The 57,671-nt window shown below is 73.5% G+C and carries 47 protein-coding genes, 1 tRNA gene and 1 pseudogene (2 of these 49 only partly in view); 15 read left to right on the top strand and 34 right to left on the bottom strand.

What is annotated here, in order from left to right:
* Together ACLQ22_RS02165 and ACLQ22_RS02160 are read right to left on the bottom strand one after the other, a co-directional pair.
* Positions 1–584: the 5' end (the start) of a cystathionine beta-synthase gene (locus ACLQ22_RS02165; RefSeq protein WP_425690801.1), read on the bottom strand. It extends 787 nt beyond the left edge of the window; 584 of the gene's 1,371 nt are visible here — the first part of the coding sequence; its start codon is at positions 582–584; its stop codon lies beyond the left edge, outside the window.
* A 77-nt stretch (positions 585–661) separates the two neighbouring features.
* Entirely contained in the window at positions 662–1,018 is a 357-nt protein-coding gene (locus ACLQ22_RS02160; protein WP_366640759.1) for a YkvA family protein, read from the bottom strand.
* A 148-nt stretch (positions 1,019–1,166) separates the two neighbouring features.
* Between ACLQ22_RS02160 and ACLQ22_RS02155 the strand changes: the two are divergent.
* The 3 genes and pseudogenes from ACLQ22_RS02155 to ACLQ22_RS02145 form a co-directional block, all read left to right on the top strand.
* Positions 1,167–2,242 (top strand): annotated as a pseudogene (locus tag ACLQ22_RS02155) (SGNH/GDSL hydrolase family protein); the annotation flags it as partial.
* Positions 2,216–3,019, top strand: a complete 804-nt coding sequence (locus ACLQ22_RS02150; protein WP_425691065.1) for an SGNH/GDSL hydrolase family protein — start codon at positions 2,216–2,218, stop codon at positions 3,017–3,019. The pseudogene ACLQ22_RS02155 and the gene ACLQ22_RS02150, both read left to right, overlap by 27 nt.
* A 231-nt stretch (positions 3,020–3,250) precedes the next feature.
* Positions 3,251–4,513 carry an acetyl-CoA C-acetyltransferase gene (locus ACLQ22_RS02145; protein ID WP_425690800.1) on the top strand — a complete coding sequence of 421 codons (1,263 nt, stop codon included), beginning with the start codon at positions 3,251–3,253 and terminating at the stop codon, positions 4,511–4,513.
* 325 nt (positions 4,514–4,838) lie between these two features.
* Here the strand turns inward: ACLQ22_RS02145 and ACLQ22_RS02140 are convergent, their stop codons facing one another.
* The 3 genes from ACLQ22_RS02140 to ACLQ22_RS02130 form a co-directional block, all read right to left on the bottom strand.
* A complete protein-coding gene (locus tag ACLQ22_RS02140) occupies positions 4,839–5,159 on the bottom strand; it encodes a hypothetical protein (RefSeq protein ID WP_425690799.1) in 321 nt (106 codons plus the stop codon).
* A 271-nt stretch (positions 5,160–5,430) separates the two neighbouring features.
* On the bottom strand, positions 5,431–6,246 hold the full coding sequence (locus ACLQ22_RS02135; RefSeq protein WP_121396533.1) for a Bax inhibitor-1/YccA family protein: 816 nt from the start codon (positions 6,244–6,246) through the stop codon (positions 5,431–5,433).
* A gap of 111 nt (positions 6,247–6,357) precedes the next feature.
* A tRNA-Leu gene (locus tag ACLQ22_RS02130) sits at positions 6,358–6,438 on the bottom strand.
* 102 nt (positions 6,439–6,540) lie between these two features.
* On the opposite strand from ACLQ22_RS02130, the gene ACLQ22_RS02125 reads away from it, so the two are divergent.
* Complete coding sequence (locus tag ACLQ22_RS02125) at positions 6,541–8,373, top strand: hypothetical protein (protein ID WP_425690798.1); 1,833 nt, start codon at positions 6,541–6,543, stop codon at positions 8,371–8,373.
* Positions 8,374–8,469: 96 nt separating this feature from the next.
* On the opposite strand, the gene ACLQ22_RS02120 is transcribed toward ACLQ22_RS02125, so the two are convergent.
* The 14 genes from ACLQ22_RS02120 to ACLQ22_RS02055 form a co-directional block, all read right to left on the bottom strand.
* Entirely contained in the window at positions 8,470–9,804 is a 1,335-nt protein-coding gene (locus ACLQ22_RS02120) for an NAD(P)/FAD-dependent oxidoreductase (RefSeq protein ID WP_425690797.1), read from the bottom strand.
* A 104-nt stretch (positions 9,805–9,908) separates the two neighbouring features.
* Positions 9,909–10,469, bottom strand: coding sequence for a hypothetical protein (locus ACLQ22_RS02115; protein ID WP_425690796.1), 561 nt, complete (start codon positions 10,467–10,469; stop codon positions 9,909–9,911).
* Between the two features lie 114 nt (positions 10,470–10,583).
* Positions 10,584–11,996 carry a DUF58 domain-containing protein gene (locus ACLQ22_RS02110; RefSeq protein ID WP_425690795.1) on the bottom strand — a complete coding sequence of 471 codons (1,413 nt, stop codon included), beginning with the start codon at positions 11,994–11,996 and terminating at the stop codon, positions 10,584–10,586.
* Positions 11,996–12,994, bottom strand: coding sequence for an AAA family ATPase (locus tag ACLQ22_RS02105; protein WP_425690794.1), 999 nt, complete (start codon positions 12,992–12,994; stop codon positions 11,996–11,998). Before ACLQ22_RS02105 ends, ACLQ22_RS02110 begins: the two co-directional genes overlap by 1 nt.
* Positions 12,994–13,578, bottom strand: coding sequence for a hypothetical protein (locus tag ACLQ22_RS02100; RefSeq protein ID WP_425690793.1), 585 nt, complete (start codon positions 13,576–13,578; stop codon positions 12,994–12,996). The genes ACLQ22_RS02105 and ACLQ22_RS02100 overlap by 1 nt, the downstream gene beginning before the upstream one ends.
* A gap of 64 nt (positions 13,579–13,642) precedes the next feature.
* Positions 13,643–14,386, bottom strand: coding sequence for a DUF4129 domain-containing protein (locus ACLQ22_RS02095; RefSeq protein ID WP_425690792.1), 744 nt, complete (start codon positions 14,384–14,386; stop codon positions 13,643–13,645).
* A 78-nt stretch (positions 14,387–14,464) separates the two neighbouring features.
* Entirely contained in the window at positions 14,465–15,178 is a 714-nt protein-coding gene (locus tag ACLQ22_RS02090; RefSeq protein ID WP_425691064.1) for a uracil-DNA glycosylase, read from the bottom strand.
* Between the two features lie 19 nt (positions 15,179–15,197).
* A complete protein-coding gene (locus ACLQ22_RS02085) occupies positions 15,198–15,884 on the bottom strand; it encodes a dienelactone hydrolase family protein (RefSeq protein ID WP_425690791.1) in 687 nt (228 codons plus the stop codon).
* Between the two features lie 201 nt (positions 15,885–16,085).
* Positions 16,086–16,568 carry an LppU/SCO3897 family protein gene (locus tag ACLQ22_RS02080; RefSeq protein WP_425690790.1) on the bottom strand — a complete coding sequence of 161 codons (483 nt, stop codon included), beginning with the start codon at positions 16,566–16,568 and terminating at the stop codon, positions 16,086–16,088.
* 117 nt (positions 16,569–16,685) lie between these two features.
* Positions 16,686–17,702, bottom strand: a complete 1,017-nt coding sequence (locus tag ACLQ22_RS02075; protein WP_425690789.1) for an HAAS signaling domain-containing protein — start codon at positions 17,700–17,702, stop codon at positions 16,686–16,688.
* The gene (locus tag ACLQ22_RS02070; RefSeq protein WP_121396544.1) at positions 17,699–18,031 is read right to left on the bottom strand and encodes a PadR family transcriptional regulator; all 333 of its coding nucleotides are present in this window, start codon (positions 18,029–18,031) and stop codon (positions 17,699–17,701) included. Before ACLQ22_RS02070 ends, ACLQ22_RS02075 begins: the two co-directional genes overlap by 4 nt.
* A 135-nt stretch (positions 18,032–18,166) precedes the next feature.
* Complete coding sequence (locus ACLQ22_RS02065) at positions 18,167–18,955, bottom strand: hypothetical protein (protein WP_425690788.1); 789 nt, start codon at positions 18,953–18,955, stop codon at positions 18,167–18,169.
* A gap of 156 nt (positions 18,956–19,111) precedes the next feature.
* Entirely contained in the window at positions 19,112–19,648 is a 537-nt protein-coding gene (locus tag ACLQ22_RS02060) for a hypothetical protein (protein WP_425690787.1), read from the bottom strand.
* Between the two features lie 68 nt (positions 19,649–19,716).
* Complete coding sequence (locus tag ACLQ22_RS02055; RefSeq protein ID WP_425690786.1) at positions 19,717–20,706, bottom strand: GlxA family transcriptional regulator; 990 nt, start codon at positions 20,704–20,706, stop codon at positions 19,717–19,719.
* Positions 20,707–20,801: 95 nt separating this feature from the next.
* Between ACLQ22_RS02055 and ACLQ22_RS02050 the strand changes: the two genes are divergently transcribed.
* Together ACLQ22_RS02050 and ACLQ22_RS02045 are read left to right on the top strand one after the other, a co-directional pair.
* Positions 20,802–21,776, top strand: coding sequence for an NADP-dependent oxidoreductase (locus tag ACLQ22_RS02050; protein ID WP_425690785.1), 975 nt, complete (start codon positions 20,802–20,804; stop codon positions 21,774–21,776).
* A gap of 67 nt (positions 21,777–21,843) precedes the next feature.
* Positions 21,844–22,257: a nuclear transport factor 2 family protein gene (locus tag ACLQ22_RS02045; RefSeq protein ID WP_121396546.1), complete on the top strand. Its 414-nt coding sequence runs from the start codon at positions 21,844–21,846 to the stop codon at positions 22,255–22,257.
* A gap of 165 nt (positions 22,258–22,422) precedes the next feature.
* Here ACLQ22_RS02045 and ACLQ22_RS02040 read toward each other — a convergent pair whose 3' ends face one another.
* Together ACLQ22_RS02040 and ACLQ22_RS02035 are read right to left on the bottom strand one after the other, a co-directional pair.
* A complete protein-coding gene (locus ACLQ22_RS02040; RefSeq protein ID WP_425691063.1) occupies positions 22,423–23,352 on the bottom strand; it encodes an exopolyphosphatase in 930 nt (309 codons plus the stop codon).
* 27 nt (positions 23,353–23,379) lie between these two features.
* The gene (locus ACLQ22_RS02035; protein WP_425690784.1) at positions 23,380–24,372 is read right to left on the bottom strand and encodes an ArsR/SmtB family transcription factor; all 993 of its coding nucleotides are present in this window, start codon (positions 24,370–24,372) and stop codon (positions 23,380–23,382) included.
* Positions 24,373–24,467: 95 nt separating this feature from the next.
* Between ACLQ22_RS02035 and ACLQ22_RS02030 the strand changes: the two genes are divergently transcribed.
* A complete protein-coding gene (locus tag ACLQ22_RS02030; protein WP_425690783.1) occupies positions 24,468–25,367 on the top strand; it encodes an alpha/beta hydrolase family esterase in 900 nt (299 codons plus the stop codon).
* Between the two features lies 1 nt (position 25,368).
* Here the strand turns inward: ACLQ22_RS02030 and ACLQ22_RS02025 are convergent, their stop codons facing one another.
* The 4 genes from ACLQ22_RS02025 to eno are packed head-to-tail and all read right to left on the bottom strand — an operon-like array spanning position 25,369 to position 28,454.
* Positions 25,369–25,905, bottom strand: coding sequence for an amino-acid N-acetyltransferase (locus ACLQ22_RS02025; RefSeq protein ID WP_311414779.1), 537 nt, complete (start codon positions 25,903–25,905; stop codon positions 25,369–25,371).
* Between the two features lie 2 nt (positions 25,906–25,907).
* Complete coding sequence (locus ACLQ22_RS02020; protein WP_425690782.1) at positions 25,908–26,465, bottom strand: DUF501 domain-containing protein; 558 nt, start codon at positions 26,463–26,465, stop codon at positions 25,908–25,910.
* A gap of 34 nt (positions 26,466–26,499) precedes the next feature.
* Positions 26,500–27,138 carry an FtsB family cell division protein gene (locus ACLQ22_RS02015; protein WP_425690781.1) on the bottom strand — a complete coding sequence of 213 codons (639 nt, stop codon included), beginning with the start codon at positions 27,136–27,138 and terminating at the stop codon, positions 26,500–26,502.
* 32 nt (positions 27,139–27,170) lie between these two features.
* Complete coding sequence (eno, locus tag ACLQ22_RS02010; protein WP_425690780.1) at positions 27,171–28,454, bottom strand: phosphopyruvate hydratase; 1,284 nt, start codon at positions 28,452–28,454, stop codon at positions 27,171–27,173.
* Positions 28,455–28,687: 233 nt separating this feature from the next.
* Here eno and ACLQ22_RS02005 point away from each other — a divergent pair, with 233 nt between their 5' ends.
* Entirely contained in the window at positions 28,688–29,380 is a 693-nt protein-coding gene (locus ACLQ22_RS02005; protein WP_425690779.1) for a hypothetical protein, read from the top strand.
* 92 nt (positions 29,381–29,472) lie between these two features.
* On the opposite strand, the gene ACLQ22_RS02000 is transcribed toward ACLQ22_RS02005, so the two are convergent.
* The 6 genes from ACLQ22_RS02000 to mfd form a co-directional block, all read right to left on the bottom strand.
* Positions 29,473–30,237, bottom strand: coding sequence for a hypothetical protein (locus tag ACLQ22_RS02000; protein ID WP_425690778.1), 765 nt, complete (start codon positions 30,235–30,237; stop codon positions 29,473–29,475).
* On the bottom strand, positions 30,227–33,808 hold the full coding sequence (locus ACLQ22_RS01995; protein ID WP_425690777.1) for an ALF repeat-containing protein: 3,582 nt from the start codon (positions 33,806–33,808) through the stop codon (positions 30,227–30,229). The genes ACLQ22_RS02000 and ACLQ22_RS01995 overlap by 11 nt, the downstream gene beginning before the upstream one ends.
* 300 nt (positions 33,809–34,108) lie before the next feature.
* Complete coding sequence (locus tag ACLQ22_RS01990) at positions 34,109–35,728, bottom strand: DUF885 domain-containing protein (protein WP_425690776.1); 1,620 nt, start codon at positions 35,726–35,728, stop codon at positions 34,109–34,111.
* Positions 35,729–35,750: 22 nt separating this feature from the next.
* Positions 35,751–36,722: a nucleoside triphosphate pyrophosphohydrolase gene (locus ACLQ22_RS01985; protein ID WP_425690775.1), complete on the bottom strand. Its 972-nt coding sequence runs from the start codon at positions 36,720–36,722 to the stop codon at positions 35,751–35,753.
* A 2-nt stretch (positions 36,723–36,724) separates the two neighbouring features.
* Positions 36,725–37,495 carry a hypothetical protein gene (locus tag ACLQ22_RS01980; protein WP_425690774.1) on the bottom strand — a complete coding sequence of 257 codons (771 nt, stop codon included), beginning with the start codon at positions 37,493–37,495 and terminating at the stop codon, positions 36,725–36,727.
* 135 nt (positions 37,496–37,630) lie between these two features.
* On the bottom strand, positions 37,631–41,281 hold the full coding sequence (mfd, locus tag ACLQ22_RS01975) for a transcription-repair coupling factor (RefSeq protein ID WP_425690773.1): 3,651 nt from the start codon (positions 41,279–41,281) through the stop codon (positions 37,631–37,633).
* 151 nt (positions 41,282–41,432) lie between these two features.
* Here mfd and ACLQ22_RS01970 point away from each other — a divergent pair, with 151 nt between their 5' ends.
* The 3 genes from ACLQ22_RS01970 (at position 41,433) to ACLQ22_RS01960 (ending at position 45,236) form a co-directional block, all read left to right on the top strand.
* On the top strand, positions 41,433–42,335 hold the full coding sequence (locus ACLQ22_RS01970; RefSeq protein ID WP_425690772.1) for a helix-turn-helix domain-containing protein: 903 nt from the start codon (positions 41,433–41,435) through the stop codon (positions 42,333–42,335).
* A gap of 591 nt (positions 42,336–42,926) precedes the next feature.
* Positions 42,927–43,853 (top strand): cyclase family protein, encoded by a 927-nt coding sequence (locus tag ACLQ22_RS01965; RefSeq protein ID WP_425690771.1) that lies wholly within the window; start codon positions 42,927–42,929, stop codon positions 43,851–43,853.
* Positions 43,854–44,324: 471 nt separating this feature from the next.
* Positions 44,325–45,236, top strand: a complete 912-nt coding sequence (locus ACLQ22_RS01960) for a DUF559 domain-containing protein (protein WP_425690770.1) — start codon at positions 44,325–44,327, stop codon at positions 45,234–45,236.
* Positions 45,237–45,442: 206 nt separating this feature from the next.
* On the opposite strand, the gene ACLQ22_RS01955 is transcribed toward ACLQ22_RS01960, so the two are convergent.
* Positions 45,443–46,483 carry a S66 family peptidase gene (locus tag ACLQ22_RS01955; RefSeq protein WP_425690769.1) on the bottom strand — a complete coding sequence of 347 codons (1,041 nt, stop codon included), beginning with the start codon at positions 46,481–46,483 and terminating at the stop codon, positions 45,443–45,445.
* 195 nt (positions 46,484–46,678) lie between these two features.
* Between ACLQ22_RS01955 and ACLQ22_RS01950 the strand changes: the two genes are divergently transcribed.
* Positions 46,679–47,716 carry a hypothetical protein gene (locus ACLQ22_RS01950; protein ID WP_425690768.1) on the top strand — a complete coding sequence of 346 codons (1,038 nt, stop codon included), beginning with the start codon at positions 46,679–46,681 and terminating at the stop codon, positions 47,714–47,716.
* Positions 47,717–47,845: 129 nt separating this feature from the next.
* On the top strand, positions 47,846–50,632 hold the full coding sequence (gene ppc, locus ACLQ22_RS01945) for a phosphoenolpyruvate carboxylase (RefSeq protein WP_425690767.1): 2,787 nt from the start codon (positions 47,846–47,848) through the stop codon (positions 50,630–50,632).
* Between the two features lie 98 nt (positions 50,633–50,730).
* On the opposite strand, the gene ACLQ22_RS01940 is transcribed toward ppc, so the two are convergent.
* Both ACLQ22_RS01940 and ACLQ22_RS01935 read right to left on the bottom strand, forming a co-directional pair.
* On the bottom strand, positions 50,731–51,513 hold the full coding sequence (locus tag ACLQ22_RS01940) for a hypothetical protein (protein ID WP_425690766.1): 783 nt from the start codon (positions 51,511–51,513) through the stop codon (positions 50,731–50,733).
* 267 nt (positions 51,514–51,780) lie between these two features.
* On the bottom strand, positions 51,781–52,941 hold the full coding sequence (locus ACLQ22_RS01935; protein WP_425690765.1) for a hypothetical protein: 1,161 nt from the start codon (positions 52,939–52,941) through the stop codon (positions 51,781–51,783).
* Between the two features lie 187 nt (positions 52,942–53,128).
* Here ACLQ22_RS01935 and ACLQ22_RS01930 point away from each other — a divergent pair, with 187 nt between their 5' ends.
* On the top strand, positions 53,129–54,307 hold the full coding sequence (locus ACLQ22_RS01930; RefSeq protein ID WP_425690764.1) for a DNA recombination protein RmuC: 1,179 nt from the start codon (positions 53,129–53,131) through the stop codon (positions 54,305–54,307).
* A 162-nt stretch (positions 54,308–54,469) separates the two neighbouring features.
* Positions 54,470–57,671: the 5' portion of a S8 family serine peptidase gene (locus tag ACLQ22_RS01925; RefSeq protein WP_425690763.1), read on the top strand. The gene runs 68 nt beyond the window's last position; only the first 3,202 of its 3,270 coding nucleotides appear in the window; the start codon lies at positions 54,470–54,472; the stop codon falls past the right edge of the window.

The raw sequence follows: 57,671 nt of genomic DNA, 5'->3' as shown, positions 1-57,671 counted from the left end.
TCCTTCAGGTAGCGCCCGATGCCGGAGATGGTGCCGCCGGTGCCGACGCCCGCCACGAAGTGGGTGATCCCGCCCCCGGTCTGCTCCCACAGCTCTGGGCCGGTGGTCTCGTAGTGCGAGCGCGGGTTGGCCGGGTTGCTGTACTGGTTGGGCTTCCACGCCCCGGGGATCTCCCGGGCCAGCCGGTCGGAGACGTTGTAGTAGGAGCGCGGGTCCTCGGGGGCCACGGCGGTCGGGCAGACCACCACCTCCGCCCCGTACGCGCGCAGCACGTCCTGCTTGTCCTGGCTGACCTTGTCGGGGCAGACGAAGACGCACTTGTAGCCCCGCAGCTGCGCCACCAGCGCCAGCCCGACGCCGGTGTTGCCGCTGGTCGGCTCGACGATCGTGCCGCCCGGCTGGAGGATGCCCGCCTTCTCCGCGTCCTCCACCATCCGCAGCGCGATCCGGTCCTTCACCGAGCCGCCCGGGTTGAGGTACTCCACCTTCGCCAGCACGGTGGCCTGGATCCCGGCCGTGACGTTGCGCAGCCGTACCAGCGGGGTGTTGCCGATCAGCTCGACGACGTTGTCGTAGTACCGCACCTCGTTGTGCCCTTCTCCTCCGGCGCCGCCGGCGGCGGCCGGGCAGACGTCTTCTCGACGCCCCAGGGTACGTGGGTTCAGGACGCCACGTGCCCGGGGATCACCGAGCTGCGCCGGGCCTCCCACTCCAGGAACCGCTCGGTCTCGGCCAGCACGCTGCCGGCCAGCCAGGTCACCATGACCGCGTCGTCGGCCAGCCCGAAGATCGCCAGCGGGATCTCGGGAAGCAGGTCGACCGGCGAGACGATGTAGGCCGTCGCCGCGGTCATCAGGGCCAGCCGCAGGCCGCCGTCGTACTCCCCCCGGGCGGTGGCCCGGATCATCCGGGGCAGCGCGCCCAGCCGTGCCCCGAGCGACGGCCCGCCCCGCGATCCGGCCGCGAGCGCCCGGGCCAGCGCGCTGAACGCCGCGCTTCGCTTCAATGTCTTCCCCATGTTCGGCCCCTCTCCACGTGCCAGGGTGACGCGCCCGCGCAACCGTCCCCCGGTCACCCGCACAAGTACCCAGGACCGTCGCCTTCCAGGCACCCGCGAGCCGACACGACGACAGCGGCGTGTCGTGCCGGCGCGATAATGTCGCTGTATGGGGGTCGCTGGTTCCGTCGTCCCGGTTGGTCCGCGCTGGCAGCGCGCCCGGCAACTCGCCCGCCTCGCGGCGATCGGCACGGGCGCCACCGCCGCGGCCGTGGCGGCGACCGGCGGCGTGCTCCTCGGGCAGGCCCGGCAGGCCCGCCGCACGATCCCGATGGCCGAGGCCCCGCCGCCGCGCTGCGACGGCGTCTACGGCGCGAAGCTGCCGGGCCCGCCGGTCACCCTGGTGGTGCTCGGCGACTCGTCGGCCGCCGGCTACGGCGTGCACCGCCGCCGGGAGACGCCCGGCGCCCTGCTCGCCACCGGCCTGTCCCGTCGCCTGCAACGCCCCGTCCGGCTGCACCGCTTCGCCGTGGTCGGCGCCATCTCGGCGGTGCTGCGCCACCAGGTGGAGGCGGCGCTGGAGTGCCGGCCCGACGTCGCGGTGATCCTGATCGGCGGCAACGACGTGACCAACCGCGCGCCGTTCGCACTGGCGGTGCGCTACCTGGTCGACGCGGTCCGCACGCTGCGCGCGGCCGGCTGCGAGGTGGTCGTCGGCACCTGCCCCGACCTGGGCGCGATCCGGCCGATCCAGCCGCCGCTGCGGTGGCTGGCCCGGCACTGGAGCCGGCAGCTCGCCGCCGCCCAGACGGTGGCCGTGGTCGAGGCCGGCGGCTGGACGGTCTCCCTCGGCGACCTGCTCGGTCCCCGGTTCACGGCGGAGCCGACCCGGATGTTCGCCTGGGACCGTTTCCACCCCTCGGCGGAGGGCTACGCGATGGCCGCCGCCGCCCTGCTGCCGACCGTGCTGTCCGCGCTCGGCGCGGGGCAGGAACGCCGCCCGACCCTCGACCGGGGCGAGGGCGTGCGCTCGCTGCCGCAGGCCGCCCAGGAGGCGGCCCGCCACGCGGGCACCGAGGTCAGCGGCACCCGGGTCAGGGGGCGCGAACGCGGCCCCGCCGGCCGGTGGGCGCAGCTGCGCCGACGGGCCTTCTTCGGTGTCGGCGCGGCGCCGCAGCCCAGCCCCGCCGCCGACTCACCCACACTGGAGGGACTGGCATGAGCGAGCGCTTCACCCCCTCGGGGCTCGCCAATCGACTGGGCCGGGCGGCGACGCTCAGCCTCATCGCCGGCACGGTCGGCGGCGCCGCCGTCCTCGCCGGTCAGGCCTTCGCCGCCCGGCACCGCCGGTACGCCCAGCCGGAGCTGGCGCTCGCCCTGCGCGCCACGGTCGGGCGTGCCGACGCGCCGCCGCTGCGACTGGTGCTGCTCGGCGACTCGTCCGCCCTCGGCGTCGGGGTCGGCCGCCTCGACGAGACCATCGGCGGGCAGCTGGCCAACCTGCTCGCCGAGGGCCCGACCGGCCGCCGGGTGCACCTGTCCAGCGTCGGCGTCTCCGGCTCACGCTCGACCGACCTGGCCACCCAGGTGGCCCGGGCGCTGCTCGGCGAGCGTCCCGACGTGGCGGTGATCCTGATCGGGGCCAACGACGCCACAACCCTGCGTCGCCCGGTGGAGGCCGCCGCCTACCTCGGGGCGGCCGTGCACCGGCTCTGCGAGGCCCGGGTGGAGGTGGTCGTCGGCACGTGCCCCGACCTCGGCGCCGTACGCGCCATCGCGCCGCCGCTGCGCAACGTGGTCGGCTGGTCGGGGCGGCGGGTGGCCCGCGCCCAGGCGGCGGCGGTGCTCGACGCCGGCGGCACGGTGGTCGACCTGGCCACCGAGACCGGCGCGGTGTTCCGAGCCGACGCCGGGACGCTGTGCCACGACGGCTACCACCCCTCCGCCGACGGCTACCGGGTCTGGGCGCACGCCCTGCTGCCGGCCGTCGCCGCCGCCGCCGCGGTCGCCTCCCGGCAGTGACCCGCCCGCCAGTGGCGGGCGGGTCCTCCTGGCGGGCGGGTCCTCCTGGCGGGCGGGTCCTCCTGGCGGGCGGGTTTCCCTGGCGGGCGGCGAAACGGGCGGAGAGCGACGCGGTCCCACCCCGGGTGGGCGAGCGGTCCGCCGACGCCGGGACGGCGACGGCGCGGGCGTGACATTTCCCGGCCGGCGGGCAGCTTCCGCCTGAAGTTACCGACGGGTTAACGTTGGTTCATGCCGACTGAGTCGTCCCGCGACGCCGTCATCGTCGCCACCGCCCGCTCCCCCATCGGCCGGGCGCACAAGGGGTCCCTGCGCGACGTCCGCCCGGACGACCTCGCCGCGACCATCGTGCGGGCCGCCCTGGACAAGGTTCCCCAGCTCGACCCGGCCGAGATCGACGACCTCTACCTGGGGTGCGGCCTGCCCGGCGGCGAGCAGGGCTTCAACATGGCCCGGGTGGTCGCCACCCTGATGGGCCTCGACACCCTGCCCGGCGCCACGCTCACCCGCTACTGCGCGTCGTCGCTGCAGACCACCCGGATGGCGATGCACGCCATCCGGGCCGGCGAGGGCGACGTGTTCGTCTCCGCCGGCGTGGAGATGGTCTCCCGGTACGCCCGCGGCAACTCCGACGGCCTGCCGAAGGAGGCGCAGGCGCTCGTCGGCGGCGGCTGGGAGAACCCGCGCTTCGCCGCCGCGGCCGAGCGTTCCAAGGCCCGCGCCCAGGGCGGGGCCCCGGTCTGGACCGACCCGCGCGAGGCCGGCGAGCTGCCGGACATCTACCTGACCATGGGGCAGACCGCCGAGAACCTGGCCCAGGTGTACGACGTGACCCGCGCCGACATGGACGAGTTCGGCGTACGCAGCCAGAACCTCGCCGAGAAGGCGATCGCCGACGGCTTCTGGGCCCGGGAGATCACCCCGGTCACCACGCCGGACGGCACGGTGGTCGGCACCGACGACGGCCCGCGCGCCGGGGTCACCCTGGAGGGCGTCTCCGGGCTGAAGCCGGTGTTCCGCCCGGACGGCCGCATCACCGCCGGCAACTGCTGCCCGCTCAACGACGGCGCCGCCGCCGTGGTGATCATGAGCGCCCAGCGGGCCAGGGATCTCGGGATCACGCCGCTGGCCCGGATCGTCTCCAGCGGCGTGACCGCCCTCTCGCCGGAGATCATGGGCCTCGGCCCGGTCGAGGCCACCCGGCAGGCGCTCAAGCGGGCCGGGATGACCATCGACGACGTCGACCTCGTGGAGATCAACGAGGCGTTCGCCGCCCAGGTGATCCCCTCGTACCGCCAGCTCGGCATCCCCCTGGAGAAGCTGAACGTCATGGGTGGCGCGATCGCCGTCGGGCACCCGTTCGGCATGACCGGCGCCCGGATCACGGGCACCCTGCTCAACGCCCTGGACTGGCACGACAAGACGATCGGCCTGGAGACCATGTGCGTGGGCGGCGGCCAGGGCATGGCCATGGTCGTCGAGCGCCTGAGCTGAGCGGCCTCGTCGTCGAGCGCCCGAGCTGAGCGCCATGGTCGTCGAGCGCCCGAGCTGAGCGGCCCGGTCGCCGAGCGCCTGAGCTGAGCGGCCTGGCGCCGAGCGCCGAGCCGAGCGGCCTGAGCCCGGAGCCCGCAGTCCTGAACCCGGACGAAAGGGCCGGCCCCTTGTCGGGGCCGGCCCGCGTCGTCAGGGACACCCCCAAGGGCCCCCGTTGGGCTGCTGGAGAGCAGGGTGGCAGGCCTGCACTGGCCCGACCAGGCGCCCCGGCCCGGGCGGGCCTCGCTGTCGGGGCGCAGCCCCGGTCGGCCACGCGCGGATCGGGCTAGAGGGTCTCGCGGGTCGCCGTCACCTCGGCGGCGGCCCGCGCCAGCACCTCCGGCGGCGGGGAGGCGGCGACCAGGTCGGCGGCCACCACCCGGAGCTGGTCGGGCAGCGCCAGGTCGTTGTCGAGCCGGGGCACCGTTCGCCGGGGCCCGCCCTCCGCGTCGGCGGCCCGGTTTGCGATCTCCTGTACCAGCCGGTGCACGAGATCGGCGCGGGACACGTTGCCACCGGCGGCCGTGGCCGCCCAACGGGGCTGCTGCCAGTGCCCGACCTGACGGACCAGCAACTCCACCGCCCGCCCCAACTCCCCCACGCTCACCCCACCGAGTCTACGGACCACCCACCCCCACCCCCACCGTCCCACCCAGCCCACCCCCGCCCCCGGCCCCGGCCCCCGGCCGGCGATCATGAGGTTTGCGGCGGGAATCGCGATCAACTTCGCCGCAAACCTCATGATCAACGCTGCGGAGAGGCGAGCGCGGGACCGGGGCGGGACGCGGGACCGAGGCGGGACGCGGGACCGAGGCGGGACGCGACGGCGCCCGCCCTCGCGGGTGCGAGGGCGGGCGCCGGTCAGTCGTCGACGACGGTCAGTCGTCGCCCTGGAAGTAGCTCAGCAGGCGCAGGATCTCGATGTAGAGCCAGACCAGGCTGACCAGGATGCCGAAGGCGGCGACCCAGGAGTAGCGCTGGGGCAGGCCCATCCGGACGCCGTCCTCGACCTCCTTGAAGCTGAGCACGAAGCTCAGCGAGGCAACGACGATGCAGACCAGGCTGAACCCGATCGCCAGCGGGCTGCCGTCGCGCAGGCCGGTGTTCACGCCGAAGAGCGCGAACACGAGGTTGATCAGCATGACGGCGAAGAGACCCGCCATCACGGCGATCATGCCCTTGACGAACTTCGGGGTCGCCCGGATGACCTTCGCCTTGTAGAGCATGGCCATCACGAAGAAGACACCGAACGTGGCGGTCACCGCCTGGACCACGATGCCGTCGTAGAGCGAGTTGAAGAACTTGCTGACCATGCCGACGAAGACGCCCTCGACGACGGCGTACGCGACGACCAGCGCCGGGTTCGCCATCCGGGAGAACGAGATGATCAGGCCGAGGACCAGGCCGACGACTGCCGCACCGATCCAGGCCGCGCCGAGCAGCGCGTCGGGCACCAGCACCCAGGCGGCCGCGGCGGAGACGCCGAGGATGCCGAGGAGCGTGACGGTCTTGACCACCACGTCGTCGATCGACATGGTGTTGACGGTCGGCGGGGCCGCCGGGTAGCCGGCCTCCGTCGGGTACTGCTGGGGATAACCGGGCTGTCCGTACGGCCCGGTCGGGGCGTACCCGGCGGAGCGCTCCCGCTCGGCCGCCTGGCCGAGCCGGGCGAGCACCGGGTTCGAAGTCTTCACTGTCAGGCCTCCCTCAGGGGGTCGTTGCACGTGAACGTGCACTCCCAAGAGTAAACGCCCAGGGCAGTCCCGTGGAGATCGCCAAGCTGAGCGGAAGCTGAGAGTGCGGCGTGCCCGGGGCGGGGGTCGAACCCGCACGCCTTGCGGCAGCCGCTTTTAAGGCGGCCGTGTCTGCCGTTCCACCACCCGGGCGGGTGACACCGCGCGGGTCGACACGCGTGGTGCAGTGTCACGGTAGCGGGTCGGCGGCGACCCGGCGTACCCCGGCGGGCGGGTCGCACTAGGGTCGAGACCGTGAGCAGCACAGCCCCCACGGCCCCCGACGCCGTCCCTGACCAGGCTGTCCTCGTCGCCGACCGGCCGTCCCGCCGGCTCCGGCCGGCGCGCCTGCTGACCGCCGTCCACCGTCGCCGGGCCGACGTCACTGTCGCGTTGCTCTTCGTGGCGCTGGCCGGCTGGCTAACCCACGGGCTCTGGCCCGACCCGGCGGCCCGGGTCCTGGCGCTCAACCCGGAGGACCAGGCCCTCTACGAGTGGTTCCTCGCCGTCGACTCCCGGGCGCTGCTCGGCGACTTCGACCTGCTCACCGGGCGACTCAACGCGCCGGACGGGGTCAACCTGATGACCAACACCACGGTCATCGCGCTCGGGGTGCTCCTGGCCCCGGTGACCCTGCTGTTCGGCGCGCCGGTGACCTTCGCCCTGCTGGCCATGGCGAACCTGGCCGGCACCGCGATCGCCTGGTACCTGCTCTTCACCCGGATGCTGCGCGCCCGCCGGATCGCCGCCGCGCTCGGGGCGGCGCTCTGCGGCTTCGGCCCGGGGATGGTCTCGCAGACCAACAGCCACCTGCACATGACCGCGCAGTGGCTGGTTCCGGTGATCGTCTGGCTCGTGGTCCGCATGCTGCGGGCCGCCGACCCGGCGGGCACCGCCGACGGGCCGGACCGCCGGCGGGTGGTCAGCTCGGCCGTCGGCCTGGCGGCGGCGGTCACGGCGCAGGTCTTCGTCGGCGAGGAGGTGCTCTTCCTCTGCGCGGTCACGCTGCTGGTGATGGCGGTCGCCTACGCGGTGGCGGACCGGAACCTGGCCCGTCGCGCCCTGCCCGGCTTCGCCGCCGGGATGACGCTCGCCGCCGGGCTGGCCCTGCTCGTACTGGCGTGGCCGCTCTGGTTCCAGTTCGCCGGCCCGCAGGGCGTCTCGGACGGCATGTTCAGCCCGCACTACTTCTCGGCGGACCTGCGCAGCTGGTGGACCGTCTCGCCGCTGTCGGTCGCGGGCGGCGACGGGGCCGCCCGGCTGACGACCGGGCCGGCCGAGTACAACACCTTCCTCGGGCTGCCCCTGCTGCTGGTCGCCGCCGCCTGCGCGCTCTGGCTGGGCCGTCGCCCGCTGGTCGTCGCGTGCGTGGTCGGCGCGCTCGTGACGGGGGCGCTGTCGCTCGGGCCCCGGGTGGTCGTCGACGGCGAACGCACCGCCGTTCCGGGCCCGTACGCCCTGCTCTCGGGGCTGCCCGTGGTGGACGGTGCGCTGCCGATGCGGTTCGCCCTCGCGGTGCTCCCGCTGATCGCCACGCTGCTGGTGCTGGCGGTCGACCGGGCCCTGCGCGGCACCGGCCTGGCCCGCCGCCTGGTGCCGGCGGCGGTCGGCGTGGCGCTGCTGCCGCTGCTGCCGGCCCCGCTGCCCACCGCCGGGCGCCCGCCGCTGCCCGAGTTCGTCACCGGCGGGCACTGGCGCCAGTGCGTCGAGCCGGGTGGGGTGCTGGTGCCGGTGCCGCTCGCCACGCCCAAGCAGCCGTGGCCGATGCGCTGGGCGACCGCCGCCGACGCGGCCTTCGGCATGCCGGAGGGCTTCTTCATCGGCCCGTACGGTCGCGGCGGCACGGCGGCGATGGGCACCTACTCGCGGCCCACCTCCGCCCTGCTCGCCGAGGTCGGCCGGCGCGGCGGTCAACCCGTCATCGGGGACGAACAGCGCCGGCAGGCCGCGGAGGACGCGGAGTTCTGGGGGGCCTCCTGCGTGGCGCTGGCCGACGGCACCCCGCACGCCGACAGCCTGCGCGGCACGCTGGAGCAGCTCTACGGCCCCGCCACCCGGATCGCCGACGCCTGGACCTGGCGCGTCTGATCCGCACCGGGGTCGCGCAGCCGCAGCCCGCGCGCCGACGGCCGGACGCGCGAAAGCCCTCTCCGCCCGGGGGCGGAGAGGGCTCCGCGTGCTTCGTCAGGCGGCGCGGGCGGCGCCGACCGGCTGGGAGGCCTCGGCGAACTCCTCGCGCGGATCGTGCAGCTGGCCGAGGGCGACCACCTCGCGCTTGAGGAAGAACGCCAACGTCCAGTCGACCACGACCCGGACCTTGCGGTTGAACGACGGGATCCGGCTCATGTGGTACGTCCGGTGCATGAACCACGCCGGCCAGCCGGTCATCTTGATCCCGTACACCTGGGCCACGCCCTTGTGCAGGCCGAGGCTGGCGACGCTGCCGGCGTGCTTGTGCTTGTACTCCACCGGCTCCCGGCCGCGGACGACGTTGACGATGTTGTCGGCCATCCGGGCGGCCTGACGCACCGCGTGCTGGGCGCTCGGCGAGCAGTAGTTGCCCGGCTCCTTGGTCAGGTCCGGCACGGCCGCACAGTCACCGGCGCTCCAGGCGCCGTCGACCACCCGGTCGCCGTCGACCACCTGGAGGGTCGGCAGGCAGGTGACCCGCCGCCGCTCGTCGCGGGGGAAGTCCGTCGCGTCCAGCATCGGCGACGGCTTCACGCCGGCCGTCCAGACGATGGTGTCGGAGCGGAAGCTGTCGCCGTCGGAGAGCTTCACGACCCCGTCGAGGCAGGACTCCAGCCGGGTGTCCAGCCGGATGTCCATGTTCCGCTTGAGCAGCTCCTGCACCGTGTAGGCGCCCATGTCCCGGTCGACCTCCGGCAGCACCCGCTGGGTCGCCTCGACCAGCACCCAGCGCATGTCCTCCGGCTTGAGCTCCGGGTAGTACTTCAGGGCGTCCCGGGCCATGTCCTCCATCTCGGCGAGCGCCTCGATGCCGGCGTACCCGCCGCCGACGAAGGTGAAGGTCAGCGCCGAGCGACGGACGGCCGGGTCCGGCGTGGCGGCGGCCACGTCCAGCCGGTCCAGCACGTGGTTGCGCAGGTAGATGGCCTCGCCGATGGTCTTGAAGCCGATGCCGTGCTCGTGCAGGCCGGGGATCGGCAGCGTCCGGGACACCGAACCCGGGGCGACCACCACGTGGTCGTACGGGATCTCCCGGGTGGGGCCGCTGATGGGCTGCACCACGGCGGTCTTGCGGTGGTGGTCGATCCGGGTCACCGCGCCCGCCACCACCTTGCACCGCCGCAACTCCCGCCGCAGCGGCACCACGGAGTGCCGGGGCGAGATGTTCCCGGCAGCCGCCTCGGGCAGGAACGGCTGGTAGGTCATGTGGGGTTGAGGGTCCACCACGACGACCTCAGCCTCACGGGAGCTGAGCTTCTTCGACAGGCGCAGGGCCGCGTAGAGACCGACGTGCCCGGCACCCACCACAAGGATCCGCTTCGGGTTCACGTCATCTATCTTTCCCCGCGCAGCCCGGCTAATCCCGCTCGCGCCCCTTCTCTGTGACGGAGCACAACCCCTGTGACCTGCACGACTTCCCCCGAAAGGGGCTGTCACCTGCGGCGCAGCAGCCACCCCAGCAACGCCACCACCGCCACCGCCACGAGCAGACCGACCACCGTCGCCGCCTGGTGTCCGGCGTCACCACCGAGCCCGCCGACCTCGACCAACAGCACACCGAGGACGAAGGTGGCCAGCAACACCCCACCGGCCCGGGCCAGCCACCGCACGATCAGGTCCGGGTCGACCACCGCGTCGTACGGCAGCACGGCGGCCAGCGCGCAGAGGGTGTGGGTGAGGTAGAGCGCCGCCGCCACGGCGAGCAGCCGCCAGAGGGCGATCGGTCGGCCGTACCCGTCGGTGGCCACCAGCCAGCCGCCGACCGTGACCAGCGCCGCGAAGGTCGGCCAGACCCGGCGCGGCCCGACTGCCGGCAGCACCGCCACCGCCACGAGGGCGAGCAGCGGCCGCCCGAGGAGCACCTGCGACGGGTACGCCAGCACGAGGCCGACCAGCACGGTGAGGAAGATGCCGGCGCGCACCAGCAGCGGCGTCAGGCTGACCCGGGCGGCGGCGTACCGCACGGCCCGGACCCGTTCGATGACGGCGTTCAACTGTGCCGCCTTTCGTTCGCGACTGCGGGACTCCGCTGCGCTGCGTTCCTCGCGCTCACCGGTGCCGCCTTTCGTTCGCGACTGCGGGACTCCGCTGCGCTGCGTTCCTCGCGCTCACCGGTTGTTCACCCTCGGGGCGGTCGCCAGGCGGGCCACGTCCCGCAGCACCTGGTCGAGGCTGCCCGCGCCGGCCCAGGGCACCACCGGCACGCCGTGCTCCCGCAGTTGCCCGATCATCGTGTCCCGGTCCAGCCGCCACAGCCGGTACGCCACCTCGGCCCAGCCCCGGTCCTTCGGCGGGGTGAGATCCGCCGGCAGGGTGTCCACCGCGACCACGAACCGCCCGGAGCGGGCCAGCCGGGCCAGCATCTGCGCCGACCGCTCGTCGAGCAGCGGGGTGAGGACCACCACCAGCGCGTCCGCCGACAGCAGCTGCGGCCCGAACACCTGGTCGTACGGCTCGTGCGGGGAGTGCTCCGCCCGCACCTCCAGCAGCCACTCCAGGACGGTCAGGTACTGCCGACGGCCGGTGGCCGGGCGCAGCCGGCGGGCGGCCGGGCCGTACTCGAGCATCGACACCCGGTCGCCCCGGTGCAGGTAGTGCTCGGCGATCGCGGCGGCGGCCCGGACGGTGGTGTCCAGTACGGAGGCGGCCCCGGACACGCCGCCCGAGCGGCCCGCCTCGGCGAGCACGTCGAGCAGCACCACCACCTCGGCGTCGCGGTCGGAGAGGGTGGCCGCCACGTGCAGTTGCCGGGCGCGCAGCGAGACCCGCCAGTCGATCCGGCGCAGCCGGTCCCCTGGCGCGAAGACCCGTACGCCGGCCAGCTCGCCGCCCTCGCCGGGCCGGCGCGAGTGGTGCGCGCCGACCAGGCCGGCGGCGCGGGGCATCGCCTCCACCGCGTCGAACGGCTCGGTCCTCGGGTAGACCCGCAACCGGGACGGCTCGGCGATCACGGCGCGGGAGACCAGAAGTCCCTGCGCGGCGGCCGCCCGGGCGCCCGCCGGGCCGATGGGGTGCCGCCCCCAGCGCAGCGCGGTGCCGGTCAGCTCCAGGTCCACGGCCGCCGCCGTCGGGACGGCGGTCACGAACGGCCGGTCGGCGACGGACGGAGCGGCGGCCGAAGCCGCCCCGGACGCGGTGGTCGCCCCGGCGATCGTCACCCGCTGCACCCGCAGCCACGGCGAGACCCGGCTGCGGACCACCGCCACGTCGTAGTCGAGCAGGTCCGGGTTGCCGACGGTTACCATGCCGGTCAGCTCGCCGCCCTCGACCAGGTGCCCCTCGTCGGCGGAGACCCAGATCTGCGGCAGGGCGGTCGGCCGGCGACGCAGCGCGTACGCGGTGCCCAGCGCGAACGGGGCGGCCAGCACGACCAGGTCCACCCGGCCGAGCAGCACCCCCGCGATCAGCAGGAGCCCGGTGAGGAGCACCGCCCGGCCGAGCGCCCACGTGGGCACCCAGCCGGTCGCGGGCCCCGGCTCCTGCGGCGGCGACTCGCGGGTCGACACGGCGGGCGCGACCATCAGTGCCCGGCGGCGTAGCTGGGCAGCGCGCCGCTGGCGGGGGCCGGGGTCGCCTCCAGCACCTCACCGACCACGAAGGACGGATCGACGCGGCGCAGCCACATCTCCGGCCGCAGCGTGATCCGGTGTGCCAGGGCGGGCGCCGCGACCTCCTTGACGTCCTCCGGGACGACGTAGTCGCGCCCAGCCATGACGGCCCGTACGCGGGACAGCAGCAGCAGCGCCAGCGAGCCGCGCGGCGAGGCGCCGACCAGCACCGACGGGTGTTCCCGGGTGGCGGCGGTCAGCGCGACGATGTAGCGGCCGACGGAGTCCTCCACGACCACGTCCTCCAGCGCGGCCTGCATGGCGCGCAGGGTCGCCGCGTCGACCACCGGCTTGATGTCGGCCTCCTCGCGGCGGCGGGCCATCCGCCGGCGCAGCACCTCCCACTCCTCCTCGGCTTCGGGATAGCCGAAGGAGACCCGGAGCAGGAACCGGTCGAGCTGCGCCTCCGGCAGCGGGTAGGTCCCTTCGTACTCGATGGGGTTGGCGGTGGCCAGCACGTGGAACGGCTCGTCCAGCTTGTACGTCACGCCCTCCACCGAGACCTGCTTCTCCTGCATCGCCTCCAGCAGGGCCGACTGGGTCTTCGGCGGGGTCCGGTTGATCTCGTCGGCGAGGAGCAGGTTGGTGAAGACCGGCCCGGCCCGGAACGTGAAGTCGCCGCTGCGCTGGTCGTACAGGAACGAACCGGTCACGTCGGCCGGCAGCAGGTCGGGGGTGAACTGGAGCCGGCGGAAGTCCAGCCCGAGCGCCTGGGCGAAGGACCGCGCGGTCAGCGTCTTGCCGAGGCCCGGCAGGTCCTCCAGCAGCACGTGGCCGCCGGCCAGGATGCCGGCGAGCACCAGCTCCAGCGCGTCCCGCTTGCCCACCACGACCTGACCGACCGCCTCCAGCACCGACCGGGCGAGGGCGCCGACCTCGGCGGCGGGCATGCTGCGGTCCACGTCGTTCATCACAGTCTCTCCAGTTCGGCGACGATCGCCGCGAGGTTGCGCGGCGACGGGGTGCGGCGAGGCGGGGTCTCCAGGAACTTCCACAGCTGGTCACCCAGCAGGACCCGGGCCCGGGCCGGATCCGACTCGCGGGTCACGCCGTGCCGCTGACTCAGCCGCTCGTCGGCCAGTTCCCCGAGCCGGGGCAGGATCACGGTGGTGAAGCGTTCGGGCCGGGTGGCCGACCAGTCCAGCGGCAGTTCCCAGCCGTTGATCGCGGTGCGCAGCGCGTCCCTGACGCCCCAGTTCCAGGTGCCGTCGTCGTCGGCGACAGGGGCCCGGCCGCCGCCGCGGGGTGGGGGCGGGGGCCTGAGGGCGGCGACGAGGCGACGCACCACGAACAGCGCGACCACGCCGGCCACGAGGACCGGCAGCGAGACCCGCAGGCCCACCAGGCGCAGGCCGGCGACCAGCACGATCACGACGGCCGCGACGCCGGCCAGGGGACGGAGCACCCGGCCGACCCGCCCGCCCCGCCTGGGCTCGGCGCGTACCGGCCGCTCGTCCTCGACGCTCAGCAGGTCGTCGATGCTGGTGCTGCTCACCGCGTCACCTCGCCACGTCGGGCGGGCGCCGGCCGCGCCCCGGTCACGCCGGTGGGTGCCCCGGTCATGCCGGCACCTCCGTGTCGTCGGCGACCACGACGGTCAACTCGCCGCGCAGCCGGCGCAGCGCCGCTCGGGCCTGGTCGCGGGTGCGCTCGTCGACCTCCCGGGTGGCGTAGCGGGCCTCACGGTAGACGTGGGCGAACTCGGCGAGCACGTCGGCGCTGGCGATGGCCGGGATGCCCACCGACGGATCGCCCCGCAACAGCCGGGTGACCAGGTCGGTGGGGGTGTCGCCGGCCAGCCGGGACACGCCGGCCCCGGCCGCGGCCTGCTCCAGGCGCACCCAGCAGGCGATCACCGCCGTACGCGGATCGGTGTCGCGGTCGTCCAACTCCTCCAGGCCGGCGTCGAGGGCGGCAGCCACCTCGCGGGCGGTGCCCTCGGGCGTCCGCCGGGACCGCTGGGCCGGCAGCGCCCGGGTGGTGCGCCGGATCGCGCCCCGGACCAACGTCCAGGCGAGGTAGCCGAAGACCACGAGGATCGCCAGCCCGAGCAGCACGATGGCGACGGTGGCGATCCACTGCGGGATCGACGCCTGGGTGGCCTGGCCGGCATCCCGCGGCTCGACGGGGATCGACTCGACCGGCTCGGCGCTCGGATATTCCGGAACGTACGGGATGTTGTCGGCGGCGGGCGGGATCCGGCTGGCGCCGATCGACGAGTGGGCGGACGAGAACGCGGCGACGGCCAGCAGGAGCACCACCGCCACGACCGGCCACCACCTGCGCAGGACGCTGAGTTCCATCGAGAGCTACCTCCGGGCCACCGGGGCGGGTCGCACGGACCGACGCGTCACGTCCGTCATCGCCACCGCCCCCGCGCCTCAGTCCACCCCGGCCAGTTGCTTCGCCCGGGCGAACACGTCGTCCAGCATCCCTGGTGTCAGCCGCCCGGTGAAGGTGTTCTGCTGGCTGACGTGGTAGCAGCCGAGCAGCTCCGGTGCGCCCGTGCCGGACCAGTGTGCCCCATGGCCGAACGCCGGTCGCGGGCTGGGCGGGCGCAGACCGTACACCTGGCGCAGCACCGGCCACCACGAGGCCCAGGCGAACGCGCCCAGCGCGACCACGACGCGCAGGGTTGGCCGGATCAGCGCCAACTCGCGGTGCAGCCACGGCGCGCACGTGTCCCGTTCCTGCGGGGTCGGCTTGTTGTCCGGCGGGGCGCAGCGCACGGCGGAGAAGATCCGCAGGTCGCGCAGGGTCAGCCCGTCGTCGGCGGCGACGCTGGTCGGCTGGTTGGCCAGCCCGGCGCGGTGCAGCGCGGCGAACAGGACGTCGCCGGAGCGGTCGCCGGTGAAGATGCGGCCTGTGCGGTTGCCGCCGTGCGCGGCGGGCGCCAGGCCGAGGATGGCGATGCGCGCGTCGGGGACGCCGAGCCCGGGCACCGGCCGGCCCCAGTACTCCTGGTCCCGGAAGGCCGCCCGGCGGACGCGGGCCACCTCCTCCCGCCACCGCACCAGCCGCGGGCAGGCGAAGCAGTCGCTGACGGCCGCGTCGAGGTCGGCCAGGTCGGTCGCCCGCGCGGCGCGGGCGACCACCTCGTCGGGCGTACGGGGCTCAGCCAAGCTTGGCCCGGAAGAGTTCGAGGGTGCGGGCCCAGGCGGTGGCGGCGGCGCGCTGGTCGAAGTGCTCCGGCCGGTCCTCGTTGAAGAAGGCGTGCGAGGTGCCGGGGTAGTCGTAGGTCTGGCAGGTGCCGCCCGAGGTCTCGATGGCGCGGCGGACGGTGCGTACGCCGTCGGCGGCGGAGGTGCCGTCCTCTTCGGAGCAGTGGATGTGCGCCGCCTTGCCCGCGTAGTCGGGCCACTCGGGGCGCATCCCGTCCCACGGCAGCCGGGGGTAGAAGGCGGCGGTGGCGACGATCCGCTCGGAACGGGTCGCCGCCCAGAGGGCCAGGCTCGCCCCGGCGCAGAAGCCCGCGCAGCCCACCTTGCCGGCGACCTCGGGCCGCCCGGTGAGGTAGTCCGCCGCGCTGGCGATGTCCGCCGCCGCCTCGTCCATCTGCGCGCTGTTCAGCATCTGCCGGGGCTCGCTCGGCTTGCTGGCCGGGCCGCCGTGGCGGAAGTCCGGGGCGAGGGCGACGAAACCGGCCTCAGCGAAGCGGTCCACGACCGCCCGGACGTGCGGCACCAGTCCCCACCAGTCCTGGATGACGATGACCGCAGGGCTGGTCGCACCGCCGGAGGGTATCGCGAGATACCCCTCGCCCGTCCCCCCGTTGCCGCGGTAGCTCACCATCTCGCCCATCGGCCGTCCTCCTAGCGGTCAGTCATCGTTGGCTGGTCGCACAGTGTTGCTACGTGTCGGTAGCCTGCCACGCCGTGAGCGCCCCGGGGAAGACGCCGGAACAGTGGCATTCACCTCCTGTTCGCCCCCCGTACCCACGGATGCCGACGGCGGCGCGGACGATGTCCGCGCCGCCGTCGGCGGTCCTGTCGTGCCGGGGGATCAGGCCTTCTTCGTCAGGCACAGCAGGTAGCCGGTCTTGCCCGGCTCGATGCTGTAGTAGACGTAGCCCTCCTGGCCCTCCTTGATGTACTGGCCGCACGCCTCGCCGGAGCGGGCCTGCGCCTGGGTCTGCCCGTCGACGCGGCCGACCACGTTGTAGACGGCGTCGGTGGCGGTGCACTCGACGACCTTCGCGCCGTCGACCTTCTCCTCCTTGGTGCCGGTCACCTCGGGCAGCTCGGCGATGCAGTCGCCGACCTTGGCCTCAGCGGTCTCGTCCTTGTTGAAGAAGTTGCCGATCGCCGAGCCGATGCCGAACTTGAGGCCCGCGACGACCAGGAACACGACGATCGCGCCCACGATGCCGAGCAGCTTCTTGGAACCGGACTTCTCGGCCTGGGGCTCCGCCGGGGGCGGCGCCTGGACGGCCGACGGGGGCTGGGCGGCGTCCGGCGCGGGGGGCGGTGCGACCTGCTCTGACACGCGTTTTCCTTCCGGGGGGTGAGTGAGCAGACGACACCGTAGCGACCGGGACCGACAGCCGTTGCCCCGCTGGACTCATCCGTTCAGCTATTTCCCAGCTTCATTCGATGATCCTGTTCACGTCCGGCTCGGGGCCGGCCTCGCGGACGGCGTGCCCGAGGGGACGGGCGCCGTGGTCGGGGCGCCGCTCGACGTGGGCGTGGGCTCGGCCGGGTCGCCCGACGCGGTGGGTGCCGGCAGCGGTGGCACGCCCAGCGACGGCGGAGGGCCGATCGGCGCCCGGGGCGCGAACGGCGCCTGCTGCGGGCAGTACGGGTACGGGCGCAGCAGCGCGTTGGCCAGGTTCAGGTCCGGCGGGTTCGGGCACATCGGATGACCGAGCCGGATCGGGTCGCCGTTCTGGTCGAAGAGCCGGACGTCCTCCACCAGCCGCCCCTCGCGGTCGTAGACGAAGACGTCGCGGATGTGGTCGTACCGGTCGTCGATCGAGATCTGCTCGTAGCCGAGGTCGCCGCTGCCGACCCTGCCGTTCACGTCGGCGAGGCCGATCAGCCCGAAGAACACCAGCACCGCCGTGCCGGCGTGCAGCATCCGCCGCTTGGGCCGGGTCAGGCCCGGCGTGTGGTGGCCGAGCCAGATCGAGGCGAGCACGCTGCCGGCGAGCAGCACCAGGCCGGCCAGCAGGCTGCCGTTGAGCTCGGGCAGCACACCGAACGTGTCGCCGGTCGTGACCACCGTGACGAGCATGGCGGCCAGGTAGCCCCGCAGCACCCACCACGCCGGCCGGAGCAGCCGGAGGAACTCGCTGGCCGTGGCGTACCCGAGGGGTGGTCCGAGTTGCACGTCCCAGCGGTGCGCCCGCGCGCGGAACCGGTCCACGGCGACACCGAGGCGACGGTTGCGGCGCCCGCCGGTGGTGGCGGCGCCGACCCCGGCGGCGGCGCGCAGCTCGGCCGCGTACGCCTCGGGCTCGCCGAGCCGGTCGACCAGCGAGCCGTCGGCCTCGGCGGCGACCTCGGCGAGGTGCTCCGGCAGGTCCTCGGTCAACTCGTCGCGGTGTGCCGGCGGCAGGTCGGCCAGCGCGGCCCGGACCCGTGCGGCGTAGTCCGCGATCTCCTGCTCCGTGACGGTCATGCCGCCATCCCCCGATCGTCGAGCAGTGCGTCCATGGTGGTGGCGAACGAGCGCCAGAGCTTGCCGGAGCGGGTGAGCTGGTCCCGGCCGGCGGCGTTGAGGGAGTAGTACTTGCGGTGCGGGCCGGATTCGCTCGGCACGACGTAGGTGGTCAGCAGGCCGGCGGCGTAGAGCCGACGCAGCGTGCCGTAGACCGAGGCGTCGCCGACCTCCTCCAACCCGGCGTCGCGCAGCCGGCGCAGGATGTCGTAGCCGTAGCCGTCCTCCGCGCGGAGCACGGCGAGGACCGCGAGATCCAGCACGCCCTTCAGCAGTTGTGTGGTGTCCACGCAATGCACACTAGTACGCAATGCACAGTACCGTCAAAGGGGCGCGCCACGCGGGTGAAAGTGTTCCGCTCAGGGCGTTGCCCGGCGGCGGTCGCCGGCCTCCTTCGACCGGCCGCCCGCTCCCGCCCGTCAGGCTCAGGCGGGTGTCAGACGCCAGTAGCCGAGCGGATTGTGGAAGAGGTCGTCGGTCTCGTGACGGTCGTCCGGGCGGTGCTCCAGCAGCCAACGCGGGGAGTCGGCGGTGAGGCGGAACCCTTCGCCGTCGGCCATCTCCGCCGCCCGCTCGTCGGTCAGGAGGTACAGCGCCAGCTTGTCCATCAGGGTGACCCGGTCCTCGACCCCGCCGTCGGTGGCCAGGAGTTCCACGTCGGGCGCGCCGAGCAGATGCATGCCGCAGCTGTACGACGACTCGCCGGCGCGGATCGGTCGCTTGACCGTGGCGCGGTACAGCACGCCGGCCAGCTCCGCGTCCGTCGTCGCGGCGGCCGCCTCGTCGGCCAGGGAGAGCCACCGGTCCCGGCCGTGCGCGACACCGTTGCTCTCGTTCTTCACGGCGGTGGCACCGGAGCGCAGGAGTGCCGCCGACACGGCCAGCGCCGCGCGCGAGACCTCCAGCAACGTCGGCCGCAGCAGTCGCGGTGGCATCGAGACAGCCCGCAGGGGCCGGGACAGCACGTACGCGACGCTGTCGTGCGCCTCCACCGCCGCCCAGTCGGCGTCGGTGAAGCTGGCCCCGGCCAGGCTCGCCCCGAACGCGTAGGACATCCGCGGGTCGTGCTCCCGTTCGGAGTACTCGTCGTCGAGCGTGAAGCCGGCCGCGGCTCCCGCCTCGGCCGCGACCCTGCCCACCGTGTCGAAGTCCAGGCCGGCGCCGAGGACGCACAGCACCGGACGGGGCAACAGCTGAGCGGGATCGGCGAGCATGGCGAGAACATACCGGTACCCCCCGTCGCGCGGTGGGGCCCGCTCAACGCACCGGCGGACCGGGCAGGTCCGACCCATACGGTGGAGGCGCGCTCGTCGGCGGCGCGCGGCTGGCCCGCCGCTACACCGCCACCCGCGTCGCCGGCCCGGCCGACGCTAACCGGTCAGCAGGTTGACCACGATGCCCGCCGGGATGGACACGGCGACTCCGGCGAAGAAGAACCACAGCTGGGTCCGCTGCCCGCGCTCGTTCGTCGCCCGCATCAGGGTCTCCAGCCTCGCCAGGCCGTCGTGCACGTCGACCGGATCGTCCGCCACGCCGGGCGACGCGCTCGGTTGGCCCTTCGACTGGCGCCGCACGCGGCTGGTCGCGGACGCGGTCCCGCCGACGGCGGAACTGGCCCACGGCGGACGCCCCCTCCGCCGCCGCGCAGCCGGCAGCGGCAGCTCCCCGGGTCCGTGGGAAGGGCCGGGCTGCGGGTACCCGGACGTCGCCGTCGAGCCACGCCCGGCGTCCGCCCCCTCGATGCGCCACCGCGGGCCCCGTCCGGCCCTGGACCAGAGCCCGCCGGCGAGCCCGATCAGGAGCAGGTCGACCACGACCGCTACCAGCGACCACGGCTGCGGAAGCCCGTACGCCGCCGCACCCGTCACGCCCGCCGCCGCGATCAGCACCTTGGGGACTCTGCTCATGCCCGTCATTAAAGTCCGCGTTCGCCGGCTGCGGTGACCGGTGCGGCCCGGCGGGTGCGGCTCCGGCGCTATCGGTCCGCCGAGGCGGGGCGGAACGTTCGCCGATAGGCGCGCGGCGAGACCCCGGTGGCGGCCAACAGGTGCTGCCGGAGCGAACCACCCGAGCCGAACCCGGCCTGCTCCGCGATCCTGTCGACCGGGAGGTCCGAGCTCTCCAGCAGCTCCCGGGCGCGTTCGACCCGCTGCTGGGTCAGCCAGGTCATCGGGCTCACCCCCACCTCGTCCTGGAACCGCCTGCTGAATGTCCGCACGCTCATGTTCGACCGGGCGGCAAGCTCAGCCAGGGTCAACGGGCGATCGAGGTGTTCGAGCGCCCACGCCCGGGCCGGTGCCGTCGTCGTCGATTCCGCCTCGACCATCGGGCGCCGGATGTACTGGGCCTGGCCCCCGTCGCGCCAGGGTGGCACCACGCAGGAACGCGCAGCCTCGTTGGCGATCTCGCTGCCATGGTCGCGCCGAATCACGTGCAGGCAGAGGTCGATTCCCGCCGAGACGCCCGCCGACGTGAGCACGCTGCCGTCGTCGATGAAGAGGACATCGGCGTTGACCATGAGGTCCGGGTACAGGCCCTGAAGGTGGTCGGACTCACGCCAGTGGGTCGTCACCGGGCGTCCGTCGAGGATTCCTGCCGCCGCCAGGACGTAGGAGCCCGTACAGATCGCCATCACCCGCGCGCCGGGGCGGACGAGCCCCAGCGCGTCCCGCAGCGGCACCGGAAGAGCCTTCTCCTCGCCCCACTTCCGTCCGCTCGCGGAGGGAGGGATCACCACGGTGTCCGCCTGGGCCAGCGCGGTGTGGTCGTGGTCCACGGCGATCGCGAAGTCGGCCGAGGTCTCGACAGGGCCGCCATCGATCGAGCAGGTGGTCACCGAGTACAGCGGATCGCCGTCGGAGCCGAGGGCGGCGCCGAAAAGGCGCGAGGGGATGGCCAGCTCGAACGGGACGACGCCGGGAAGCGCGAGCACAACGACGCGATGCATGGCCAGATCCTGACACATGTTGTCCATCTGGCCGCGGCACCGGTGCCGCCTCTCCAGCGATGCTGGACGGGCACGGCCGCCTCACGCGGCCGGCACGACAGGTGAGGAGTCCAGTGACAACCAGCTCAGGGCGAGCGCCGTACCGGATGCTCGCCGTCAGCCAGGACGTGGCAGGGGCACCCGACGTCCTGAAGATCATCGAGATGGCGCGTCCGGTCCCCACACTCGGCGAGATCCTCGTCCGGGTCCACGCCGCGGGGGTGAACCCCACCGACTGGAAGACCCGCGCTCGCGGACAGTTCGCCACCGGCGCACTCCCCCCGTTCGTCCTGGGCTTCGACGTCTCCGGGGTGGTCGAGGAGGTGGGGCCCGGGGTGACCCTGTTCGCGGCGGGCGACGAGGTGTTCGGCATGCCGCGCTTCCCGCATCCGGCAGGCGCGTACGCAGAGTTCGTGACCGCACCCGCCCGGCACTTCTGCCGTAAACCGGCGAACGTCGACCACACGACCGCCGCCGCGCTGCCCCTGGCGTCCCTGACCGCGTGGCAGGCTCTCGTCGACACCGCCGACATCCAGCCGGGCCAGCGCGTCCTCGTCCATGCCGCCGCCGGCGGAGTCGGGCACCTGGCGGTGCAGATCGCCAAGGCCCGGGGCGCATGGGTCGTCGGCACCGCGAGAGCCGGCAAGCACGACCTTCTTCGCGGACTCGGCGCGGACGAGTTGATCGACTACACGACGGACGACTTCGGCGCCGTCCTGCGAGACATCGATGTCGTGCTCGACACCATCGGCGGGGACTACACCCCGCGCTCACTGCGCACCCTCCGCAGGGGCGGGATCCTCGTCTCCCTCCTCCCCGTGGCCCAGGACTTCCCCGCCGACGTCGCCGAGGAACTCGGCGTCCGCGCCACCCGGCTCCTCGTCGAGCCCGACCACGCGGGCATGAAGGCGGTCGCGGATCTGGTCGCTCGCGGGCAGTTGCGGCCACTCGTCGACACGGCTCTCCCGCTGAGAGAGGCGGCTCGCGCCCACGAGCGCGGCGAGACCAACAGCACCACCGGAAAGATCGTCCTTTCCGTCATCGCCTGAGGCCCGCCCTCGCACCCGCCCGCGAGGGCGGTACCAACCACGTCACGCACAGAGGAGTTCCATCCGCATGAGCAACGCGACACGTACCAGCACGGCCGCCGTCGTCGAGTCCTTCTTCGCGCGGTTCGGCGCCGGCGACGTACCAGGACTCGTCGACCTCTTCGCCGACACGTTCGACTTCGTGGTCAACGGAACCCCCGACATCCCCTGGTCCGGGCGGCGCTCCACCCCGGCCGAACTGCCGGACTTCTTCGGCTCGTTCGGACGCGTACTCGGACCGGCCCAGGAATACGAGATCACGGCGACGGTCGTCGACGGGGAGAACGCGGTCGTGCTCGGGCACAACAAGTTCGAGGTCCTCGCCACCGGGAAGTCGTTCACCAACCACTTCGCCCTGCACATCGCCGTCAGGGACGGCAAGATCACGACCTATCACATGTACGAGGACACCCATGCGATCGACGCCGCGTTCGCGGGCTGAGTCGCGGACCGGCTGACCCGGGTCGAGCCGTGCGGTGATCGGAACCGACCGCCGGATCCGATCACCGCACGCTGTGCCTCACCACCGTTGCTCGCCGCGATCCGCACAAAGGCCCGCACTGACGTGGAGCAGGGTCTCCAGCTTCGCCAGGCCCTCCTGCGCGGCTCAGGCCAGCGACCAGGCGATGCCGTCGAGGATGTCGTGCTCGGAGGCGACCACCGAGTCCATCCCGGCCCGCTCCATGATCACCCGGAGCACCAGGGCACCCGCCCCGATCACGTCCGCGCGGCCCGGGTGCATCACCGGGATCGCCAGCCGCTGCTCCCGGCTCTTGCCGAGCAGGTCGGCGGTCACGTCGGCCACCGCGCCGTACGGGACCCGGGCGTGGTGGATGCGCTCCGGGTCGTACTCCTGGAGGCCCTGGGCGACCGCGACCACGGTGGTGACCGACCCGGCGAGCCCGACCAGCGTGGCCGCCTGCCGGCCCGGCACGGCCTCCAGCGCCCGGTCCACCGCGACCGCGATGTCGGCCTGCGCGGCGGCGACCTCGTCCAGCGCCGGCGGGTCGCCGTGCAGGTGCCGCTCGGTCATCCGGACGCAGCCGATGTCCATCGAGATGGCCGCCTCGACGCCGCCCGCGCGGGTGCCGACGACGAACTCGGTCGAGCCGCCGCCGATGTCGACGACCAGGTACGGCTCGCGCGCGTCGGCGGGCAGCCCGCGCACCGCGCCGGTGAAGGAGAGCCGCGCCTCCTCGTCGCCGGTCACCACCTCGGGCGCGACGCCGAGGGTCCGCTCGACCATCTCGCGGAACTCGGCGGCGTTGGAGGCGTCCCGCGAAGCCGACGTGGCGCACATCCGCACCCGCTCCGCGCCCAGCTTCTCGATCTCGGCGGCGTACGAGGCCAGCGCGACCCGGGTGCGTTCGATCGCCTCCGGGGCCAGCCGCCCCGTCTTGTCGACGCCCTGGCCGAGGCGCACGATCTCCATCCGCCGGCTCAGGTCGGCCAGCGGCGCCTCCGGACCCGCCGAGGCGTCCGGCAGGTCGGCGACCAGCAGTCGGATCGAGTTGGTCCCGCAGTCGATGGCGGCCACACGCGTCGTCACGCCAGAAACCCTACGTCAGGCGGGGCCGCCCGGCTGGACGACGTCGCGGCCGAGCAGTTCGGTGCCGAGCGGCGTCAACCGGTGCAGCACCGCGCCGCCGTCCCGGACGCTGACGACCAGCCCGGCCGCCCGCAACGCCCCCGTGTGCTCGGACGCCGAGGAGGTGCTGATCCCGACGGCCCGGCCGAGCGCCGTGGTGGTGTGCCGGCCGGGGCCGGCGAGGCGGCGCAGCACGGCCGCCCGGGTCGCCCCCAGCAGGCGGCCCAGCGGATCGCAGGTGGTGGCCCTGATCAGGCGCGGCATCGGCGCGGGGTACACCACCAGCACCGGCCGACCGGGCTCCACCAGCACCCGGGGATGCGGGCCGGCCAGCGGCGAGGGCAGCAGGAGCAGGCCGTGGCCGGTGCCGGACAGCGAGGCGCTCCACCAGGTACGCACCGTCAACGTCGGCGCCTCCCACCGGATCGCCGGGTGCAGCGCGTTCAGCAGCCCGTCCAGCCCGTGCGTGGCGAGCTGCGCGGTCGCTCCCGCCACGTGGTGCCGGTGCGCCTCCGTCAGGTCGGCCCAGTGCGGCGCGAGCACCGCGTCGTGCCAGGTACCCAGGGCCCGGCCGAACAGGTTCATCGTCTCCCCGTCGGCCTCGGCGAACCGCCTGCGCAGCGGCGTCGCGGGCAGCTGCGCGTACGCGGCGGCGACCTCTGCCCGGATGCGCCCGACGGGGGCCGCCCGGATCGCCTCCAGACCGGCGGCGACCGATTCCAGGCCGTCCAGCGGGGTGAGGAAGTCGGGCAGGCGCCCGCGTGCGGGAAGCAGGTGCCGCAGCACGGAGGCGGCGGACCGGACCGGACCCGACGCGGAGGCCGCGTCCGCCGCGAGGCCCGGCGTCATCCGGGCGGTGCCCGCGTCGTGCAGCGCCTGGCAGGCCAGCAGGGACATGCCGACCGGGTGCAGGCGGTCGGCGAAGCGGACCCGGCACAGGTCCGCCAGTCCCAGGCGGAGACGGAGCATGCCAGCAGACTGCCGGTCTTCGGCCTGGACCGAAAGGGTTGCCCCGTTCGGGCGGGGCCATCCAGTGTGGACCGGGGTCACGGAGGGGGCGGGGCGTGCGACGGACGGTGGCAGTGCTGACGGGGCTGGTCTTCGCCGTCGTCGCCACGGCGTGCGGTGGGGACCGGGGTCAGTCCCGGGTCACGCCGGCCCCGTCGCCTTCGGGGGCCGTCGAGCGCCCCGCCGCCGGCGACCACCGGCTCACCCTGGCCCACGGCGGGTCCGACCGCCGGTACCTGCTGCACGCCCCGCCCGGCTACGACCCCGCCCGGCCCACCGCGCTGGTGATCGCCCTGCACTTCTATCCCGGCAGCGGCGCCCGCCTGCGGGACATGGTGGGGCTGGACGCCGTGGCCGACCGGGAGAACTTCCTGGTCGCGTACCCGGACGGGCACAACGGCGGCTTCAACGCGCTGATCTGCTGCGGGACGACCGACGACGTCGGCTTCCTCAAGGACCTCACGGCCCACCTCGTACGGACGTGGCGGGTCGATCCGGACCGGGTCTACCTCACCGGGATCTCCAACGGCGGGGACATGAGCTTCCGGGCCGCCGTCGAGGGCGCGGGGCTCTTCGCGGCGATCGGCGTGGTCAGCGGCGGTTACAGCGGCCCCCGGACGGCCCCCGACACCTACGTGCCCCGGCGGCCGGTCTCGGTGATCACCTTCATCGGCGGGCAGGACCGCTACGCCGACGTCTTCACCGAGGGCGTACGGACCTGGCAGCGACGGCTGCGCTGCACACCGAAGACCGGCGCGCCGCCGGTGGGCGCGCCGCGGGTCACCCGCACCGACGCGCGGTGCGGCGACGGCAGCGACGTGACCGTCTACACCCTGCCAGACATGGGGCACTCGTGGCCCGGGGCGGCATCCGGCGAGCTGGCCGCCCCCGACGCGGGCCTCGTCGCCACCGAACTCGTCTGGGACTTCTTCGCCGCCCACCCGCGCCGGAGCTGAGTCAGAGGCGCAGCAGCATCCGGGTGTTGCCGAGGGTGTTCGGCTTGACCCGTTCCAGGTCGAGGAACTCCGCGACGCCCTCGTCGTAGGAGCGCAGGAGCTGCTCGTAGACCGGCTGCGGCACGGGCGCGCCGTCGATCTCGGTGAACCCGAACGAGCCGAAGAACCGGGTCTCGAAGGTGAGCACGAAGATTCGGGCCACCCCCAGCTCACGGGCGCCGTCGATCAGCTCCGCGACGATCCGGTGGCCGAGCTTGCGCCCCCGGCAGGAGGGGTCGACCGCCACCGTCCGGATCTCGGCCAGGTCCTCCCACATCACGTGCAGCGCGCCGCAGCCGACGACCGCGCCGTCGCCGGCACGGACCGCGACCCGGAACTCCTGCACGTGCTCGTAGAGCGTCACGGTTGCCTTGCTGAGCAGCCGCCGGTCGTCGGTGTAGGTGTCGACGAGCCGCCGGATGCCACGCACGTCCGAGGTGCGGGCCCGCCGCACCACGACCTCGTCGGCCCCCGCCACGCCCCCGTCCGCGCCCGCCATGGTCAGTCCGCCGCCGGCACGTCCACGCAGGGCCCGGCCGCCCACCACTTCTCCACCAGCTCCAGCGTCTCGTCGCCGAACGGGTTCACCCCGGGCCCGGCCCCGAGCGCGTGCCCGAGGTGCACGTGCAGGCACTTCACCCGGCCGGGCATCCCGCCGGCGGAGATGCCGGCGATCTCGGGCACCTCGCCGATCGCGTCCCGGCGGGCCAGGTAGTCCTCGTGCGCGGCACGGTAGCTCGCGGCCAGCTCCGGGTCGGCGGCCAGCCGGTCCGCCATCTCCTTCATCAGCCCCGCCGACTCCAGCCGGCTGCACGCCGCCGTCGCCCGGGGGCAGGTCAGATAGAACAGCGTCGGGAAGGGGGTGCCGTCGGCCAGGCGCGGGGTCGTCTCCACCACGTCCGGCAGGCCGCAGGGGCAGCGGTGGGCCACGGCCCGGGTGCCCCGGGGCGGGCGTCCGAGCTGCGCGGCCACCGCGGCCAGGTCGGCCTCGGTGGCCGGTTCGCGCAACGGCGGGGGTACGGAGTCCGCCGCCGGCTCCGGCGGTGGTACGACAGTCACGATGCTGATCTCTCGTTCGATGCTCGGGTGCTGCTCACCTGTCGGGCTGCTCGCCGTTGGCGGCCTGCACGCTCGACCAGAGGGTGTCGTACCAGGAGGCGGGGGTGACCGGCGCCGACGGGGCCGCGGACGAACCGGCGTCCCGGGCGGCGCCCGCCGGGTCGGAGAGCACCACCAGCAGCGTCTCGCCCGGCGGCCCCATGAAGAACCGCTCCCTGGCCTGGATCTTGATGTATTCCGGGTCCTGCCACTTGGCCGCCCGCTCGGAGAGCTCCTCGATCGCCTCCCGCTGGGCGGCCTGGGCGGCCTCCATCCGTTCGATGTCGGCCTGCTGGTCCAGGTAGACGCGCACCGGGTAGGTGTAGGCCAGGGCGAGCGCGATCAGCACCGCGAAGAGCACGGTGGCCCGCCCGGTGAGGCCCCGGGAGCGGGGTGCGGAGAGCCGCTTGACGGTGCCGGCGGCCGTACGACGGGCCGCGGCGGGCCGGCTCGCGGAGCGTACGCCTTCCGCGCCCCGGGCCGCCCCCGGCGCGCGACCGGCCGTGGCCCGCGGCTCGGCGCGGACACCGCCCTCGCGGACCGACGTCCGGGCGCCCCGGGCCCCGCCCGGCCGGCCGGTGTGACCCGGCCGGCGGGCGGGGCGCTGACCGCCCGGTGTGCGGCGCTGCTGCATCGTCACACCCCTCCCCCGAGGCCTCGCGCGTCTCAGGCGGAACGGTAGCGCGGGAAGGCGCCCGCACCGGCGTACCGCGCCGCGTCGGCCAACTCCTCCTCGATCCGCAGGAGCTGGTTGTACTTGGCGACCCGGTCCGAGCGGGCCGGGGCGCCGGTCTTGATCTGGCCGCAGCCCGTGGCCACCGCCAGGTCGGCGATGGTGGTGTCCTCGGTCTCGCCGGAGCGGTGGCTCATCATGCACTTGAAGCCGGCCCGGTGGGCCAGGTCCACCGCGTCCAGGGTCTCGGTCAGCGAACCGATCTGGTTGACCTTCACCAGGACCGCGTTGGCGGCCCTCTCGGCGATGCCGCGGGCGATGCGCTGCGGGTTGGTGACGAACAGGTCGTCGCCGACGATCTGGATGCGGTCGCCGAGCGAGGCGGTCAGCGTCTGCCAGCCGGTCCAGTCGTCCTCGGCCAGCGGGTCCTCGATCGACACGATCGGGTAGTCGCCGGCGAGCTTGGTGTAGTAGTTGCTCATCTCCTCGGCGCTCTTCGCGGTGCCCTCGAAGGTGTAGGTGCCGTTGTCGAAGAACTCCGTGGCGGCCACGTCGAGCGCGAAGACGATGTCGGTGCCGAGCCGGTAGCCGGCCTTCTCCACCGCCTCGGCGATCAGGTCCAGGGCGGCGGCGTTGGTGGGCAGGTTCGGCGCGAAGCCGCCCTCGTCGCCGAGGCCCGTGGAGAGCTCCTTCTTCTTCAGCACCGACTTCAGCGCGTGGTAGACCTCCGCGCCGGAGCGCAGCGCCTCACGGAAGCTGGGCGCGCCGATCGGCGCGATCATGAACTCCTGGATGTCGACGTTCGAGTCCGCGTGCGCGCCACCGTTGAGGATGTTCATCATCGGCACCGGCAGCAGGTGCGCGTTCGGGCCGCCCAGGTAGCGGAAGAGGCTCAGCTCGGCGCTGCCGGCCGCCGCCTTGGCCACCGCCAGGGAGACCCCGAGGATGGCGTTCGCGCCCAGCTCGGACTTGCTGTCCGTGCCGTCGATGTCGAGCATCTTCTGGTCGATCAGCCGCTGCTCGCTGGCCTCGTAGCCGATCAGCTCGTCGACGATCTTGTCCTCGATGTTCGAGACCGCCTTCTCGACACCCTTGCCCTGGTAGCGGTCGGCGTCACCGTCGCGCAGTTCGATCGCCTCGAAGGCGCCCGTGGAGGCGCCGGAGGGCACCGCCGCCCGGGCGATCGTGCCGTCGTCGAGCCCGACCTCGACCTCGACGGTCGGGTTGCCCCGCGAGTCCAGAATCTCCCGCGCGACGATTCCCTCGATGGTTGCCACTGAGTCGCTCCTCGTTTGTGTGTTCCGGTCCGGTATGGGCCGCGACGGTGCGGCTGAGGCAGTTGTTGAACGCAGCGTATCGGGCGGCGCTCGGACGCGGGCGGTCCGGGCGCTCGCCGGCCCGACCCGAAACCTGCCTCCGGGCAGTGCTTTACACGGACATTCCCGGATTCTCGTGCCTCAACCGACAACGGGTTTGCGCGCGGTTGACCCGATCGGCCAGGCTGGTCGCCATGCCCGCCGCCTCGACCACCCTCCGCATGCTCGCCGTGTCGGTCATCGCGTCGCTCACCGTGACCGGTTGTCAGACCCTCGACGACGCCGGCCGGGCCATCGGGCGGTCCGACCTGGTGAACGACCTGGCCGCCCGGCTCGACCGGGCCCTGGAGCTGACCTACTCCGCCGACTACCAGCTCCCCGGCGGGCAGACCGCCACCATCGCCCAGGCCCAGGACCCGGCCCGCTCCGCGTACACCTGGCCCGGCGGCAGGCTCACCGTCACCCCGGAGGCGACGACCCGCTGCGAGACCGGCGCCGGCCGCGCGACCTGCACCCTGGAGGCACCGCCCGCGCCCAACGCGAAGCCCACGGTGACCATGTTCACCGAGGCCAAGCAGCGGGGGCTGTTGACGCCGCCGGTCGTCGTGGGGCTGCTCACCACCGCCGCGCTGGACCCGGAGGCGGTGATCGAGCAGAGCGACACCACCCTCGCCGGCCACCACGCCACCTGCGTCGACGTGACGCAGTCGGCCGGGGACTTCACCGCCTGCGTGACCACCGACGGGGTGCTGGGCAGCTTCACCGGCCAGGTCGACGGCCGCCAGGTCGAGCTGACACTGAGCCGCTACCGCGAGACGGTCGACGGCGCGGTGTTCGACCTGCCGCCCGACGCCGGCGTCGTGGACCGCCGCCCGGCCAGCTCGTGACCGGTCCGGCTGGCCCGCCCGTCCGGTGACACTTTCTTCGGAGCGCCGGCTGGTCGACGCGTTGCAGGCGCGTCGACCAGCCAGCGGTCGTGCTACGAGCTGAGGAACTCGCCCAGCATTCGACTACTCCGCTGGTAGCGATCCGGCGTGTACGGCAGCGTCCTTCTCTGGGTGTCGAACGGCGCCCAACCGGAGAAGAAGGTGCCAGCCTTCCATTCCTCGCCCACATCGTCGTAGTCCTCGGCGAAAGCCGCCCTCAGTTCCGGTCGGCGGGCCAGGATGTCCCGCGCGACGAAGACCTGAGAGCCGAGCATGGCGCCACTGCGGAGCATCGAGGGAGTGGGGAAGGGCGCCTCGCCCTCGATCGAGCCGTAGGCACACGGCAGCCGGCCGGTTATGACCTGCAACAACTGCTTACTCCACCGCGTGATCTCGAAGGCCGCCGAGCGGTCGGCCTCCCGCCAGAGGTCAATTGGCAGACCCAACGCCCCTGCGGAGCAGGACACACCGACCGGGAACCGTTCCCCACGATTCCTACGAAGCAACTCGACGACGACGACCTCACCCTCGCCACGGGTGAACCCGGCCCGCACAGGCCGTTTCGCGGGTTCCCCGCCCCGGATGATCCGCTCGAACGAGTCGGACTCCACGGTCAGGACCTCGACGGTTTCCGCAACGTCGGACGGCGCCTCGAAGTCGACGTCCGGCGATATGGTCTCCAGCACCCCGTCGGGCAGCGCACCGCAGGCGACGAGGCTGTCGCAAACCGCCGAGAATGCCGGCTCGTCGGAGCTGGCCGGGAACACTGCGACGGTCAGGTGCGGTGGATCGGGATAAAGGGGGGTATCACTCTTCATTGAGGCGCCTCAGCATGGCTGACAACTGATCATTCTTCGGGACGAACGCGGTCACCAGTTCGCCGGTCGACCGGTCGAACTGGGCAACGAACCACTTCCCATCAATTCGAGCCATGTGAGCGTAGGTGGGCCTGCCCATGCTGTCCCACTCGATCACCTTCTTGCTTGCCCCCGCACGCTTGATCAAAGCCTCCCACTCGGCCATCTTCTCGCTCTTGTTGACTGGCCTCCCGTACCATTCGTGCGCGTGCCTGTCGAAGGAATGGACGAGTCCGCCGCCATCATACTTTTGAACAGGAAGGTCACACGGAACAACCGCGGAGATGCCAAGCCTCGAAGAATTGGTGGCACTTCCGCACTTCGACTTCTTACGAAGCTTGTCCAGCTCTCGAAGCAGGTCGGCACCGCGTTTGCCGCCGAACAGCCAGCCACCGACCGGGATCATGGCGGCGAGGGCTTCGACGCCTCCCTGGATGTCGCCGCTGACGAAGGCTATGAAGGCGTCGAGCGCGTCGCAGGGTTCTCCGACGACCGGGACGAACCCGCAGATGGCCAGAACGAGCTGAACGACGACCTTGGCCTTGGCGGCCTCTTCGGCGTTCTTCTCCGCGTAGTACTCCATGACGGTGTCGCAGGCTTCTGAGCTGCCGAACATGATCGTGCAGCTGTTCTGGCCGTCGAGGATCGCGTTGAGCAGCTCACCGCCCTTGCAGGCGATTCCGTGCAGACGGTGGGCCAGCTGGCACTCGGGAAGGTTGTCGTAGTACTCCTGCCTGGCTTGGCGGCGCTCCGCCTCCTCCCTGTTCTGCAGGTCGATGGCGATCTTGAGTGCCTCGGCCGCGAGCCGGGTCGCCTCCGCGGCGTCCTTGCCGGCCGCGAGGGCCGACTTCTTGGCTTCGTCCGCCGACTTGCGGGCATCCGCGGCGAAGCCGTGCGCACGATCCGCGGACGACTGCGCCCGGGCTGCGGCAGCATTCGCAGCGGCCGCGTCGGCCTTGGCGGCGTTCGCCGCGTTCCGAGCACTCTGCGCCGACTGTGCTGCCTGCTCGGCGGACCGCTTGGCCTGATCTGCGGCGTCGGCGGCCTGGTCGGCGTAGGCCTCCGCCGCCCTTGCCGACGCCGCGGCCTGGTCGGCGTACGCCTGCGCCTCACCGGCGGCGTTCCTCGCCAGGGCCGCCAACCGGGCAGCCTCGGCAGCGCTCTGCCGCGCGAGGGCGGCGTCCTTGGCTGCGTCGTGGATGATCTGCTGGATCTTCAGTACGTGCGCTGCGGTCTCGGCGTCCCGCTGACGGGCGACGTACTGCACGACGGCGATGTAGTGACGCAGCCCGGCTCGCGGACCGGACAGGGCGACCTGCCCCGCCGCTTTGACCTCCGGGCCACCGGCCGCCATGATCTGCGAAATCTTGATCCGGTCGTCGTGCTCCGCAGCGTCGAACTGCCCGCGGCTCAGGAACGCCTGACGATCAGCGGCCGTCCCGTCCAGGGCCGCGGTTCCGGTCTCCTGGGTTCTCGGACCACCGTTGGCCATGATCTGAGTGATCTTGATCCGGTCGTCGTGTTCCTTGCCCACGTACTCGCGGGTGGCAAGGAAGGCCCTGACGTCGGTGATCGTGCCGGCCAGGGCAACCCTGGCCGCGTCCTTCAGTGCCTCCTTGTCCGCGGTGTCGTAGATCTGCGCGACCTTCGCGCGGTCGTCCTGCTCGGCAGCGACCTCGAGAGAGCTGAGGACGAAGTCCCGGACGTCCGTCTCCGAGCCCACCAGGGCGCGCTCGGCAACCTGCTGGGTCCACTTGCCGCCGGTCGTCAACAGGCGAGCAGCAACCTTCCGGCCGTTGCGCAGCACCAAATCCGCCGGCGCACCGGGAGCCCGCGCCGCGGCGAGCAACTGGCGGGTCTCCTCGTCCCGCCGTGCCTGCTCCTCCGCGTCGTAGGCGGCCTTCGCAAGTCGCTCCAACTCGACGGCCCGCTCCGCCTCAGCCGCGGCCATGCCCTCGGCCACCAGGCTGTCGAGCCGCTCCTTGTCCGCGTCCCGAGCGTTCACCTCGACCACGCGGGCCTGCTCCACCGCCTGCGCGGCGGTGTCGGCAGCCGCCAGGGCGGCGTTGGCGTGTGCGGCGGCTTTCGCCGCCGCGTAGGCAGCCTCGCCAGCGTGGGCTGCCGCCTCGTCCGCCGCCGCTGCCGCCGCCTCAGCCCGATCAGCCGCCTCACGGGCGTGACGTTCCGCTTCGCCGGCTGCGGTCGCGGCCTTACGCGCCAGCGCCTCCGCCCGGTCTGCCGCCCGATCGGCTTCCGCTGCCCGACGCCGGGCCTCCTCGGCCGCCCGGCGCGCCCGGTCAGCCTCCGCCTGCGAGACATTCGCGTGGTTGCTTGCCGCATCCGCCGCTGCCGCCGCCTCGTTGGCATTCGCCACCGCGCTACGCGCAGCCTTGGAGGCGTCACCCGCAGCGCCCGCCGCGGTCTTGGCTGCCTTCGCCGCGTCCGCGGCCTTGCGCGCCGACGCCGCCACGTTCCGGGCGTTCTGCGCCGCCTGCCGCGCCTTGGCAGCCTTGGTGGCGTCCCCCGCCGCTTCCGACGCCGCCGAGTACGCGCGAGACGCCGCGTCACCGGCCAACGCCGCCGCCGACGCCGCACGAGCCGCCGCGTTCGACGCCACCCGCGCCGCGCTGTTCGCCGCCGCGGCAGCCCCGATCGCCGTCCGCGCCGCCGCAGCCGCCCGCTTCGCCGCATCCGCCGCCCGGGCCGCCGCAGCCGAGGCCTTGATCGCAGAGTCCTTCGCCGCGGCCGTCTCGGCCGCGGCCCGCTGCGCCGCCTCCTTCGCCAGCCGTGCCGCTTCGATCGCCTTGTCCGCAGCCACCTTCGCCGCCTGCGTCTCACGCTCCGCGGTCTGGCTGGCCTCCTTGGCCAGGTCGGCGAGTCGGCTGACCGTTGACAGTTCCTCGTCCCTCGCCCGGGCCACGTGCTGGCCGTAGCTGAGGAATTCCTCCACCGCAGCAGCATTGCCATCCAGTGCCGCCTGCGCCGCAGCCTGCACATACGGCCCGCCCGACATCATGATCTGCGAGGTGCGCACCCGGTTGTCGTGCTCACGCGCGAGGTACTGGCCCTTGGAGAGGAAAGCAGTGATGTCTTCCGCGGATCCGTCGAGCGCCGCCTGACCGGCGGCTTTGATCCGAGGCCCGCCGACGGCCATGATCTGGGTGACCCGGGTCCGCTCATCGAGCAGCCAGGGCTGTTCCCACCCGGAGTCGAGGAAGATCCACTGTTGCAGTGGCGTGCCCGCGAGTGCTTGCTGCGCCGCCTGCCGCGTCGCATACCCGCCCGCAGCCAGGTACTCGTTCACCTGAGCTTGGTCGTCCTGCTCGGACGCGGCCCGCAGACCGTCCACGAAGAAGGTTTGAAGTTCTTCATCCGAACCGGCCAATGCCACCTCTGCGGCTCTGGCGGTGCTCGGACCACCGGAGCGCATGAGTTGCACCGCCCATGCCCGAAAGTCAATGGCTTCGGAGGCATCCTCTTCGGCGAAGGCTGGAGAAGGTACCGCAAGAACCGCTGCGATCAGGGCCAGCACGACCGCCGCAACCATTGCGCCGCGCGCTCGCACCCCCCATCGGGCGGGATATAACTTCTGAGCAGGTATGTAAAGCATCGAACCCCCGTGCGGCAGACATCAGCATCCGTGTAGGCCACGGCAAGCGAGAGACTACGAGACAGGCGTCGATCTCGTTGCCCCGCTCGGGGGGACCGCATCTCGCTGAATGGCTACGTCAGCTCACCTTCCGTGAGCGCCGCAGAAGTCAATCCCGGTCAAACCTGGCCGCGACCGACCGAGCCTCGACCGAGCGTGATCCCAAAAACCGACCCCACTTCGTCACACGCCGAGCAGGGTGCGCAGGTGGCGCGGGGGTGGGCAGTCGTGGGCGAGCATCGCGTCGTGCCACTCGCGTACCGCCACCTCGGCCGGGCGGGCGGCGGCGATCGCGGCCACCTCGCTGTAGCCGACGAAGTACGTCGAGAGCTGCGTCGAGGTGAGCAGCGCGCGCCGCCACTTGCCGGCCGCCTCCCCCTCCTCCTGGAAGCCCCGCCCGGTCATCAGCGCCATCGCCTCGGCCTCCGGCAGCTCCTCGCAGTGCACGAGCTGGTCCAGCAGCGCGTTGATGGTCATCCGGAGCTGCATCTTGAGCTGCTGCAACCGCACCGGCAGGCCGCCGAAGCCGAGGCCGGCCATCAGCTCCTCCGTGTAGACCGCCCAGCCCTCGATGAAGGGGCCCGACTCGGTCAGCGCGCGTACCCGGGTGGGGCCGACGTGCCGGCGGGCGTGGGCGAGCTGGAGGAAGTGCCCCGGCATCGCCTCGTGCACCGTCAGGTTGCGGATCATGTGGTCGTTGTACTCGCGGTAGAACGACTCGACCCGGTGCACGGGCCAGTCCGCCGGGGTGGGCGCGATGCAGTAGAAGGTCGGCACGTCCGCCGTCTCCAGCGGGCCGGGCGAGTCGCAGTAGGCGACCGCCACGCCCCGGGCGAACTGGGGCATCTCCTGGATCACGCACGGGTCGTCGACCAGGGTGACCAGGTCGTGGGCGCGCACGAAGTCGGTCGCCTCGTCCAGGGTGACCGACGCGAGGTCCACGATGGTGTGGTCGTCCGGGTGCTCGGCGGCCAGCAGGTCCAGCGCCCGGCGTACCGTCTCGTCGTCGGCGGGGCCGCCGACCAGCTCGACGGCCGCCGCGCGGATCTCCTCGCCGACCCGGTCCAGGTTGGCCCAGGCCCGGCGCTGGATCTCGGCGGCGCCCAGCTCGGTGTCGAGGGTGTGCCACAGCCGCGCCTCCCAGCGGCGGCGGCCCAGCCGCGGGTCCCGCCCGGGGCCGGCGTCGGCGGCCAGGCCCTGCCGCAGCCACGCGACGAACTCCTCCAGCGCCGCGATCGCCGCGGTGGCCGCCGGCTCGACCCGGTCGTACAGGGCGGGGGCCTGCGCGAGCAGCCCCGGCACCTCGTCGCGGATGAGCGCCGCCGTGCCGGTGAACTGCCCGACCGCCGTCTCGGCGTGGATGCGCGGCATGTCGCGCAGCGTCGCGCGCGCGGTCGCCAGCGCGTCCGGCACGGCGGCGAGCCGACCGGCCAGGCTGGTCAGCCGCACGTCCACCGGGGCGAACGGGCGGGCGAGCAGCGCGTGCAGCAGCGGCCCGGGGTTGTGCCGCAGCGGATCCCACTCGTGCGCGCGGATGTCGCCGGACTCGAACAGCTCCCGGTCCACGAACGAGGTAAGCAGCGCGTGGTCGACGCGCTCCTCGACGTCCAGGGCGTCCGGGTCCAGCTCGGCGAGCGCGTCCGCGGCCTCCTTGAGCATGGTCCGGTCGGCCGCGACCGCCTCGGCGGAGAGGTCCGGCAGCCGGTCGTCGTACCGGTGGTCGCCGGTGGAGGTCGCGAGCCCCGGCCGGCTCTGGAGCAACGCGTCGACGATCCGCTCCGCGAGCGGCACAAACGATTCCACCCAGCGACCCTACCGGGTCGACTCAGGCCTTTTCGGCGGCGCGGACCGCGTCCGCGTAGGCCAGGGCGGCGCGGCGCAGGGCCGCCTCCGGGTCGAGGCCCGCCTCGCGGGCCGCCGCGACCGAGGCGAGCAGGCTCGCGCCGAGCCGCGCCTCCGGGTCCACCTGGGAATCGGCGAGGGGCGGCGGTACGGCGAGGCCGACCCGCCCGGCGCGCTCCAGGATCTTGGCGGCCAGGGCGAGGGCGGGCTGGCTCAGCGCGATGCCGTCGAGCACCGAGTCACGCGACTTCTCGGCCCGCTTGATCCGCTCCCAGCTCGCCTCGATCTCCTCCAGGGTGCCCGTCGCCGCGTCGGCGAAGACGTGCGGGTTGCGCCGGACCATCTTGTCGACCAGCCCGCCGGCCACGTCGTCGACGGTCCACCGTTCCCCCTCGGGCAGCTCCTCGGCGAGGCGGGCGTGCAGCACCACCTGGAGCAGCACGTCGCCCAGCTCCTCGCGCAGCGCGTCGGTGTCCCCGGCGCTGATCGCGTCGTACGCCTCGTAGCACTCCTCGATCAGGAAGCCGGCGAGGCTGCGGTGGGTCTGCGCGCGCTTCCAGGGGTCGCCGCCCGGGGAGGCCAGCCGGTCCATCACCGCCACCGCGTCGAGCAGCCGGGCGCCCGGCGGGTCCCAGGAGCCGTACATCAGCTCCAGCTCGGCCAGGCCGGGCTCGCGGGCCAGCCGCAGGCCCAGCTCGCGGGCCAGCGACTCGTCGCCGGCCGGGCCGGCCAGCCACACCGCGACGCCGTGCGTCGCCGCCGCGTCGAGCAGCGCCTGCGTCGCCCGGCCGTCGACCACCGTGACCTCGGCGCCCGCCACGCGGACCGCCGTCGTCAGCTCGCTCTCCGCTCCCGCCAGCACCGGATGCCGGCGTACGACGTCCCAGGCGGCGGCGGTCAGCAGCCCGGCCGGCAGCCGGGGCGAGGTGACGAGCAGGACGATCCGGGCGGGCATGCTCAGCTGTCGGTCCCGCCGGCCGCCTGCGGCCCGGCGGTGGGCAGCGGATCCGGGGTGGAGACGTCGGTGACCGCGTCGGAGCCGGCCTCGCCCAGCGGCACGCTCACGGCCGGCGCGTTGCCGGAGAAGCTCAGCACCGGGAACTCCAGCGGACGGTAACGCGGGTTGACCGTCACGTCGTACGCGGCGACCGCCTCGGCCAGCGACTTGCGGGTGGCCAGCGCGCCGCGCAGCTGCTCGCCGTCGAGCTGGCGGGCGGCCGCCTCGTCGGGCACGTCGGCCGGGATGGCGCCCGCCTTGCGGCCCGCCGCCACCACGTCCTTCAGGTCCTGCGCGGTCGGCTCGGCCGGCGCACCGGTCGGCACCCCCGACAGGCAGTTGTAGAGGTCGGCGGACTGGCGCACGTAGCCGGTGTCGGGCGACAGACCCATCTGCTGGGCGAGCTGCTCCGGCGCGACCTGCCCGCGCGGCTGGTAGTTCTTGTCGGCGGAGAGCCGCTCGCAGACCTCGGAGAGCACCAGCATGCTGACGATCTGGCCGCGGTCGGGCAGCTGCGGCACCTGCGCCGGGGGCTGCCCCTCCGGCGCCTCGGGCTGCCCCGTCGGCGTCGGGTTCTTGGCCCGCAGGTCGTCGACGACCCCGGTGACGGCATCCTCGGTGATCCGCAGGTCACCGACGTAGGCGGCGACACCGGGCTCGGCACGGCAACCGGAGAGGGCGACGAGGCCGAGCGCCACGCTGGCGACGGCGACAAGACGGCGAGCACGCATGTCGGTCACTCTCTCATGCCGCCCGAGGCCGCCGTGACACCGCCCACCGGTCTCCCGCGCGTCCGTCCCGTGCCGGCCCGGGTCCCCGCCCCCTGGTCGCTCGCCGGCTGCCGGCCGGCCATCGTCGATCGCCGCTCACCGGGCGGAGGCTCCCGCCACCGCCGGCTCGCCCAGCACGTCCTTCAGCAGCTGCGCGCACCACTGGAGCAGTGCCTGGTCGCGCAGCGGCTCGCCGCCCACCCGCCGGGTGCTCGGCCGGGGCACGCTGACCTGGTCGAGGGCCTGCTTGTAGACCGAGTCCGGGTGGTAGCGCTTGAGCCGCAGCTGCTTCGAATCGGGCAGCGGCAACGGGCCGAACCGGATGTGCTTGCCCTGCATGGAGACGTCCGTCAGGCCGTAGCGGCGGGCCAGCAGCCGGAACCGGGCCACGGCGACGAGGTTCTGCACCGGCGCGGGCGGCTCGCCGTAGCGGTCCGTCATCTCGGCGACCACCTCGCGCAGTCGCTCCTCGTCGCGGGCCTCGGCGAGCTTGCGGTACATCTCCAGGCGCAGCCGCTCCACGGCGACGTAGTCGTGCGGCAGGTGGGCGTCGACCGGCAGGTCGACCTTGACCTCGGTCTCCTCCTCCGGGCGCTCGCCCTTGAACGCGGAGACCGCCTCGCCGACCATCCGCACGTACAGGTCGAAGCCGACGCCCTCGATGTGCCCGGACTGTTCGCCGCCGAGCAGGTTGCCGGCGCCCCGGATCTCCAGGTCCTTCATCGCCACGTACATGCCGGCGCCCAGCTCGGTGTGCTGGGCGATGGTCGCCAGCCGCTCGTGGGCGTGCTCGGTGAGCGGCTTCTCCGGCGGGTAGAGGAAGTACGCGTACGCCCGCTCCCGGCCCCGGCCGACCCGGCCGCGGATCTGGTGCAGCTGGGCCAGGCCGAGCAGGTCGGCCCGCTCCACGATCAGGGTGTTGGCGTTGGGGATGTCGATGCCGGACTCCACGATCGTGGTGCAGACCAGGACGTCGAACTCCTTCTCCCAGAAGCCGACCATGACCTTCTCCAGGGCCTCCTCGCCCATCTGGCCGTGTGCCACCGCGACCCGCGCCTCGGGCACCAGCTCGCGCAGCTTCCGGGCCGTCCTGTCGATCGACTCGACCCGGTTGTGCAGGTAGAAGACCTGCCCGTCGCGGAGCAGCTCCCGGTGGATGGAGGCCGCCACCTGCCGCTCGTCGTACGCCCCGACGAAGGTCAGCACCGGGTGCCGCTCCTCCGGCGGGGTGGCGATGGTGGACATCTCCCGGATGCCGGTGATCGCCATCTCCAGGGTGCGCGGGATCGGGGTGGCCGACATGCTGAGCACGTCGACCGAGGCGCGCATCGTCTTCAGGTGCTCCTTGTGCTCGACGCCGAAGCGCTGCTCCTCGTCGACGATGACCAGGCCGAGCGACTTGAACCGGGTGGCCGCCTGGAGCAGCCGGTGGGTGCCGATGACGATGTCGGCGGTGCCCGCGGCGGCCATCTCCAGGGTCCGCTCGGCCTCCTTCGGCGTCTGGAAGCGGGAGAGCTGCTTGATGGTCACCGGGAACTGGCTCATCCGCTCGGCGAACGTGTTGTAGTGCTGCTGCACCAGCAGCGTGGTCGGCACCAGCACCGCCACCTGCTTGCCGTCCTGCACCGCCTTGAACGCCGCCCGGACCGCGATCTCCGTCTTGCCGTAGCCGACGTCGCCGCAGATCAGGCGGTCCATCGGGACGGTCTGCTCCATGTCCCGCTTGACCTCCTCGATGGCGGCGAGCTGGTCCGGCGTCTCCTGCCACGGGAAGGCGTCCTCCAGCTCCCGCTGCCACGGCGTGTCGGGGCCGAAGTTGTGCCCCTTCGACGCCTTGCGGGCCGCGTAGAGCTGGATGAGCTGGGCGGCGATCTCCTTGACCGCCTTGCGGGCCCGGGCCTTGGACTTCTGCCAGTCCGAACCGCCCATCTTGTGCAGGGTGGGCTGCTCGCCGCCGACGTAGCGGGAGAGCTGGTCGAGCTGGTCGGTGGGGACGAAGAGGCGGTCGCCGGGCTGGCCGCGCTTGCTCGGGGCGTACTCGATGACCAGGTATTCCCGCGAGGCGCCGTTGACGGTGCGCTGCACCAGCTCGACGTAGCGGCCGATGCCGTGCTGCTCGTGCACGACGTGGTCGCCGGCCTTGAGCTCCAGGGGGTCGATGGTGTTGCGCCGCCGGCTCGGCATCTTGCGCATGTCGCGGGTGGAGGTGCCCCGCCCGCCGGTGACGTCGTTGCCGGTGAGCAGCACGAACCGGGACGCCTCGTCGACGAAGCCGCCGGTCAGGCTGCCGCAGGCGACCAGCACCTCGCCGGGGGCGGGCGCGGCCGGGATCTCCTCGGTCAGCCGCGCGCCGAGGCCGGCGTCGCGGAGCACCTCGACCGCCCGCTGGGCGGGACCGTGCCCCTCGAAGACCAGCGCGACCGACCAGCCCTCGCCGGTCCAGCGCTTGAGGTCGTCGACCACCCGGGCGGTCTCGCCGTGGTAGAGCGGCGCCGGCTGCGCGGAGAGGGTCACCGCGATCGCGTCGTCGGGGGTGACGTCGTACGCCTCCGGCCCGTCCTCCCAGGGCTGCCGCGCCGGGGCGGCGTCCGCCTCGACCAGGCCGAACGGCGACAGCGTCCACCAGGGCTGGCGCAGCTTCGCCGCGACGGCGCGTACGTCGGCCAGGGTGCGGAAGGCGGCGGCGCCGAGGTCGACCGGGGCCTGGCCACCGACGGCGGCCGCGGCCCAGCTCGCCTGGAGGAACTCGTCGGAGGTACGCACCAGGTCGTGCGCCCGGGTGCGGATGCGCTCCGGGTCGCAAAGGAGCACGTGGGTGCCGGCCGGCATGGCGTCCAGCAGCAGCTCCATCGAGTCGGCGCCGATGAGCGCCGGGGCGAGGGACTCCATGCCCTCCACCGGGATGCCCTCGGCCAGCTTGTCGAGGATCTCGGCCAGCTCCGGGTGCTCCTCGGCGAGGGCGGCGGCCCGCTTGCGCACCGACGGGGTGAGCAGCAGCTCCCGGCACGGCGGCGCCCACAGCTGCGGCACCTGCTCGATGGTGCGCTGGTCGGCGACGGCGAAGGTGCGGATCTCCTCCACCTCGTCGCCCCAGAACTCGACCCGCGACGGGTGCTCGTCGGTGGGCGGGAAGATGTCGAGGATGCCGCCGCGCACGGCGAACTCGCCCCGCTTGGTGACCAGGTCGACCCGCGCGTACGCCATGTCGATGAGCCGGCGGGCGACCTCCTCCAGGTCGGCCTCCGCCCCGGCGGCGAGCTGCACCGGCTCCAGGTCGCCGAGCCCCTTGAGCTGCGGTTGCAGCAACGACCGGACGGGCGCCACGACCACCCGCAGCCCGCCGGTGCGGCCGTGCGCGTCCGCCGACGCGGGGTGCGCCAGGCGGCGCAGCACGGCCAGCCGCCGGCCGACCGTGTCGGAGCGGGGCGACAGGCGCTCGTGCGGCAGCGTCTCCCACGACGGGAAGACCGTCACCTGCTCGGGCGGGAGCAGGCTGCCCAGCGCGGCGGCCAGGTCGTCGGCCTCGCGGGTGGTGGCGGTCACGGCGAGCACCGGACGACCCGCGCCGCCACCCGATCCGCCGTCGCCGGCCTGGTCGGCCGCGACGGCGGCGACCGCGAACGGGCGCAGCGCGGGCGGCGCGGTGATGTCGAGGCCGTCGACCTGCGCGGCACCGGAGCGCGCCAGGTCACGTGCCCGGGCCAGCCCCGGGTCGGCCAGTGCGGCGGAGAACAGACCGGTGAGCATGTGATCACTTCCAGCGGACGACACGACGATCACCCCTCGTCCGGTCGGACGGGGGGTCCACCGGTCGACACTATCTCTCCGGTCGGACGAACCACCCCCGCGTAGGTTGGATCCTCGACAATCCGCGTGGGGCCACCCGAGGGGAGAACGGATGCCTGAGGGAATCGGCAGCGACCCGCGCCGGAAGACCACGCCCGCCCGGTGGCGGGTACTGGGTCACCCGGACGGGATCCTCATCTACGAGGTGCGCTGCATCGTCGAGAATCACGGCTGGACGACACCGGCCATGGAGCTGAACCACAAGGTCATCCTCGGGCGGTCGGGGGCGTACCGGCGGCGGCTCAACGGTCGTACGGCGTTCTCGGACGCCACCTCCGTGCTGCTCACCAGGCCGGGCGACGAGATGTCTGTGTCCCACCCGCTGGGCTGCGGCGACTCGTACACCTGCCTGGAGGTCGACCCGGCGGTGCTGGCCGAGCGGCCGGACGGGACCCGCTGGCTGGAGACCGCCGGCTGGGAGGGCACCTCCGACGCGACGCTCGACCTGGCACACCGGATGCTCATCGCGGAGTTCCGGCGGGGACTGGACCGCTTCGAGATGGCGGAGCGGCTGCACCGCTTCCTCGACGGGGTGCTCGGCCTCGCCGACGCCCGTACCGAACCGCCGGGGGCCGACCTCGAACGCGCGGTCGGCCGGCGGCCCGCCACCCAGGCCGCCCACCGTCGCCTGGCCGACCGGGCGCGTGAGGTGCTCACCGCCGGCGACTACTCGCTCGGCCTCGACGAGGTCGCCCGGGAGGTGGGTGCCTCCCCGCACCACCTGAGCCGGGTGTTCCACCGGGTCACCGGCAGCAGCCTCACCGCCTATCGCAACCGGCTGCGGGTCCGGGCGGTGCTGGACACCCTCGCCGAGGCGGACGGACGGCCGCTGCGTGCCGTGGCGGCGGAGCACGGCTTCGCCGACCAGGCTCACCTCACCCGGGTGGTCCGGGACCACCTCGGCCACCCCCCGGCCCACCTGCGCCGTCTCCTCACCCGCACCCGGCCGACCTGACCCACCCGCCCTCGGTGCCGGTCCTCGTGCCGGTGTCCTCGTGCCGCCCCTCGGTGTCGGCCCTCGGCGCCGGTCCTCGTGTCGCCTCTCGGCGCCGGTCCTCGGTGTCGGCCCTCGGGTTGATCAGGCGCTCCAGTGGGCCTGCCGGGCACGCACGCCGACCAGGTCGGCTAGCCGTCGGCGTCGTGCAGCACCCTGCGAGCGTCGATCCCGCCCCAGCTCACCAGGGTCGCGCCAGGATCCCGGGCCGGGGCGGGCCGTCGAGCTGGATCGATCGGGGTGGGGCGGGGCGCGAGGGCCGGAATCCTTGAGCCGGGGTGAAACGAGCATCGATGTTCAAGACCCGGGCCGCCCGGCGGCCGAAGATGGAATTCGTCAGCCGGGATCGAGCCGCCGGATCGGCGGTCGCGGGGTGCGCGGACCTGTTCGGGGAGGCCCGCAGCTCCAGCCGGCTGCGACCTCGGCGACGGCGAAACGCCGTCGCCGCCCACCGGCGGTGCCGTGCACCCCCCTGTACGGCACTCCGGTGGGCGCGGGGCGGCCCGATCGAAGGATCTTGACGGGGACGGTCGGCCGTGATCGGCTGCGCTGATGGGCGACCAGTGGCGGGCACAGTTCGACGCGGAGGTCACCTTCGCCAACGGCGGCGGGCTGCGGACGGACGGGTTCCGCCTGGACATCCCCGGCCGCGACATCACCGACGACGAGCTGGCGGCGCTGTTCGTCCGGCACCTCGGGCTGCTGATGGTGGCCGAGGTGCGGATCACCGGCCGGACGATCGTCGAGGAGCCACACAAGGGCGGCCGGGGTGTGGCCGCCGGGGCAGGTGCGGACGGCAGTTCCCGGCGACGGCTGATCGAGCTGAGCCACGTGGTCACCGACGGCATGACGACCCTGCCGGGCTGGCCGGCGCCGCGGATCACCGAGTGGCTGACCCGGGAGGCGTCCCGGGCCAACTACGCCCCCGGCACCGAGTTCCAGGTGGGGCGGATCGACATGATCGCCAACACGGGCACGTACCTGGACACGCCCGCCCACCGCTTCGCCGGGGGCGCCGACCTCGCCGCCACCCCGCTGGACCGCCTCGCCGACCTGCCCGCCGTCGTGGTCCGGGTGCCGGCCGGCACCCGCGCGGTGGACCGGCTGCTGCTGGCCCCGTACGACGTCGCCGGGCACGCGGTGCTGCTGCACACGGGTTGGTCGACACACTTCGGCACGGACCGGTACGGCGCGCCGGAGGCGCCCTACCTCACCGGGGACGGCGCCCGGGCCCTGGTCGACGCGGGCGCCGCCCTGGTCGGCATCGACTCGGTCAACATCGACGACATGACCCCGGCGGCGGCCGGCGAGCGGCCGGCGCACAGCGCCCTGCTGGCCGCCGGCATCCCGATCGTGGAACACCTGACCGGGCTCGACGCGCTGCCCCCGACCGGCTTCCGGTTCACGGCCGCCCCGCCGATGGTGGCCGGCATGGGTACCTTTCCCGTCCGCGCCTTCGCCGTGCTCGACGCCGCCTGATCGACCACCGGGCTCCAGCACCCGAACCTCCGGCTGGCGCGACCCACTTCGCGCGACTCCGCCTGCCGCAACCCGGCTGGCGCAACCCCCTTGGCGCGACTCCGCCTGCCGCAACCCGGCTGCCGCGACCCCCTTGGCGCGACCCCGGCTGGCACGACCCCGGCTGGCGCGACCCCCTTGGCGCGACCCCGGCTGGCGCGACCGCCTTGGCGATCCCGCCCGGGCGAGCCGGCCGGCGCGACTCCGGCTAGCGCGACCCCGGCTGGCGCCACCGTCTTGGCGATCCCATCCGGGTGCGAGCCGGCCGGCGCGACTCCGCTTGGCGGCCCCGGCTGCGGCCCTCGGCTGGCAGCACAAACGGGGCAGCGCCTGCGGCCGCCGGGCCTCGCTACCGCGCCGTGCCGCGACCGCAGGGAGCCGCCGCGAGCTTCGGGGCAGCGCGCGAGCGGCCCGTGACGGCAAGCTGTCGCAATGCCACGGGCACCACGCATCCCCAGCCGGTTGGCGTTCCTCCCGTTCTCCGGCAGTCGGGCCGTCGCCGCCGACCTGATCACGTGGCGGATGCTTCGTGGGCCGTCCTGGCGCCGGCTGCTGCCCGACATCTATGTCCACGTCGACGGCTACCGTGAGAACGACCACCGGATGTGGTGCGACGCCGTAGCCCTGACCCTGCCGGCGGGGGCCGCCATCAGCGGTCTCAGCGCGGCATTCCTGTGGGGCGTGGACCTCCTGCCACGCGCGAGCCCCGTCTTCGTCACGCTTCCGGGGGCGGCCCGCCGACGCTCCACCCAACGTGTGTCGGTCGACCAGAGGTCCCTCTCCGCCCGGGAGATCACCCGGTTCGCCGGCTTGCCGGTCACCACCGGCGTCCGCACGACCTTCGACCTCGGGCGGCAGCTGCCCCGGACGGAAGCGCTGGTCGCGGTGGACGCGCTGCTGCATCGACGGGTGGTCAAGCTTCCCGCGTTGGGCAGCTACCTGGACACGCACAACGGCTGGCCCGGCACCGCCCAACTGCGCGAGGTGCTCACGCTGGCCGAGCCGCTGAGCGAGTCCCCGATGGAGACCCGGCTCCGGCTCGTCCTGCACGACGCAGGTCTGCCGCTCCTGACCGCACAGCATGACGTGTATGGCGTCCACGCACAGCGTGGACGGATCCTTCTCGGCCGCGTCGACCTCGCCTACCCAGGGTGGAAGATCGCCATCGAGTACGAGGGTGACCACCACCGGGAGCGCCCCCACTTCCAGCGCGATGTGGCTCGGCTCAACGCCCTGCGTGCGGCGGGCTGGTTGGTGCTGCGCTTCACGGCGGACGACGTACTGCGGCATCCCACCCGGATTGTCCGCCTGGTCACTGACGCAATCCACGAACGCCACAACTGATCACGCCCCAGCCAACGGTGATCAGGACGCCATGGACCCTAAAACGGCCGGGTTACGTCCATGGCGTCCTGATCACCGGGTGCCCGCGCTAGGGCAGCGCGGCGAGGCGCTTGCGCGCAAGGGCGCAAGCACGCCCGCGCGTCACCGCCGCCAGCGCAAGCGGGCACCCGGGCGGGAAGGCGGGGCGCTCTCGCAGGAGGGGTGGGTCAGTAGCGGACTGAGATGTGTCGGGTTGTCGCGTCGATCCGGACCTCGCCGCCGTACGGGACGATCAGCTGCGGGTCGGTGTGACCGAGGTCGACGTCGAAGACCACCACCGCGTCGGGGCGGTAGGCGGCGAGTGCCCGGGTGACCGCCTCCCGCTGCGCGTCCGCCCAGTCCCGCCGCTCGTCGGGGCTGTGCGGTCGTTCGAAGTCCCACGCCTTCGGCCGGCCGACGAGGACCGCCGGGAAGCCGGCGAGCAGTCCCCGCTCCCCCAGGTTGCGCAGGATCCGGAACACCTCGGTGGCCGGGGGCAGTTCCTCGGAGGTCTCGACCATCAGCACCGACCCGGCCAGTTCCCCGGCGGCGGGTACCCGGTCGGCGGCCAGCAGCCAGTGCAGGATCTCCAGGTTGCCGCCCCAGGTACGCCCCTCGACCACCGTCGACGGCCCCTGCCAGCGCCAGCCCTCGCCCGGGAGCATCTCCGGCTCGTCGGCCAGCGTCGCCGGGTCCCGCCAGTCGTTCGGCCGGTCGCCCCACTCCGGTGCGGGCGTGAGGTCGTACCAGCCGGAGGTGAAGAGGGCCGCGCGCAGCGAGTCGAAGGTCAGCGGGTGCGGGCTGCCCGACCGGCCGAGGTGCACCAGCACCGACCCGCCGTGGTACGACACGATGCCCAGCCGGTACAGGTGGTTGAGCACGTTCGTGTTGTCGGAGTAGCCGAAGTACGGCTTCGGGTTGGCCCGCAGCACGTCGTCGTCCAGGTGCGGGGTGACCGTGATCAGGTCGTCCCCGCCCACCGTGGCGAGCACGGCGGTGATCGTCGGGTCGGCGAAGGCGGCGGTCAGGTCCCGCGCCCGGTCGCGCGGGTCGGCGCCGAGCACCCGGGTCGTCGGGTACTCCACCGGTTCCAGGCCGAACTCCTCGCGCAGCCGGCGCAGCCCCAGCTCGTACACGTGGGGGAAGAGGGCCGGCAGGCCGGCGGAGGGCGAGACGACCGCGACCCGGTCTCCCGGTCGGGGCTTGGGGGGATAGTTCGGCGACGTCATGACCGGACGCTACCGACCGGCGGAACCGGTTTTCCCAATCGCCGGCCCACAGACCACCTGGCGGGTGCCTGCCGGGCCGGGGATCGCCGAACTTGATCGAGAAGCCGGCGTCCTGGGCGGGGGGACGTCGGGCGCCTTCCCCGCGCGGGCCGCGAAACGCCAGTCACCGGGCACGGGCCGCCCTAGGCTGACGGCGTGGACCAGGACATACGCGACAGGCTGCCGCGTACCGCCGCGCTGCTGCTCGGCACCCTGGTGCTCGCCACGGCGTTCATCACCGCGTACGTCGGCGCGCTGCACCGGCCCACGCCGCGCGACGTGCCGGTGGGGGTGGTGCGCGGGGATCAGAAGGCGCAGGCCCTCCTCGGCGCCGTACGGAACCAGACCGGCACCCTCGAAGCAGTCGGGTACGCCGACCCGGCGGCCGCCGACGACGGCCTGCTCAGCCGCGAGGTGTACGGGGTGCTCACCACCACGGCCGAGGGCGGGCTGGTCCTGACCACCGCCAGCGCCGCCGCGCCGGCCGCGACCGACGTCGTCGTCGAGGTGCTCGGCACCGCCGCCCGGCAGGCGGAGATGCCGTTGCGCGTCACCGACGAGGTGCCGGTGGCGTCGACCGACCCGCGCGGGCTCGTGCCGTTCTACCTGGCCGTCGGGTACGTGCTGGGCGGGTACCTCGCCGCCACCGTGCTCGGCCTGGGCAACGGCACGGCCCCGCGCAGCCTGCGCCGCGCCGGTCTGCGCATCGCCGCGCTCGCCATCTACAGCCTGGTGCTCGGGGTCGTCGGCGCGGTCGTGGTCGGGCCCGTCCTGGACGTGTGGGACCACGACCTGGCCGGCATCGCCGCGAGCGGGGCGCTGGCCGTCCTCGCGGCGGCGATGATCGCCTCGGCGGTGCAGGGCTGGCTGGGGCTGTTCGGCACCGGGCTGGTGATCCTGCTGCTGGTCGTGCTCGGCAACCCCGGTTCCGGCGGCATCTACGCCCCCGAGTTCCTCCCCACCTGGCTGCGCGGCATGCACCGGTGGAACGTGCCGGGGCTCGCCACCGACCTGCTGAAGTCCGTCGTCTACTTCGACCGTCGGTCGACGGGCTGGCCGGTCGCCGGGCTCACCATCTGGACGGCGCTGGGCGTGGCGGGTGTGCTCAGCGCCACGCCGTTCCACGCCCGCCGCCGGGCCACCCGCCGCACCGCACCCGCCCCCACCAGCCAAGACGTGCCCGGCGCCGGCTGAGACGCGAGGAAGGGCCACCTGCCGTACCCCGGGCGATTGCAAGGGTCCCCCTCCTTCCCGACGGGGGACGCGGATACGATCCAGGAAGTCGGACAGCGCTGTCCTTCGTACTCGCGTAAGGAGCGCATCGTGACCGACCAGCACGACCACGACGGCCCCGACGCCGCCCTGCGGGCCGACATCCGCCGCCTCGGCACCCTGCTCGGGCAGACCCTCGCCCGCCAGGAGGGTCGGCCGCTGCTCGACCTCGTCGAGGAGATCCGCGCCCAGGTGCGTTCCGACGCGCCCACCGCCGCGCAGCGCCTCGCCGGCCTGGACGTCACCACCGGCACCAAGCTGGCCCGCGCCTTCTCCACCTACTTCCACCTCGCCAACATCACCGAGCAGGTGCACCGGGCCCGGGAGCTGCGACGCCGCCGGGCGGTGCAGGGCGGCTGGCTGGACCAGGCGGCCAAGATGATCGCCGAGCGTGGGGTGCCGGCCGAGGAGATCGCCGCGGCGGCCCGGCGGCTGGCGGTACGGCCCGTCTTCACCGCCCACCCGACCGAGGCGGCCCGCCGGTCGATCCTGTCCAAGCTGCGCGCCATCGCCGACGAGCTGGACACCGAGACCGCGAACGCGATCCTCTACGGCGCCAGCGACGAGGGCCCCGCCAACCGCCGCCTCGCGGAACTGCTCGACCTGATGTGGCAGACCGACGAGCTGCGGCTAGACCGGCCGGACCCGACCGACGAGGCCCGCAACGCCATCTACTACCTGCGCGACCTGTACGCCGAGGCCGCCCCGCAGGTCCTCGACGACCTCGCCGACACGCTGCGCGCCCTCGGCGTGGAGACCTCCCCGACCGCCCGTCCGTTGTCCTTCGGCACCTGGATCGGCGGCGACCGCGACGGCAACCCGTTCGTCACCCCGGCCGTGACCCGCGAGGTGCTGACGATCCAGCACGAGCACGGCATCGCGGCCACCGAGAAGGCGATGGACCACCTGATCGACGAGGTGTCCGTGTCCCGGCGGCTGCGCGGGGTGTCGCTCGACCTCTCCGCCAGCCTCGCCGCCGACCTGGACGCGCTGCCCGAGGTGGCGGCCCGGTTCCGCCGGGTCAACGCCGAGGAGCCGTACCGGCTCAAGGCCCGCTGCGTGAAGGCGAAGCTGGCCAACACCCGGCAGCGGCTGCGCCAGGGCACCGCGCACGTGCCCGGGCGGGACTACCGCGGCTCCGCCGAGCTGGTCGCCGACCTGGAGCTGCTGCGCGCCTCGCTGGCCCGCAACGCCGGCCAGCTCACCGCCGTGGGCCGGCTCGCCTCCACCATCCGTACGGTCTCCGCGTTCGGGCTGCACCTGGCGACCATGGACGTCCGGGAGCACGCCGAGGCGCACCACGCGGTGCTCGCCCAGCTCTACGCGGCCGTCGGCGAGGTCTCCGACTACCCGTCGCTGAGCCGGCTGGAGCGGACGAAGCTGCTCGCCGACGAGCTGACCGGTCGCCGGCCGCTCTCCACGCTGGACACCCCGCTGACCGAGGCGACCCGCAAGACGTTCGACGTGTTCGGCACCATCCGCGAGGCGCAGGACCGGTTCGGCAACGAGGTCATCGAGTCGTACATCGTGTCGATGACGCTCGGGGTCGACGACGTGCTCGCCGCGGTGGTGCTGGCCCGCGAGGCCGGCCTGATCGACGTGCACAGCGGCCGGTCCCGGATCGGCTTCGTGCCGCTGCTGGAGACCCCGGCCGAGCTGAACACGGGCGGCGAACTGCTCGACGAGCTGCTCTCGCTGCCGGCGTACCGGGCCCTGGTGGCGGCGCGGGGCGACGTGCAGGAGGTGATGCTGGGCTACTCCGACTCCAACAAGGAGGCCGGCATCACCACCAGCCAGTGGTCCATCCACCGGGCCCAGCGCGCGCTGCGCGACGTCGCGGCCCGGCACGGCGTACACCTGCGGCTCTTCCACGGTCGCGGCGGCACAGTGGGTCGCGGCGGCGGGCCCACGCACGAGGCGATCCTGGCCCAGCCGTACGGCACCCTGGACGGCGCGATCAAGGTCACCGAGCAGGGCGAGGTCATCTCCGACAAGTACTCCCTGCCGTCGCTGGCGCGGGAGAATCTGGAGCTGACGCTGGCCGCGGTGCTCCAGGCCACCCTGCTGCACACCGCGCCCCGGCAGCCCGCCGAGATGCTGGAACGCTGGGACGCCACGATGGAGCTGGTCTCCGACTCGGCCTTCCGGTCGTACCGGTCGCTGGTCGAGGATCCGGACCTGCCCGCGTACTTCTGGGCGTCGACGCCGACGGAGCTGCTCGGCGCGCTGAACATCGGCTCCCGGCCGGCGAAGCGGCCGAACACCGGGGCCGGGCTCGCCGGGCTGCGCGCCATCCCGTGGGTGTTCGGCTGGACCCAGACCCGGCAGATCGTGCCCGGCTGGTTCGGGGTCGGCTCCGGCCTGGCCGCGGCCCGCGAGGCGGGGCTGGAGGACGTGCTGGCCGAGATGCACCGCAACTGGCACTTCTTCCGCACGTTCCTGTCGAACGTCGAGATGATGCTCACCAAGACCGACCTGAGCATCGCCCGCCGCTACGTCGAGACGCTGGTGCCGAAGAAGCTGCACCCGATCTTCCACCAGATCGAGCAGGAGTACGAGCTGACCAAGCGGGAGGTGCTGGCGGTGACCTCCTCGCCGGCCCTGCTGGAGAACTCGCCGGTGCTCCAGCGCACCCTGGCCGTCCGCGACACGTACCTGGAGCCGCTGCACCACCTCCAGGTGGCGCTGCTGCGCCAGTACCGGGAGTCCGGGGCGGCGGGCCGCGCGGTGGCCACCGCACCGGGCGGCCGACGGGCGCCGAGCGACGGTACGGCGCTGGAGCGGGCGCTGCTGACCACGGTCAACGGCATCGCCGCCGGCATGCGCAACACGGGCTGAGGGGTACGTAAGGGCCCCTTCCCGACGCTTCCTGCGCGGGAAGGGGCCCTTACGGACACCACCGGCGAACCCGGCCGGGGCGGTCGTCGACGTCGGCCCTACCAGTCACCGCCGCCGAAATCGCCACCGCCGAAGTCACCGCCACCGAAGTCGCCACCGCCGAAGCCGCCCATGTCACCGCCCCCGACGTCGCCGCCGGCCTCACCGCCCTGCTCGCCGTAGCCGGTGGCGTCTCCGAAGCCCTCCTGGTAGCCGGCCTCGTAGCCGTACCCGGGATCGGCGAAGCCGGGCGAGAAGAGCGCGTCGGCGATCAGCACGCCGCCGAGGACACCCGCGCCGGCGCCCAGCGCGGTCTTCCACCAAGGGGTGGAGTACCAGCCCGCCGGCACCGGCCGGCCCTGGTAGCGCCCGCCCGGGTAGTAGTAGGGGGTGTCGCGGCCGGGCTGTGGGCCGGCCTTGAAGGTCTGCCCCTGCACGTCGACCTGACGCTCCCGGGTGAGCTGCCCGGCGCCCTGCGCGGCGGCCAGCGGGGGCAGCTCGGGGCCGGGATCGATGCCGAGTGCCACCCGGGCCGCCCGGGCGTAGGTCAGCCCCTCCAGCGCGGTCTCCCGGGCCAGGCGGTACTGCTCGACGCTGCGGGCCTGCTCCAGCTGGCTGCCGGCCGCGTTGTAACGCTCCCCGGCGTCGACCAGCGCCTGGCGCACGGCCGGGTGGTCGCCGTGCAGGTTCATCACCTGACCGCCGAGCCGCTCGTACCAGCGCTGGGCGTCGGCCCGTACGTCGGCGAGGCGCCGGGCCTCCCGGGCGGCGCTCTCCCGGCGCCACCAGACGACCGCACCCACCAGCAGCACCACGAGGATGAGCAGCGGCAGATATCTCATGTCTGCGACGTTACCCAGGCCAGGCCAGCGTCACGCCTCCGATGGACGCAGCCCGGCGGCGGCGATCGGAGGCGAGCCCGGGACGGGTCGCGCAGGGCTGCGGCGGCCCGGGCGGGACCGGGGTAGCCCGGCGGGACCGGCGCGGCCCGGCGGGACCGGCAGCGGCCCGGCGGGACCCGGGGTGGGACGGCCGGCGGCCCGGCGGGACCCGGGGTGGGACGGCCGGCGGCCCGGCGGGACCCGGGGGTGGGGCGGCCGGGGGCCGGGCTAGGGTCGCCAGCCGAGGTCCCACACGACGGCGTGCACGTCGCCGCCCGTGGGGGCCAGGTGGCCGGCGACGAGCCCCCGGTCGTTGACGAAGCCCACCCGGCCGCCCGAGCGGCCGAGATCCAGCGGGCCGAGGTCGACGCTGCGGCCCCGCGCCCAGGCCACGCCGTGCTTCGCGCCGCCGGCGACCGTCGCCTCGCCGACCACGGTGCCGGCGTCGTTGATCGCCATGGCCTGGCTGTACGAGCCGCCGAGCGTGCCCAGACCGGTGACGGCGCCGTGGTGCCACCGCACGGCGCGCAGGTCCGTCGGGGTCTGCGCGCTGCCGGCGACCTGCCCGCGCCGGTTGATGCCCACCGGGTGGCTGTCGGTGCCGCCGAGGGTGCCGAGGTCGGTGAAGACACCGTCGTGCCACAGGAAGGCGTGCCATCCCGAGCCGTCGACCCGCATGGTGCCGACCACCTGGCCCCGGTCGTTGATGCCGGTGGCCATGCTGGCCGCACCGGCCGGCGGCGTCAGCCGGACCAGCCTGCCGTCGCGCCACAGCGCCGCCTCGGTGGAGGTCCCGTCCGCGCTGTTGGTGAAGCCGACGACGTCACCGCGGTCGTTGATCGCCGCCGCGAGGGTGTCGCCACCGCGACCGGGCAGGTCGGTGCTGATCCCGTTCCGCCAGCGGAACGCCTTGCCGTACTGGCCGCTGTCGTCGGTGTATCTGGTGCCGATCACCTCGCCGCGGTCGTTGACGCCGACGGCCGAGGACGGCCCGTGGACGGCGGAGAGGTCGGTCATGACGCCGTCGCGCCACCGGAACGGCCTGGTCCGCCCGTCGGCCAGGGTGGTGGTGCCGACCGCCACGCCCCGCTCATTGACGGCGGCCCCGTGGCTGTCCGTGCCCAGCGTGCCGAGGTCGGTCAGGGTCCCGTCCCGCCACACGAACGCGTGGATGCGGCCGTCGGCGGTCTGGCTGTTGCCGAGGACCAGCCCGGAGTCGGTGAGCCCGACGGGGACGCTCCAGTCGCCGCCCAGCGTGCCGAGGTCCCGCCAGCCGACGGCGCCGTCGGGCGGCGCGGCGACCGCCGTGCCCGGAGCGGCGAGGCCAACGAGGAGCACTCCCGCCGCCACCGCGACGAGTGTCCGTACGGGACGCAGCCGACCAACCATGCCGTCTCCCTCCGAGGCCCTGTCGTCACTCTGGGCCATGTCCCCGCCTCCTGTCTGCCCCGGAACGGCCCCACCTCGCCACGCTGCTCGGCACGATCGGCCACAACGTCCATCCGCGACAAAGGCGGCGGGTGCGGCGAGAGCGGCACGGCGGCGCGCGGCGCGCCGGTCTGGCAAGCTCCGGGGGGTGGACTTCTCGACGCTGGCCGTGGTGATCGTCTGCCTCGCCGCCGGGGGCGCGGCGGGCTGGTACGCCGCCCGGAACCGCTCGGCGACCGAAATCGCCCGGCTGGACGCCACGCTGCGGGCCACCCGGGAGGGCGAGGGGCGACTCGAACAGTCCATGCGGGCGCTCAGCTACGAGGCCACCGCGCAGTCCCAGGAGGCGGTGGCCCGCGCCGTCGCCCCGCTGCACGACACGCTGCGCCGCTACGAGCAGCGGGTCGCCGAGCTGGAGCACGACCGGGTCGACGCGTACGCCGAACTGCGCGAGCAGGTCCGGGCGATGAGCACGGTCTCGGGCGAGCTGCGCACCGAGACGAAGCAGCTGGTGGCCGCGCTGCGCGCACCCCAGGTGCGGGGCCGCTGGGGCGAGCACCAGTTGCGCCGGATCGTCGAGGCGGCCGGCATGCTGGAGCACTGCGACTTCTCCGAGCAGGTCACCGCCGCCACCGACCACCAGGGAGTCCGTCCCGACCTGGTGGTCCGGCTGCACGGCGGCCGGTCGGTGGTGGTGGACGCCAAGGCGCCGTTCGACGCCTACCTGACGGCGATGGAGGCCCGCGACGAGCGGGGCCGCGACACGCACCTCGACGCGCACGCGAAGCACCTGCGGGGGCACGTCGACGCGCTGGCCGCCAAGACCTACTGGGCCGCGTTCGACAGCGCGCCGGAGTTCGTGGTGCTCTTCGTGCCGGCCGACCCGTTCCTCGATGTCGCGCTGCAACGCGACCCGACGCTGCTGGAGCACGCGTTCGCCCGCAACGTGGTGCTGGCGACCCCGGCCACCCTGGTCGCGCTGCTGCGTACGGTCGCCTACTCGTGGCGGCAGGAGGCGCTGGCGCGCAACGCGGTCGCGGTGCACTCGCTGGCCCGGGAGCTCTACGGGCGACTGTCGACCCTGGGCGAGCACGTCGGCAAGCTCGGCTCGTCGCTCGGCGGCGCGGTGACCGCGTACAACCGGGCCGTGGGGTCGCTGGAGGCGCGCGTGCTGGTCAGCGCCCGCAAGCTCGCCGAGCTGGGGGTCTCGGACCAGGAGCTGGCCGCGCCCGCGCAGATCGAGCTGGCGCCCCGTCAGCCGCAGGCCCCGGAGCTGCTCGAAAACGCCGATGCCGGGCCGCCGACCGGACGGTCGACACTGGACTGACGACCGATACCTATCACCGCCGATGTGACAATGGACGACCACCCATGTCACGAAGTGGTCACAACGAACTCGGCGGTAGTGACAGTGACCAGCGGCAGCGCGAAGGATTCGCCTCACGCGTGCCCTGTATCTGAGGGCCCTGTTCTCTGGAGGAAAGAGAACGTGAGCAAACCCCGAAACCTGAGCCGGCGGACATCCGCCGCGCTCTTCGCGTCGGTCGTGGCGGCCAGCGCCGTGACCGTGGCTGGCGGTGCCGCCACGGCGAGCGCCGCGCCCACCGCCGCACCCGACGCGTCCCAGGCCACCCCGGTGGAGGCTCTGGGCTCGCACGACGCCAAGCTGCTCGCCGAGGCGGAGGCGAAGAAGGCCCCGACCGTCACGCTGATCGTGGCCACCAAGAAGGGCGAGGCGAAGGACGTCGCCGCCGACCTCAAGAACCTCGGCGCCGCCGTCACCGAGCGGTACGACAGCATCGGCTACGTCCTGGCCAAGGTCCCCACCGCCAAGGTGGTCAAGGCGGCCACGCTGCCCGGCGTCTCCGCCGTCGACCTGGACGAGACCATCCAGCTGCCCGACCCGACGCCCGAGGTCGCCCCCTCCGGCAAGAAGGCGGCGAAGCAGGCGGCGACGCTGCCCGGCCCGGGGGCCGACACCCCGGCCGCCAACCCCTACATGCCGACGAACGAGATCGGCGCCGTCGACTTCGTGGCGAAGAACCCCCAGTGGGACGGCCGCGGCGTCACGATCGGCATCATGGACTCCGGTGTGGACCTCGGTCACCCGGCGCTGCAGAAGACCACCACGGGCGAGCGGAAGATCGTCGACTGGGTCACCGCGACGGACCCGTTCGAGGACGCCACCTGGCGCCCCATGCTCACCGAGGTGACCGGTCCGACGTTCACCTCCGGCGGCGCGACCTGGACGGCCCCGGCGGGCACCTACCGGTTCAACCGGTTCAGCGAGTCGATCACGGCCGCCAGCGACCCGGCCGGTGACGTCAACCGCGACGGCGACCGGACCGACACGTTCGGCATCCTGTACGACCCGGCCACCCACAACATCTGGGTGGACGCCAACCAGAACAACAACTTCACCGACGACGCCGTGATGCGGCCGTACAAGGAGAAGTTCGACGTCGGCTACTTCGGCACCGACAACGCGGCCACCCCGGTGGTCGAGCGGATCCCGTTCGTGGTCGAGTACCGCGAGGACGTGGACACCGCCCCCATCGGCGGTCCCGGCCTGGTGGACTACGTCAACATCGGCATCGTCGAGAGCACCCACGGCACCCACGTCGCCGGCATCACCGCCGCCAACGACATGCTCGGCAACGGCGCCTTCGACGGTGCCGCGCCCGGTGCCAAGCTCGTCTCGGCCCGCGCCTGCTCCTGGGGTGGCGGCTGCACGTACGCCGCCCTCACCACCGGCATGGCCGACCTGGTGATCAACCGCAAGGTCGACGTGGTCAACATGTCGATCGGCGGCCTGCCGGCGCTGAACGACGGCAACAACGCCCGCGCCGAGCTCTACAACAACCTGATCACCACCTACGGCGTGCAGATGTTCATCTCGGCCGGCAACTCCGGCCCGGGCCTGAACACCATCGGCGACCCGTCGGTGGCCGCCAATGTGGTCAGCGTCGCGGCGAGCATCAGCAAGGACACCTGGCTGGCCAACTACGGCTCTGCGGTGAAGAAGAAGAACGCGCTGTTCAACTTCTCCTCCCGCGGCCCGCGCGAGGACGGCGGCATCAAGCCGAACATCGCCGCCCCCGGCTCGGCCATCTCCACCGCCCCGACCTGGCAGCCCGGCAACGCGGTCCCCGAGGCCGGCTACGCGCTGCCCCCGGGCTACGCGATGCTGAACGGCACCTCGATGGCCTCCCCGCAGGCCGCCGGCGCCGCCGCGCTGCTGCTGTCGGCCGCCAAGGCGACCGACAAGGGCGTCACCCCGGCCGCGCTGCGCCGGGCGATCTACACCTCGGCCAAGCCGATCGCGGACGTTCCGACGTACGGCCAGGGCTACGGCATGTTCAACGTGCCGGGCGCGTGGAAGCTGCTGCGTAAGGGCGTGGAGACGCGCTCCTACACCTCCGAGGCCCCGGTCTGCACCGTCCTGTCCGGTCAGCTGGGCACCCCGAACCGGGGCACCGGCCTCTACAACCGGTGCGCCTCCACCGACGGTGGGCAGCGGATCGGCCAGTCGAAGAGCTACCAGGTCAAGGTCACCCGCACCAGCGGGCCGGCCGGCACCGTGAAGCACAACGTGGGTCTGCTCGGCAACGACGGCACCTTCAAGGCGCCGAAGACCGTCTCGCTCCCGCTGAACAAGACCGTCACCGTCTCGGTCACCGCCAAGCCCGCCACCGCCGGCGCGCACGGCGCGATCATGACGATCGACGACCCGGCCACCTCGGTTATCGACTTCGAGGTCTCCACCGTCGTCGTCGCCTCGAACGACGTGAAGAAGCCGAACTTCTCCTTCTCGGCCGAGGGCTCGGTCGACCGGAACGGCTTCACCTCGTACTTCGTGACGGTTCCGCCGGGCACGGGCGCCCTCCAGGTGAACCTCTCCGGCATCGCCACCGGTTCGCAGACCCGGTTCATCGCCTTCAACCCGTACGGCGTCCCGGTGGAGAGCACCTCCAGCCTCGCCTGCTACACCAACTTCTCCGACGTCAACGCCTGCAAGCCGCAGGAGCGCGACTACCAGAACCCGATCGCCGGGGTCTGGGAGATCGAGGTGGAGTCCCGTCGGACCTCGCCGTCGCTGAACAACCCGTTCCAGCTCACGGCGCGGGTGCAGGGTGTCGCGGTCGAGCCGGCCGTGGTCGAGCTGCCGTCGGTCACCGCCGGTGCGGCGACCCCGGTGACCTGGTCGCTGACCAACACCTTCGGCCCGGTCGCGGTGACCGGCCAGGGCGGCCCGCTCTCCAGCGTCCACGCTGAGCGGCCGACCATCGCCGAGGGCGCGTCGCAGGAGTACACCGTGGAGGTGCCGGCGGGCGCGACCCGCTTCACCGCCCGGATCGGCAACCCGGCCAGCGCCGCGGCCGACCTCGACCTCTACGTCTTCCGCGGCGCCGCGGAGGTCGGTCGGGCCGCCGACGGCGACTCCGAGGAGGCCGTGACCATCAACAACCCGCCGGCGGGCACCTACCGGGTGGTCGTCGAGGGTTACGCGGTGGACGGGGCCGGTGGCAGCACCGCCTACGACTACCGGGACTCGTTCTCCGCGGCGGCGCTGGGCAGCCTCTCGGCGCCCGCCACCCCGCTCAACCTGGCCCACGGCGCCACCGCCACCCTCACCGGTACGGTGACCGCCCAGTCCACCCCGGTCGCCGGTCGGGCGCTCTTCGGTGAGC

The sequence above is a fragment of the Micromonospora sp. DT178 genome, from assembly GCF_049841695.1.
Taxonomy (GTDB): domain Bacteria; phylum Actinomycetota; class Actinomycetes; order Mycobacteriales; family Micromonosporaceae; genus Micromonospora.
Note: the sequence above shows the minus strand (reverse complement) of the source record. Positions and strands in the feature narration are given on the sequence as shown.

What these genes read in the sequence shown, in the direction of transcription:
- ACLQ22_RS02110 (WP_425690795.1), bottom strand. Translation starts at nt 11,996, where the DNA reads ATGGTCGCGCCCGCCGTGTCGACCCGCGAGTCGCCGCCGCAGGAGCCG.
- ACLQ22_RS01955 (WP_425690769.1), bottom strand. Translation starts at nt 46,483, where the DNA reads ATGACGTCGCCGAACTATCCCCCCAAGCCCCGACCGGGAGACCGGGTC.
- ACLQ22_RS02060 (WP_425690787.1), bottom strand. Translation starts at nt 19,648, where the DNA reads ATGAGCAGAGTCCCCAAGGTGCTGATCGCGGCGGCGGGCGTGACGGGT.
- ACLQ22_RS01940 (WP_425690766.1), bottom strand. Translation starts at nt 51,513, where the DNA reads ATGAGATATCTGCCGCTGCTCATCCTCGTGGTGCTGCTGGTGGGTGCG.
- ACLQ22_RS01985 (WP_425690775.1), bottom strand. Translation starts at nt 36,722, where the DNA reads ATGCCCGCCCGGATCGTCCTGCTCGTCACCTCGCCCCGGCTGCCGGCC.
- ACLQ22_RS01965 (WP_425690771.1), top strand. Translation starts at nt 42,927, where the DNA reads ATGGGCGACCAGTGGCGGGCACAGTTCGACGCGGAGGTCACCTTCGCC.
- ACLQ22_RS02005 (WP_425690779.1), top strand. Translation starts at nt 28,688, where the DNA reads ATGCCCGCCGCCTCGACCACCCTCCGCATGCTCGCCGTGTCGGTCATC.
- ACLQ22_RS02105 (WP_425690794.1), bottom strand. Translation starts at nt 12,994, where the DNA reads ATGAACGACGTGGACCGCAGCATGCCCGCCGCCGAGGTCGGCGCCCTC.
- ACLQ22_RS02145 (WP_425690800.1), top strand. Translation starts at nt 3,251, where the DNA reads ATGCCGACTGAGTCGTCCCGCGACGCCGTCATCGTCGCCACCGCCCGC.
- ACLQ22_RS02065 (WP_425690788.1), bottom strand. Translation starts at nt 18,955, where the DNA reads ATGCTCGCCGATCCCGCTCAGCTGTTGCCCCGTCCGGTGCTGTGCGTC.
- ACLQ22_RS01960 (WP_425690770.1), top strand. Translation starts at nt 44,325, where the DNA reads ATGCCACGGGCACCACGCATCCCCAGCCGGTTGGCGTTCCTCCCGTTC.
- ACLQ22_RS02085 (WP_425690791.1), bottom strand. Translation starts at nt 15,884, where the DNA reads ATGGGCGAGATGGTGAGCTACCGCGGCAACGGGGGGACGGGCGAGGGG.
- ACLQ22_RS02035 (WP_425690784.1), bottom strand. Translation starts at nt 24,372, where the DNA reads ATGCTCCGTCTCCGCCTGGGACTGGCGGACCTGTGCCGGGTCCGCTTC.
- ACLQ22_RS02160 (WP_366640759.1), bottom strand. Translation starts at nt 1,018, where the DNA reads ATGGGGAAGACATTGAAGCGAAGCGCGGCGTTCAGCGCGCTGGCCCGG.
- ACLQ22_RS02045 (WP_121396546.1), top strand. Translation starts at nt 21,844, where the DNA reads ATGAGCAACGCGACACGTACCAGCACGGCCGCCGTCGTCGAGTCCTTC.
- ACLQ22_RS02150 (WP_425691065.1), top strand. Translation starts at nt 2,216, where the DNA reads ATGAGCGAGCGCTTCACCCCCTCGGGGCTCGCCAATCGACTGGGCCGG.
- ACLQ22_RS02055 (WP_425690786.1), bottom strand. Translation starts at nt 20,706, where the DNA reads ATGTGTCAGGATCTGGCCATGCATCGCGTCGTTGTGCTCGCGCTTCCC.
- ACLQ22_RS02025 (WP_311414779.1), bottom strand. Translation starts at nt 25,905, where the DNA reads ATGGCGGGCGCGGACGGGGGCGTGGCGGGGGCCGACGAGGTCGTGGTG.
- mfd (WP_425690773.1), bottom strand. Translation starts at nt 41,281, where the DNA reads ATGCTCACCGGTCTGTTCTCCGCCGCACTGGCCGACCCGGGGCTGGCC.
- ACLQ22_RS02000 (WP_425690778.1), bottom strand. Translation starts at nt 30,237, where the DNA reads ATGAAGAGTGATACCCCCCTTTATCCCGATCCACCGCACCTGACCGTC.
- ACLQ22_RS01970 (WP_425690772.1), top strand. Translation starts at nt 41,433, where the DNA reads ATGCCTGAGGGAATCGGCAGCGACCCGCGCCGGAAGACCACGCCCGCC.
- ACLQ22_RS02015 (WP_425690781.1), bottom strand. Translation starts at nt 27,138, where the DNA reads ATGCAGCAGCGCCGCACACCGGGCGGTCAGCGCCCCGCCCGCCGGCCG.
- ACLQ22_RS02075 (WP_425690789.1), bottom strand. Translation starts at nt 17,702, where the DNA reads ATGACCGTCACGGAGCAGGAGATCGCGGACTACGCCGCACGGGTCCGG.
- ACLQ22_RS01980 (WP_425690774.1), bottom strand. Translation starts at nt 37,495, where the DNA reads ATGCGTGCTCGCCGTCTTGTCGCCGTCGCCAGCGTGGCGCTCGGCCTC.
- ACLQ22_RS01935 (WP_425690765.1), bottom strand. Translation starts at nt 52,941, where the DNA reads ATGGTTGGTCGGCTGCGTCCCGTACGGACACTCGTCGCGGTGGCGGCG.
- ACLQ22_RS02095 (WP_425690792.1), bottom strand. Translation starts at nt 14,386, where the DNA reads ATGGAACTCAGCGTCCTGCGCAGGTGGTGGCCGGTCGTGGCGGTGGTG.